The organism is Caballeronia sp. KNU42, from assembly GCF_053760385.1.
The window spans coordinates 57,672-115,342 of sequence record NZ_CM132389.1; the positions used below are offsets into that span (position 1 = coordinate 57,672).

46 protein-coding genes (1 of these 46 only partly in view) are annotated in these 57,671 nt (G+C 60.9%); 14 read left to right on the plus strand and 32 right to left on the minus strand.

What is annotated here, in order from left to right:
• The 4 genes from ACSOSP_RS19335 to ansP form a co-directional block, all read right to left on the minus strand.
• On the minus strand, positions 1 to 807 hold the 5' portion of the coding sequence (locus ACSOSP_RS19335; RefSeq protein ID WP_455312485.1) for a hypothetical protein. Its footprint begins 795 nt before the window's first position; only the first 807 of its 1,602 coding nucleotides appear in the window; it begins with the start codon at positions 805 to 807; its stop codon lies off the left edge, out of view.
• 1,151 nt (positions 808 to 1,958) lie between these two features.
• Positions 1,959 to 3,452, minus strand: a complete 1,494-nt coding sequence (locus ACSOSP_RS19340; RefSeq protein ID WP_455312486.1) for a benzaldehyde dehydrogenase — start codon at positions 3,450 to 3,452, stop codon at positions 1,959 to 1,961.
• Positions 3,453 to 3,651: 199 nt separating this feature from the next.
• Positions 3,652 to 3,903: a DUF883 family protein gene (locus ACSOSP_RS19345; protein WP_455312487.1), complete on the minus strand. Its 252-nt coding sequence runs from the start codon at positions 3,901 to 3,903 to the stop codon at positions 3,652 to 3,654.
• A 191-nt stretch (positions 3,904 to 4,094) separates the two neighbouring features.
• The gene (gene ansP, locus ACSOSP_RS19350; protein WP_455312488.1) at positions 4,095 to 5,591 is read right to left on the minus strand and encodes an L-asparagine permease; all 1,497 of its coding nucleotides are present in this window, start codon (positions 5,589 to 5,591) and stop codon (positions 4,095 to 4,097) included.
• 311 nt (positions 5,592 to 5,902) lie between these two features.
• Between ansP and ACSOSP_RS19355 the strand changes: the two genes are divergently transcribed.
• Positions 5,903 to 6,907, plus strand: coding sequence for a LysR substrate-binding domain-containing protein (locus ACSOSP_RS19355; RefSeq protein ID WP_455312489.1), 1,005 nt, complete (start codon positions 5,903 to 5,905; stop codon positions 6,905 to 6,907).
• A gap of 74 nt (positions 6,908 to 6,981) precedes the next feature.
• On the opposite strand, the gene aroE is transcribed toward ACSOSP_RS19355, so the two are convergent.
• The 5 genes from aroE to ACSOSP_RS19380 are packed head-to-tail and all read right to left on the minus strand — an operon-like array spanning position 6,982 to position 10,834.
• Complete coding sequence (gene aroE / locus ACSOSP_RS19360) at positions 6,982 to 7,815, minus strand: shikimate dehydrogenase (RefSeq protein ID WP_455313731.1); 834 nt, start codon at positions 7,813 to 7,815, stop codon at positions 6,982 to 6,984.
• Complete coding sequence (locus tag ACSOSP_RS19365; RefSeq protein WP_455312490.1) at positions 7,815 to 9,035, minus strand: CaiB/BaiF CoA transferase family protein; 1,221 nt, start codon at positions 9,033 to 9,035, stop codon at positions 7,815 to 7,817. The genes aroE and ACSOSP_RS19365 overlap by 1 nt, the downstream gene beginning before the upstream one ends.
• Complete coding sequence (locus ACSOSP_RS19370) at positions 9,035 to 9,493, minus strand: MaoC family dehydratase (RefSeq protein WP_455312491.1); 459 nt, start codon at positions 9,491 to 9,493, stop codon at positions 9,035 to 9,037. Before ACSOSP_RS19370 ends, ACSOSP_RS19365 begins: the two co-directional genes overlap by 1 nt.
• Before the next feature lies 1 nt (position 9,494).
• Positions 9,495 to 9,887 (minus strand): VOC family protein, encoded by a 393-nt coding sequence (locus ACSOSP_RS19375; RefSeq protein ID WP_455312492.1) that lies wholly within the window; start codon positions 9,885 to 9,887, stop codon positions 9,495 to 9,497.
• The gene (locus ACSOSP_RS19380) at positions 9,884 to 10,834 is read right to left on the minus strand and encodes a ketopantoate reductase family protein (RefSeq protein WP_455312493.1); all 951 of its coding nucleotides are present in this window, start codon (positions 10,832 to 10,834) and stop codon (positions 9,884 to 9,886) included. Before ACSOSP_RS19380 ends, ACSOSP_RS19375 begins: the two co-directional genes overlap by 4 nt.
• A 96-nt stretch (positions 10,835 to 10,930) precedes the next feature.
• Between ACSOSP_RS19380 and ACSOSP_RS19385 the strand changes: the two genes are divergently transcribed.
• The gene (locus ACSOSP_RS19385) at positions 10,931 to 11,836 is read left to right on the plus strand and encodes a LysR family transcriptional regulator (protein ID WP_455312494.1); all 906 of its coding nucleotides are present in this window, start codon (positions 10,931 to 10,933) and stop codon (positions 11,834 to 11,836) included.
• Between the two features lie 150 nt (positions 11,837 to 11,986).
• On the opposite strand, the gene ACSOSP_RS19390 is transcribed toward ACSOSP_RS19385, so the two are convergent.
• Positions 11,987 to 12,553 carry a cytochrome b gene (locus tag ACSOSP_RS19390; RefSeq protein ID WP_455312495.1) on the minus strand — a complete coding sequence of 189 codons (567 nt, stop codon included), beginning with the start codon at positions 12,551 to 12,553 and terminating at the stop codon, positions 11,987 to 11,989.
• Positions 12,550 to 13,611, minus strand: a complete 1,062-nt coding sequence (locus ACSOSP_RS19395; protein ID WP_455312496.1) for a catalase family peroxidase — start codon at positions 13,609 to 13,611, stop codon at positions 12,550 to 12,552. Before ACSOSP_RS19395 ends, ACSOSP_RS19390 begins: the two co-directional genes overlap by 4 nt.
• A 594-nt stretch (positions 13,612 to 14,205) precedes the next feature.
• Here ACSOSP_RS19395 and ACSOSP_RS19400 point away from each other — a divergent pair.
• The 3 genes from ACSOSP_RS19400 to ACSOSP_RS19410 all read left to right on the plus strand — a co-directional run bounded on the left by ACSOSP_RS19400 (position 14,206) and on the right by ACSOSP_RS19410 (position 21,783).
• Positions 14,206 to 15,720 (plus strand): MFS transporter, encoded by a 1,515-nt coding sequence (locus ACSOSP_RS19400; RefSeq protein WP_455312497.1) that lies wholly within the window; start codon positions 14,206 to 14,208, stop codon positions 15,718 to 15,720.
• A 103-nt stretch (positions 15,721 to 15,823) separates the two neighbouring features.
• Positions 15,824 to 16,126 (plus strand): hypothetical protein, encoded by a 303-nt coding sequence (locus ACSOSP_RS19405; RefSeq protein ID WP_455313751.1) that lies wholly within the window; start codon positions 15,824 to 15,826, stop codon positions 16,124 to 16,126.
• 206 nt (positions 16,127 to 16,332) lie between these two features.
• On the plus strand, positions 16,333 to 21,783 hold the full coding sequence (locus ACSOSP_RS19410) for an AAA family ATPase (protein ID WP_455312498.1): 5,451 nt from the start codon (positions 16,333 to 16,335) through the stop codon (positions 21,781 to 21,783).
• Between the two features lie 138 nt (positions 21,784 to 21,921).
• Here ACSOSP_RS19410 and ACSOSP_RS19415 read toward each other — a convergent pair whose 3' ends face one another.
• From ACSOSP_RS19415 to ACSOSP_RS19465, 11 genes are all read right to left on the minus strand, one after another.
• The gene (locus ACSOSP_RS19415) at positions 21,922 to 23,724 is read right to left on the minus strand and encodes a methyl-accepting chemotaxis protein (RefSeq protein WP_455312499.1); all 1,803 of its coding nucleotides are present in this window, start codon (positions 23,722 to 23,724) and stop codon (positions 21,922 to 21,924) included.
• A 141-nt stretch (positions 23,725 to 23,865) separates the two neighbouring features.
• Positions 23,866 to 25,044 (minus strand): porin, encoded by a 1,179-nt coding sequence (locus tag ACSOSP_RS19420; RefSeq protein ID WP_455312500.1) that lies wholly within the window; start codon positions 25,042 to 25,044, stop codon positions 23,866 to 23,868.
• A 146-nt stretch (positions 25,045 to 25,190) separates the two neighbouring features.
• Complete coding sequence (locus ACSOSP_RS19425; RefSeq protein WP_455312501.1) at positions 25,191 to 27,602, minus strand: TIM-barrel domain-containing protein; 2,412 nt, start codon at positions 27,600 to 27,602, stop codon at positions 25,191 to 25,193.
• 44 nt (positions 27,603 to 27,646) lie between these two features.
• Positions 27,647 to 28,936 carry an MFS transporter gene (locus ACSOSP_RS19430; protein WP_455312502.1) on the minus strand — a complete coding sequence of 430 codons (1,290 nt, stop codon included), beginning with the start codon at positions 28,934 to 28,936 and terminating at the stop codon, positions 27,647 to 27,649.
• Between the two features lie 716 nt (positions 28,937 to 29,652).
• The gene (locus ACSOSP_RS19435) at positions 29,653 to 30,996 is read right to left on the minus strand and encodes an MFS transporter (RefSeq protein WP_455312503.1); all 1,344 of its coding nucleotides are present in this window, start codon (positions 30,994 to 30,996) and stop codon (positions 29,653 to 29,655) included.
• A gap of 107 nt (positions 30,997 to 31,103) precedes the next feature.
• Positions 31,104 to 32,528: an FAD-binding oxidoreductase gene (locus ACSOSP_RS19440; protein ID WP_455312504.1), complete on the minus strand. Its 1,425-nt coding sequence runs from the start codon at positions 32,526 to 32,528 to the stop codon at positions 31,104 to 31,106.
• Positions 32,529 to 32,665: 137 nt separating this feature from the next.
• Entirely contained in the window at positions 32,666 to 33,559 is an 894-nt protein-coding gene (locus ACSOSP_RS19445) for a dihydrodipicolinate synthase family protein (protein WP_455312505.1), read from the minus strand.
• A 198-nt stretch (positions 33,560 to 33,757) separates the two neighbouring features.
• Positions 33,758 to 34,456, minus strand: coding sequence for a GntR family transcriptional regulator (locus tag ACSOSP_RS19450; RefSeq protein WP_455312506.1), 699 nt, complete (start codon positions 34,454 to 34,456; stop codon positions 33,758 to 33,760).
• Between the two features lie 148 nt (positions 34,457 to 34,604).
• On the minus strand, positions 34,605 to 36,128 hold the full coding sequence (locus tag ACSOSP_RS19455; protein ID WP_455312507.1) for an efflux transporter outer membrane subunit: 1,524 nt from the start codon (positions 36,126 to 36,128) through the stop codon (positions 34,605 to 34,607).
• Entirely contained in the window at positions 36,118 to 37,656 is a 1,539-nt protein-coding gene (locus ACSOSP_RS19460) for a DHA2 family efflux MFS transporter permease subunit (protein ID WP_455312508.1), read from the minus strand. Before ACSOSP_RS19460 ends, ACSOSP_RS19455 begins: the two co-directional genes overlap by 11 nt.
• Before the next feature lie 2 nt (positions 37,657 to 37,658).
• Positions 37,659 to 38,783: an HlyD family secretion protein gene (locus tag ACSOSP_RS19465; RefSeq protein ID WP_455312509.1), complete on the minus strand. Its 1,125-nt coding sequence runs from the start codon at positions 38,781 to 38,783 to the stop codon at positions 37,659 to 37,661.
• 168 nt (positions 38,784 to 38,951) lie between these two features.
• Between ACSOSP_RS19465 and ACSOSP_RS19470 the strand changes: the two genes are divergently transcribed.
• Positions 38,952 to 39,608, plus strand: coding sequence for a TetR/AcrR family transcriptional regulator (locus ACSOSP_RS19470; protein ID WP_455312510.1), 657 nt, complete (start codon positions 38,952 to 38,954; stop codon positions 39,606 to 39,608).
• Positions 39,609 to 39,665: 57 nt separating this feature from the next.
• Here ACSOSP_RS19470 and ACSOSP_RS19475 read toward each other — a convergent pair whose 3' ends face one another.
• A complete protein-coding gene (locus tag ACSOSP_RS19475; protein WP_455313732.1) occupies positions 39,666 to 40,712 on the minus strand; it encodes a porin in 1,047 nt (348 codons plus the stop codon).
• Positions 40,713 to 40,974: 262 nt separating this feature from the next.
• The gene (locus ACSOSP_RS19480; RefSeq protein WP_455312511.1) at positions 40,975 to 42,438 is read right to left on the minus strand and encodes a carboxylesterase family protein; all 1,464 of its coding nucleotides are present in this window, start codon (positions 42,436 to 42,438) and stop codon (positions 40,975 to 40,977) included.
• A gap of 164 nt (positions 42,439 to 42,602) precedes the next feature.
• Between ACSOSP_RS19480 and ACSOSP_RS19485 the strand changes: the two genes are divergently transcribed.
• Positions 42,603 to 43,538, plus strand: a complete 936-nt coding sequence (locus ACSOSP_RS19485) for a LysR substrate-binding domain-containing protein (RefSeq protein ID WP_455312512.1) — start codon at positions 42,603 to 42,605, stop codon at positions 43,536 to 43,538.
• A 146-nt stretch (positions 43,539 to 43,684) separates the two neighbouring features.
• On the opposite strand, the gene ACSOSP_RS19490 is transcribed toward ACSOSP_RS19485, so the two are convergent.
• Together ACSOSP_RS19490 and ACSOSP_RS19495 are read right to left on the minus strand one after the other, a co-directional pair.
• Positions 43,685 to 46,720 (minus strand): PAS domain-containing sensor histidine kinase, encoded by a 3,036-nt coding sequence (locus ACSOSP_RS19490; RefSeq protein ID WP_455312513.1) that lies wholly within the window; start codon positions 46,718 to 46,720, stop codon positions 43,685 to 43,687.
• A gap of 310 nt (positions 46,721 to 47,030) precedes the next feature.
• Positions 47,031 to 47,333: a hypothetical protein gene (locus tag ACSOSP_RS19495; RefSeq protein ID WP_455312514.1), complete on the minus strand. Its 303-nt coding sequence runs from the start codon at positions 47,331 to 47,333 to the stop codon at positions 47,031 to 47,033.
• A gap of 378 nt (positions 47,334 to 47,711) precedes the next feature.
• Between ACSOSP_RS19495 and ACSOSP_RS19500 the strand changes: the two genes are divergently transcribed.
• Positions 47,712 to 48,302: a GntR family transcriptional regulator gene (locus ACSOSP_RS19500; protein ID WP_455312515.1), complete on the plus strand. Its 591-nt coding sequence runs from the start codon at positions 47,712 to 47,714 to the stop codon at positions 48,300 to 48,302.
• Positions 48,303 to 48,352: 50 nt separating this feature from the next.
• Here ACSOSP_RS19500 and ACSOSP_RS19505 read toward each other — a convergent pair whose 3' ends face one another.
• The 4 genes from ACSOSP_RS19505 to ACSOSP_RS19520 are packed head-to-tail and all read right to left on the minus strand — an operon-like array spanning position 48,353 to position 51,278.
• Entirely contained in the window at positions 48,353 to 49,090 is a 738-nt protein-coding gene (locus ACSOSP_RS19505) for an amino acid ABC transporter ATP-binding protein (RefSeq protein ID WP_455312516.1), read from the minus strand.
• Positions 49,068 to 49,757, minus strand: coding sequence for an amino acid ABC transporter permease (locus ACSOSP_RS19510; protein WP_455312517.1), 690 nt, complete (start codon positions 49,755 to 49,757; stop codon positions 49,068 to 49,070). The genes ACSOSP_RS19505 and ACSOSP_RS19510 overlap by 23 nt, the downstream gene beginning before the upstream one ends.
• Positions 49,757 to 50,491 carry an amino acid ABC transporter permease gene (locus ACSOSP_RS19515; protein WP_455312518.1) on the minus strand — a complete coding sequence of 245 codons (735 nt, stop codon included), beginning with the start codon at positions 50,489 to 50,491 and terminating at the stop codon, positions 49,757 to 49,759. Before ACSOSP_RS19515 ends, ACSOSP_RS19510 begins: the two co-directional genes overlap by 1 nt.
• Positions 50,463 to 51,278 carry a transporter substrate-binding domain-containing protein gene (locus tag ACSOSP_RS19520; protein WP_455312519.1) on the minus strand — a complete coding sequence of 272 codons (816 nt, stop codon included), beginning with the start codon at positions 51,276 to 51,278 and terminating at the stop codon, positions 50,463 to 50,465. Before ACSOSP_RS19520 ends, ACSOSP_RS19515 begins: the two co-directional genes overlap by 29 nt.
• Positions 51,279 to 51,436: 158 nt before the next feature.
• Between ACSOSP_RS19520 and ACSOSP_RS19525 the strand changes: the two genes are divergently transcribed.
• Genes ACSOSP_RS19525 through ACSOSP_RS19550 form a run of 6 tightly spaced genes read left to right on the plus strand, consistent with a single transcriptional unit; the run spans position 51,437 to position 56,909 of the window.
• Positions 51,437 to 51,742 carry a (2Fe-2S)-binding protein gene (locus tag ACSOSP_RS19525; RefSeq protein WP_455312520.1) on the plus strand — a complete coding sequence of 102 codons (306 nt, stop codon included), beginning with the start codon at positions 51,437 to 51,439 and terminating at the stop codon, positions 51,740 to 51,742.
• A complete protein-coding gene (locus ACSOSP_RS19530) occupies positions 51,735 to 53,165 on the plus strand; it encodes an FAD-dependent oxidoreductase (protein ID WP_455312521.1) in 1,431 nt (476 codons plus the stop codon). Before ACSOSP_RS19525 ends, ACSOSP_RS19530 begins: the two co-directional genes overlap by 8 nt.
• An 8-nt stretch (positions 53,166 to 53,173) precedes the next feature.
• Positions 53,174 to 54,307, plus strand: coding sequence for an NAD(P)/FAD-dependent oxidoreductase (locus ACSOSP_RS19535; protein ID WP_455312522.1), 1,134 nt, complete (start codon positions 53,174 to 53,176; stop codon positions 54,305 to 54,307).
• An 11-nt stretch (positions 54,308 to 54,318) separates the two neighbouring features.
• A complete protein-coding gene (locus ACSOSP_RS19540) occupies positions 54,319 to 55,254 on the plus strand; it encodes a dihydrodipicolinate synthase family protein (protein WP_455312523.1) in 936 nt (311 codons plus the stop codon).
• An 11-nt stretch (positions 55,255 to 55,265) separates the two neighbouring features.
• On the plus strand, positions 55,266 to 56,681 hold the full coding sequence (gene hydA, locus ACSOSP_RS19545) for a dihydropyrimidinase (protein WP_455312524.1): 1,416 nt from the start codon (positions 55,266 to 55,268) through the stop codon (positions 56,679 to 56,681).
• Positions 56,682 to 56,735: 54 nt separating this feature from the next.
• Positions 56,736 to 56,909 carry an FmdB family zinc ribbon protein gene (locus ACSOSP_RS19550; protein ID WP_455313733.1) on the plus strand — a complete coding sequence of 58 codons (174 nt, stop codon included), beginning with the start codon at positions 56,736 to 56,738 and terminating at the stop codon, positions 56,907 to 56,909.
• Between the two features lie 118 nt (positions 56,910 to 57,027).
• Here ACSOSP_RS19550 and ACSOSP_RS19555 read toward each other — a convergent pair whose 3' ends face one another.
• Positions 57,028 to 57,303: a DUF2934 domain-containing protein gene (locus tag ACSOSP_RS19555; RefSeq protein ID WP_455312525.1), complete on the minus strand. Its 276-nt coding sequence runs from the start codon at positions 57,301 to 57,303 to the stop codon at positions 57,028 to 57,030.
• 28 nt (positions 57,304 to 57,331) lie between these two features.
• A complete protein-coding gene (locus ACSOSP_RS19560) occupies positions 57,332 to 57,565 on the minus strand; it encodes a hypothetical protein (RefSeq protein WP_455312526.1) in 234 nt (77 codons plus the stop codon).
• Positions 57,566 to 57,671 lie beyond the last annotated feature (106 nt).

Genomic DNA, 57,671 nt, shown 5'->3' on the forward strand with positions numbered 1-57,671 from the left:
TATTTTTCTTAACGATCTTCTATTTAATTCTCTAGAAGTGTCTGAAGTAATCAACTCGATCACTGGTCGATATACGTTCGTATAAAGCGCGTCAAATCGAATAATACTCCTAAGGACGTCTTGATTAAGAGGCAGGTGAAAATTCGAACGACCTTCATGCCTGTGAGGGATCGGCCGCGATGACTTTTCAACATTATTGATGCGTGCATGCAAATGTTTTAGTTCAGACTCTGCTTCTTCTGTTATTCTCGTTGCTCGCTCTCCGTATCGCATTAGTCGAGCATAGTAAATCGCTAGTTCTGGCCTTCTTGCTAAAGACGTACGGACCAAAAATTGGTCTCCTGTTTCGAAGAGTGGATCAGCATCCCAAGTAATTCGCTCGAACACTCGAAGAGGTACTCTTGACGAAGTAATTAAAAGAAAAAAATATGGTTGATCGGAATCGTAAAATCGATTGTTTAACGCGCAGGTCATGGCGTAGTTATGTGCGTCAATGTAGTTGACGTCGTCGCCACGTAGTGGGCGCAACGATGACAATTGACTGTGTGCCTGCGATAGCACTTCATAATCTGGAGTTAATGAGTCAGTCGATATTAGTGTCGACAAGGGGCGCACCCGCCCCGTCTCAAAAAGTTCCGACAAGCGCTGCAATGCAGCGTCTTCCTTACTGGCCGCAGTGACGGCCTCCTGAATTGCTGCAGCAACCTCGCCGGTTGCCGGCGCGTCAGCAAATTGCACGGGGTCATCTTGAAATTTCCCGGCGTGCAGAAATGCGCGAACAAAAGGTTGATCAGTGAGCTTTTCCAACTCGGCGCGAAGTCGGCGATGGTCCAAGGCATGCCGACTGAGCTTGTATATTAATTCTCTAATTGAACCAGGAGGAAGGTAAAAGGTTAAACCACTATCAAGAAGAAGGTATCTAATTAGATTACGATGCTGGGACGGGGACGATTCGGGCCACACATAAGCGTGGAGCTCCGAAAAATCCAACAAAAAGACTACGTCGTGGCCGTCGCGTTGGCATCGAATTAAATCCGCCGCGACGGACCCAATATCTCGCCGCCACGCACCGATCGCTGATGCAACAGCGTGCAGATCGTTTTTGTGTAAGCTATATGAAGGCCTGGGAGATATGCCGGAGTTCGGTTGCGTCATGCCACCTCCAATACTTCACAAACCGTTAAGCTGAAGTCGGCGACGTTTTGAGTCTGGCTGGATTCAAATTTTTTTTATAGTGCTTTGACTCGTTGCGCTTGTCAACGAAAAAGCGATGTCATGCTTGCGTGAATATCAACTCAATTAATCTGACAATAAGTCGCCGGGAGCTTCCTCGATGTTATCTGGCTAAGGTGCGGGTCGCGGCGCGCGCCATTACCGCAAATTGGATCGTCGGTCATCAGCGGCCCCCGAACAAAGTTTGCTCCGACCTCGTTGACTCGCACGTGCATCCAGCTATTTAAAAATGAAATCATCGATCAAGAAATATGACAGTTGGGCTCCGTGACAAGTCACAGTGACGATGTGTGATCTACCGTCGAGCTGCTGCGAGGGGCCGCTTCAATCAGTGACGTGCCGCTGGCCTGCGGCGATCAAATGACCGTTGGCTGAATAAAGCCGCCTGCTGAACGCCCGAGAGGACGCTTCGGGCGAAAGTCCCTTAATGGCCGATAGCGCCAGTTCAACTAAGGCGTCTGAAGCCGACATTCGCGAAGACCGGGACGAGCTCGCCAACGACCGCAATGGCCAAAGATATGACGACCGGCTCCAAGGCAGCAATGACCGTTGCACTCCGACCAGCGCCGATCTCCGACCGGTGTGATTCAAGCCATGCGCTCGCGTCTATGCTGCGAACGCTCCTTGCTCAGGCGACCAGCGACCTCAGCCATGCAGTAGTAAAAGGCAGGACGCTTCCCGCCCCGAGCACCGGCCATTTCGCCCGGTGCCCCCGGGACCCCACGTCAGAACGGATAATCGGGTGACGTGTCGTTCACTGTTTGCCAAAGCCACTGAGTATATTCATGTTCCCATGCCGGCAACCCGGTGCGTGCACCGTTGCCGGATGCCCCCATTCCGCCGATCGGGCCATACACTTCGTGAATGACCGGCTGATCATTGATATGAACAACCCCCGTCTTCAATTGCCCTGCAATTGCCTGAGCCTGCTGTAGCGAACGTGACTGAATCGCAGCGGCAAGCCCATATTCCGTTTGATTCGCCAATACGACTGCCTCTGCATCGTCCTTGACCGACAATACCGCCGCAATGGGTCCAAAGATCTCTTCATGAAAGAGTGGCATATCCGGACGCACGTCGACCACCACGGTCGGCTCGAAAAAAAGACCGTTGCGCTTGCCACCCACTACCACGCGAGCGCCCGCCGCAACACTGTCGTCGAGAATCTTCTGCGCACGCCGCGCCTGCCTCTCGTTGATGATGGGACCCAACTGCACATCTGCACGAAACGGATCACCCTCCTTGAGCCGCGCTGCACGCGCTGCCAGTTGGGTCACATAGTCATCGAATACCTTTTCATTCACAAGATGACGGCCGATCGTGAAGCAGATCTGTCCCTGGTGGAAAAACGAACCGAAGGCGCCGGCCATTGCGGCCCGCTCAATATCGGCGTCTTCGCGAACAATGAAAGCATTATTGCCGCCGAGCTCAAGCGCTGCGCGTTTCAGCAGACGCCCGGCCACTTCGCCCACCCGCCGCCCCGCGCTGGTTGATCCCGTAAACGAAATCATTTTGACATCCTGATGAGCCACCAACGCTTCGCCTGTGTCCGCGCCGCCGGGCAGCACATGGAATAGCCCATCGGGAAGACCGGCTTCCTGCAGCAGACGCGCGATCAGAAAACCACCGCACACCGGGGTATGGACGTCGGGCTTCAATACCACCGCATTGCCGAGCGCCAACGCCGGCATGATTCCCCGCACTGCCAATATCAACGGGGAATTCCAGGGTGTAATGATCCCGACCACGCCAATCGGAACGCGCGTCGCCATCGACAGCCGCCCATTCGATCGTGACAGCACCAGCCCTTCCGGTTGGGTCGCAAGCGTACTGGCCTCAAGAGTCTCGCGAATCGACAGATCGGCTTCAAACAGCCCCTTGTTTTTGATCGATCCCGTCTCGCGAATAACCCATTCCATTACCTCTTCACGATGACGTTCCAGCAGACTGGAGAAGCGTCGAACGATATCGCCACGCACAGTCGCAGCGGTCGCCGCCCAATCCCTTTGAGCCCGCACCGCTGCCTCAACTGCCGCATCGACATCACCCGCGTCCGCCAATCCAGCTATGTACAACGTCTCGCCAGTTGCCTTCTCGACGACGTCAACAGCCGCTCCCCCGGCAGGACGAAAGCCGCCAAATCCGAACAGTTGTCCTTGATAAGTAGTCGCGTTGAAAAGCGACTCATCACGATTCGTCTGTGTAGTTTTCTCCGACATATCCCGCTCCTCATGCTCCTATGGATAATGAGCGGGAATATGACATTCATCGTGCGGTCAGGATAGAGAAAACCTGTCCCGTTTGATGGACGCTGAATCCACAACTGGTTAGGTCTAGAGGTTCGTATTTGGCCTTGGCATGATTGCTACGATAAAGCAGCTATTCGTAACAGGGTTGGCTCCCCACGGCCGTTCCCTGCTATCTCCGGCCGACCAGCCACCCAATGAGCACCCCAACGCCCAAGGCCACCCCGGCAGTCGACCATGGACGCTCGTGCACATAACCGTTCGCCAGCTTCGCCGATTTCTTTCCCCGCGTGATGACCACGACCTGGGCATCGGCCACCTTTTTGCGGGCGTGCTTAAGACGCGCTCGTACCTTACGGGAATCAAGCGTTGCCGTTTGCAGCGTTTTATCCACGTCGTTCACCGCATTGTAGGAATCTGACATGCTGTTACCCCCGGGTTCTAATGATTAGGAAAACACAACGTTTAATAAAGCGTTCGAAGGAACCGCCATCTGCCCGGGTCCTCAGCCGCCGTCCCTCTCAAACCGGCGATCGTATGACCTAGATCTCGACAGACAGCGTCCCGGTACCCTTCCCGCTGCGCACGCCCAAAACGGGCATGACGCAGCAGTTCCTAGCGCGGGTTGTCCTCGAGAATGCTCTGCGTCAGGCTGACTGAGGGAATCGTCGGCTTCATCATGGTCAGCGCGCGGCGGCGCACCCCATACCATCCAGCGACCAGCAGCAGGACCACGACTGGAATCGACGCGACTGTCCACGTGCCATTCGGGTAGTCGAATGCCATCAACACCAGCACGCCCAGCAAAAACGCCAGCGTCAGCCACGATGTCACCGGCGCGCCGGGCATCTTGAAGGTGGTGGGTTCAGCTTCACCGCGGGCCACCGCCTGACGCAACTTCATCTGGCAGACAACGATGAACCCCCAGGTGCTGAGAATACCGAGCGACGCTACATTGAGCACGATCTCGAACACGCTCGACGGAACTAAATAGTTGAGCACCACGCCCAGAACGTAGATCGCCACCGTCACCAGGATGCCGGCATACGGAACGGACTGTGAACTCATGCGGGAGAGGAAGTGCGGCGCGGAGCCTCCCATCGACAGTGCGCGCAACACGCGTCCGGTGGAATACAGTCCCGAGTTCAGGCTCGACAGCGCAGCTGACAGCACCACGATATTCATCACAGAGCCAACCCCCGGCACGCCAAGCGCGCCAAAGAACGTGACGAACGGGCTCTGTCCCGCCTTGTACGCGCTCCACGGCAGCAAACAAACGAGGAGCACCACGGACCCGACGTAAAAGAGCGCGATACGCCAGATCACGCTGTTGATGGCACGCGGCAGCACCTTGCGAGCATCCTTGCACTCGCCCGCGGCCGTGCCAACCAGTTCCACCCCCGCAAAAGCAAACACGACGCCCTGAACGAGGACCAGCGCCGCCATCAGTCCATGCGGGAACAGGCCGCCATTTTCTGTAATCAGATGCGAGCCCGTTGCGTGTCCGGCAACCGGCGTACCCGTGCCCAGAATGGCGACGCCGATAAGCAGGAACAGCGCGATTGCCGCGACCTTGATCAGCGCGAACCAGAACTCCATTTCAGCGAACCATTTCACGCCGATCAGGTTCATGGTGGCGACAATACACAGCGCCGCCAGCGCGAACAGCCATTGAGGCACGGCGCTGAATGCCGCCCAATAATGCATGTAAAGCGCGACCGCGGTGATGTCGACAATGCCGGTCATCGCCCAGTTGAGGAAGTACATCCATCCCGCGACAAACGACGCCTTTTCACCCAGGAACTCTCGCGCATAGGAGACAAAGCTGCCGCTGCTCGGGCGATGCATGACCAGTTCGCCCAGCGCGCGCAGGATCAGGAATGAGAAGGCACCGCATACCAGATACACGAGCGCCAGGGCCGGCCCGGCTATTTGCAGACGCGCGCCCGCGCCAAGAAATAATCCGGTGCCAATGGCGCCGCCGATTGCAATCATCTGAACCTGTCGATTGCCCAGCGTTTTGTGGTACCCCGCTTCATGGGATTCCAGCCAGCTTTTCTTATCCACCTCACCGGGCGCTTGAACCGATGATGGATCGGGTGCTGTAGCCATAATCATCTCCTGCTTAAGAATGGTTTTAAAAAAGCGATGAACTTTGGCGGTATGGCCGTGCGTATCCAAAGCCTCCCGGCTCAGTCTTACAAACTCTATCCAGATGACGCAGGCTCAGATCAACATGTCGAGCGACATGTCAACTTGGCTGGGAAGCCCAAAATTAGGGTGTCAAATTGACGGGTGCAATGCCTATGCAATTTTCGACTAACGCCATTCGAAAATAGATATTGGTTATTGGCCGACCTGTGGCACGCTAGAGAAACTTATTGACCCATGGCAACGGTCGACGTCCTTGAAGAGCGATGACTATGGAAGCAAAATGGCTGGAAGATTTTCTCAGTCTCGCGGAGACAAAAAGCTTTTCCCGGTCGGCCCGCAACCGTGATTTGACACAGTCCGCATTCAGCCGGCGCGTTGTCGCGCTCGAGACATGGATGGGAACGAAACTGGTGGACCGCAGCGTCAACCCGATCTCGCTCACGCCCGCGGGCCGGATGTTTCGCAGCCTGGCGACGGATATTTTGAAGAGCATGTATGCTGCCCGTAATATGGTGGGCGGTTATGAACAGTTTGCCGACAGCGATCATGTGGTTCATTTTTCGGTCGCTCACACGCTGGTGTTCACGCTTTTCCCGGACTGGCTCAAACGGCTGAACGGAAAGTTCGGCGACATCATGGCCCGGGTCCAGGCGGTCAATGTCCCCGAGGGCGTGCAACATCTCCTTGCCGGTGACAGCGACCTGCTGATGGGCTACCACCATCCCCATCTTCCCCTTGGACTGGACCCCAATCTCTTTCCCTTCCTTACGCTGGGCGTCGAGCGGGTCCTGCCGGTCTCTGCCGCCGACAGCAATGGCAAACCGTTATTCGAGCTGCCTGGAAAAAGCGGCAAACCACTGCCCCTGCTGGCTTATTCGTCAGGAGCGTTCCTTGGGAACGTGGTCGAAATGCTGTTGCTGAATGCCACCGAGCCGTACGCTCTGTACCGATGCTTCGAGACTCATATGTCCGAAGCGTTGAAAGGCATGGTAGTGGCAGGTCACGGCATCGGCTGGCTGCCGGAGAGCTGCATCACCAAGGAATTGAGCGACGGCTCGCTTGTCAGGGCAAGCTCTGACGCCTGGACTACCGAACTGGAAATACGCCTGTACCGTTCCGGCAAGCAGAGAGGCAGAGCCGCCGAACAGCTCTGGGCCTACGTTGAAAAACAGATAGTTAAAACAGACGTCAATGGGCCATCGGCGAGCCGGGAACTGGATAGACAAGAATTCGATCCTGCGGAGGTTACAGCGCGATCCTCTACTTCTGGATAGCGCGTTTGCAAAGCGCAATTCGCGCCCTGCTGAACGATTTAGGCCGAAGTGTCATCCCCGGCCTCCTGATGCGTTCAATCGAGCGGAACCGTCAGCTGGTCGATCACGGCGCGCGTCTGGGGCCGCACGCCACGCCACCAGGCGAAGGCTTCCGCCGCCTGCTCCACCAGCATGCCGACGCCGTCCGCGACACTCGCCACGCCCGCATTGCGCGCGAGCCGCAAGAATGGCGTCAGCCGTTTGCCGTAGGCGAGCTCATAGGCGACACCCTCCGGGCTAAAGACACCCGGCGGAACCGGCGGTAACTCGCCAGTGAGACTGGCCGATGTCGCGTTGACCACAAGGTCGAAGCGTCCCATTGCTTCAAGATCACCATAACCACAGGCGAGCAATGAACCGCTCGCCACGACCTGCGCGACCAGCGTGCTGACCTTCGGGACGTCCCGGTTCGCAACGACGAGTTCAGCGGGCCGCGCCGCCAGGAATGGCAGCAATGCACCCCGCATCGCACCACCCGCGCCGAGGACCAGCACGCGCTTGCCGGCCATCGGCTGGCTCAGGTTGACTTCGATGTCACGCACCAAGCCGACGCCATCGAAGTTCTCGGCCACGATCCGCCCGTCCTTGAAGCTCAGCGCGTTGGCAGCGCCAGCCAGTTCCGCGCGCTCACTGCGTTCATCGGCCATCGCGAACGCCTTCAACTTGAAGGGTGCGGTCACGTTCATGCCTTTGCCGCCCGCCGCGATGAACGCACGCACAGTCGCGGCGAAGGCGTCGTGCGGCTCCAGCGGCCCTTCGATGGCCGTATACGACATGTCCTGCTGCGTTTCTTGCGCAAAGAGACCGTGGATCAACGGAGATTTCGTATGGCCGATCGGGTTGCCGATCACAGCGTACTGGTCGGTCATCATGGCCTCACCTTCGAATACAGCACGCCGTCGGTTTGCATCGCGTCGATCTCGGCAGCGCCGAAGCCCAGCGAATGCGCGACTTCCGCGTTGTGCTGACCGAGATCAGGCGCAACCTCGCGAATCGTCGTGTCGCAATCGGAGAATCGGAACGGCAGGTTCGGCAGACGCAACTTGCCATAGCGCGGGTGCTCCTGCTCGACCACCATGCCGCGCGCAATGATCTGCGGATCGGCAAGCACTTCGTCGATGCGCTGCACCTTCGCGCAAGACACGTCGATACGATCGAGCAGTTGCAGCACCTGCGCGACCGGCCGGCCGGCCACCCAGGGCTTCACCACGGACAGAATCTCCAGCCGGTTGGCATTGCGGCCCGCGGGCGTGTGAAAGCGCGTGTCGGTGCCGAAGCCGGCCGGGCCGCCATGCGCCTCGACGAGCACGGCGAAGCGCTTCCAGGCGTCGTCGACCTGCGCTGCGATCACGAGGTCGCCATCGGCGGCTCGGAACACGCCATAGAGCGTCGACGTAGGCATGTCGTGACCGGTCTGCTCGGGCACGATGCCTTGCATCGTGTAGCACTGCACCGCGTATTCGTGCATCGACACCAGCGTGTCGTAGAGCGCCATGTCGATGTGCTGGCCCCGACCGCTCTTCACGCGACCGAGCAGCGCGGCGTTGATCGCCGCCACCGCGTGGATGCCCGTATACATGTCGCCGAGCGAGATGCGCATCAGCGGCGGCGGCTCGCCGGGGTTCCCGATCATCTGCATGATCCCGCTCTTGGCTTCGGCAATCAGGCCGAAGCCGGCGCGATGCGCGTCCGGTCCCGTATGGCCATACGCCGAGATCGAGCAATAGACGAGACCCGGATTTCGCGCGGAGAGTTCGTCATAACCCAGCCCGAGCTTGCCCAGCGCACCGGGCCGGTAGTTCTCGACGAACACGTCCGCCGAGTCGCACAACCGCTGCATGAACTCCTTGCCGCGCGGGTCCTTCATGTCGACGCTGACGCCGCGCTTGCCCATGTTGAGTTGCAGGAAATAGCCGCTCTGCTCGTCATCAAGCACGGTGGCATGCTGACGTCCCGCGTCGCCGCTGCCGGGACGCTCGACCTTGATGACTTCGGCACCGAGCGCCGCGAGGCAGCGCCCCACGTACGGACCGGCCAGGAAGTGGCTGTAGTCGACAACCCGAATACCTTCGAGAGGACGTGCTTGCATCAGAATGCTCCCGGCCGGCGCGGCACCATCAGACGATGCTCGCCATGCTGGACGACCTGGCCGTCCTGATTGATCAGCTCCGACGGCAGCACGACGATGCCCCAGCCGGGACGGCTCTTGCTCGCGCGCATCGCGCCCACGCGGAATTTGACATGCAGCACGTCATTGACCTTGATCGGCAGGTTGAAGTCCCACGTCCAGCCGAGCGACATGCCCGGCAGGAAACGGTATTCGCTTTGGGTCTTGAGGCCATCGGCAATAGACAAGCCAAACAGGCCGTGCGCGACGATCGAGCCAAAGTGGCTCGCGTTCGCGTATTCCTCGTCTACGTGGACCGGCGTGTGATCACCGGTGAGGTCGGCGTAGGCCAGAATGCGTTCTTTGGTCACCGTGTAGGCCGGGCTCACGCATTCGTCACCCTCGCGTGCGTCGTCCCAGTATTTATCGACAATCGTCATCTCACACCTCCGCACGCGGGTTAATGTCCAATGCCCGCGCAACGCACGAGGCGGGCCTGGCCTGGATCAGTTCGACGGCGAGGCCGTCCGGCAGGCGCAACCAGTTGCGTCCTTGTGGCATTTCGCTGACGTCGTAGCGTCGCGCGGCGGCTAGCGCTGCCTCCATGTCTTCGCACATCACGCCCAGGTGGCCAAGCCGGCCTTCAGGACCGTCGTGGTCCGGGCTATGGATGAATTGCAGGCCACCGAGCGTCCAGTACTGCCGGGGTTCCTCAACGGTGCCGTCGATCTCGCGCATCGTCATGCCGAGAACATCTTCGAAAAAGCGGATGTGCCAGTGAATGTCCTTCACCCAGATGGCGACATGCTCCAGATACGCCTTGCTGCCGTTCATGCGGTTGTCTCCAATTGTTGTCGGTCGCTCATGGCACGCTCGATGCCCTTGATACAGGCCACCAGCGTCGCGTTGACCGGGGTCGGCACGCCGTGCCGTTGTCCCCAGCGCACGACCGCGCCGTTGATAAAGTCGATTTCGGTGATGGATCCTTTTTCGAGGCTTTGCAGCATCGAGGTCTTGAACGCCGGCGAGAGTCCTTCGCCGGCGAGGATCCACGGGCGTTCAGGATCGGTGGTTGCGAGCGTCACGCCGGCGGCATGGGCGACTGCCATCGCTTCGGCGACCGCTGCGAGCGCGGTCGTCTTCAGAAGCGGTTCGTCGTAGAGTTGGCCGTAGGTGAGGCCCGTGGCTCCGGTCAGCGCGCCTGTCGCGACATTGACCAGCAGCTTGTCCCACATCGTGCCAACGATGTTGTCGCTGACCGTCGTGGCCAGTCCGGCAGCGTTGAACGTTTCGGCGATCGCCTCCACGCGGGAGGTGACCCGGCCGTCAAGCTCGCCGATGTAGGTGGCCTTGCCGGCGACACCGGACTCGATGTGTCCCGGATTGCGCATTACCCCGCCAACGTACGTCTTGCCGGCCAGCACCCGATCGCGACCCACGATGCCGGCAAGCACATCTTCGTGCCCAAGGCCGTTCTGCAGCGACAGGACGAGCGTTTCGTCTCCGATCAGTTCCAGTGCGCCGCGCATCGCGGCGCTGGTATGAAATGACTTGACCAGCATGACGACCAGATCGACGGCGCCGGCCTCCGCGGCCCGTGTCGTGGCGCGGACCTTCACGTGACGGGAGCCACTCGCATCGTCTACCTGCAGACCGTCACGCCTCATCGCCTCCACGTGCGCCGCCGAGCGGTTCAGCAACCAGACCTCATTGCCCCCTTCGGTCAGCGCCGCGCCAATGGCGCAGCCCAGCGCCCCTGCACCCAGAATCGCAATCTTCACTGCCGTCTCCTTAACATTGGAGATCAAGATACGAGTCAGCACTCATATCGGCAATACAATGCTCACAATGACGTCATTGCGAAAGGCAATAGTCCTATGAACTCGACCGAACTTCCTGACCTGAAGCTGCTGCAGTTGTTTGATCTCCTCTACGATGTCCGCAGCGTCACCCGCGTGGCCGAGCAGCTCGGACAGAGTCAGCCGACGATCAGCATCTGGCTGGGCCGTTTGCGGGAGCATCTGCAGGACCCGTTGTTCGTACGTACACCGGCCGGGATGGCGCCGACGCCACAAGCCGATGCGCTGATCGGGCCGTGCCGGGAGATTCTCGAATCGCTGCGGCGCTTCGCTGCCTGGGAAATCGCGTTCGATCCCGCCACGGCGAAACGGCGCTTCCGTATCTGCATGACCGACGCCAGTCACATCACGCTGCTTCCGCGAATGCTGGCGCACGTGCGCGCGCTGGCGCCGGGTATACGCCTGGAAGCGGCGGGTATCGACGGCAATACCGAACGGGCACTGGAATCCGGCGAGGCCGACCTTGCGATTGGCCACGTGCCCTGGCTTGGCGGTGGGATTTACCAGCAGCAGCTATACCTGCAGGATTGGGTGTGTCTGACGAATCGCCATCACCCGCGTCTGAGGGCCAAACTTGGGTTGAAGCATTACCGCGCGGAGGGACATGTCGCGATCGCTGCGGGGACGGGCGCGCAACTACTTGAACAGGCGCTGGTGCGCGAGCATATCGAGCGCGAGGTGGTGCTGGAGTTGCCGGGGTTCCTCGGGCTGGGAGCAATCATCAAGAACACCGACCTGATTGCGACTCTGCCCCGACACATTGGTGAGACCCTGGCGAAAGTCAATGATCTCGCGGTGCATCCCTGTCCAGTTCCCGTGGATGGTTTCGCAGTTCGGCAGCACTGGCACGCCAGATATCATCACGAAGCGGGAAATCGTTGGCTGCGAAGTCTGGTCGTGCAGTTGTTCTGCAGTGCGGGTTGACCACGGAATTCTGGCCACGCGTCGGGTCCCGCGCCCGAAACATTATCCACGTGGGAGAGGCTGAGCTTAAGCGCGGTTTGCCGAACGGCATCAAAGCACTGCGTCGCGAACGGCACCGGCGCTTAGTCAAAGATTCGTCTCGCTCGAAGGTCACCGATCGCCGGAAGGATCGGTCCCGACGCCTGAGCGCCACGACGCCATCGCCTCGAAGACACCGTCACGTCTGACCAGCGCGTGCAAAAGCGCCGCCGCCAGGTGAAGCACGATCAGCGCAAAGAAGCATAGCGCGAGCGTCCTGTGCGCGTTCCAGAGCAGCGTGTGCAGACTGTTGCTATGCGGCAGGATGGACGGCAAATGTACGCCGAACACCACGACAGGATAGTCGGCGGCCGACAGCATGCCCCATCCAATCAATGGAAGTCCGATCATCAGCAAGTAGAACGCGAGATGCGAAAGGTGGGCGGCGAGTTTCATCGGTACTGGCATCGAGGCCGGCAGCGGCGGCGCGCCGCGCTTGAGCCTCACCACCAGGCGAATCAGCCCCAGCACGAGAATCACGATGCCCAGCGGCTTGTGGATGGACACGAGCGTCAGGTAATCCGGGCGAATGGTGGACACCATCCCGACACCGATGAACAGCATGGCCAGAATGCAGATCGCCATGAGCCAGTGAAGAACACGTTGCAGCGGCGTGAAGCGAGCATGGATCGGGGTCATGGCGTGGCTCCTCCCGCGGGATGGTGCGGATAGTCCTTATCCTCAGCGGTCCGCCGGTTGAACGACACCGAATAGGCGGCTGAGCGCGCGGCGGGAAACGGGTCGTCCGAGACGTGGATGCCGGGCGGCAAGACAGTGGGATCGAAGTTGAGATCGCGACACGGTCCGTCAGGCTCGGGTTCGATGGCGTTGACCACCAGCGTACCCGCCTCCACCTTGCGTCGATCCTCCGGCCACGCTTTGGTGGGGTCCGCAGTCGGGTCGCCGGGATTGGCAACTATCACGACCAGCGTCCATTTTTGCGGCGCGCTGTGCACGCGCTGCGTGATATCCGCGTCGAGGAAGTCGTCGCCACGCGCCTTTAACTGCTCGGGAGTGACGGCCTCGGGCTGTGCGGCCGGCACAAAAGACCAGCGCACGGCCTGATCCTGTCCAGCGGCATCGGTGAAGATAAAGCTGTTGAGGCTGTTGTACTGCTCTTGCGCAAACGAGCCCGTCCACGGTGCGCTGCCGGCCCACGCCGCAAACGCACCGAACTCGGGATGTGCGCCAATAAAATTCTTCATGGCGTCCGGATCGCTCTTGTCGCCCGCGGCCTTGAGCAAAGCGTAGAAGGCCTGCGGCGTGGAGACCGCGAAGATGGGGGCATCGATCATCGCTGAGCGCCACTCGCTTCCGTCCGGCGCGACGACGCGCAGACTGAGGCCCCGGACCCGGACCGTGGCGTCCGGCGCCTTAGGGTCGGCCGTAGCGAGGTTGAAACGTCCCGTGACCGGATACGAGCCGGCCGCGAACATGGGCGCCCTGGACAGGGCCACAGCCGCACCATTCGATTCGAAGCTGCCGGTAAAGCAGACGCCCTTGGCGTGATTGCGCCGGAAGCCGAGCGCCGCGCCGCCCGGCGGCGCGAGAGCGTTGACGATCTTTGCCGGCGTCAGGCGCCCCGGCGAGAGCCAGCCGGCCGTAAAAGCGAAGGCTGCGACCAGCGCGACCACGACGACTGCGATCAGGGCCAGCGAACGGACTGTGGATGTGTTGGAAGCCGGTCTGTCGTCCATCTATCTCTCCTGGTGGAGTATGCCGGGCACCCCTGCCGGCACATATGAAGAAAGAGGAAATCTCCTGACGCTCATCCAGTCTATGTAAAAAGCTGAACTTCAGGCAATCAAAAATCTTTCTTCTGATATTCCTAAGTGGAATATAAGGTCGCGGGGACAAACCTGGCGGTCGATAATGTGCTACCGACCTGGAGCTGCGCGAGAAGGGGTGTTACCGCCACATTGCTGTGTTTGATAGCGCGTTTTTTATAACAATTAGCATAGCGAATAAAATAACGGAGACACGCGGCGCGAGGCATGGCTGTTCGTGGCGAGACTTTCTGCAGGAAAGCCACAGCATGCAGCCAGTTTTTCATTGTTCGTGTTTCCCGACAGATGAATTCGCATTGTCTTTCTTTATCCCTGACGCTGAGCCTCTTAGGATTCACCCTAGCCCAGACCCGGGAGACGCGCCGTTGCGCCACTCCCGTATCGCATGAACCTTAGGGAATCTTATCGATGCTCCAGCGCACCACGAATGCTTCCCCCACAGCGCCGCGGTCCACACGCGCCAAAGCCCTTGTTCTCATTGCGGTGATTTTGGCGTGCATCAGCTTGCCCCTGAGTCTTTCGGCGGGACCTGCTGCGCAAACCTTCATCAGCCGTGACCTTGCGGGAGGGACTGTTGCTCTTTCCTGGATCACGAATGCGTTCATGCTCGCCTGCGGCAGCACGCTGATGGTGGCCGGCGCACTTGCCGATCACTATGGCCGCAAGAAAATCTTCTTCGTCGGCATGTTGGTCATGACGATCGTTTCGCTTCTGATGCCGCTCGCACCCAGCGTCTTGTGGCTGGATTTCCTTCGCGTTCCGCATGGTCTTGCGGCTGCCTGTGCGTATGCCGGCGGCGTGTCGATGCTGGCCCAGGAATTCGAAGGTCCCGCACGCGTCAGGATTTTCAGCCTTATCGGCATCGCGTTTGGTGCAGGCCTCGCGTTCGGCCCGACTCTCGCCGGCATCCTGATCGCTTTCTATAACTGGCATGCGGTCTTTCTCAGCAGCGCGCTGATCAGTTTTATCGCACTGATCTTGTGCATTTTCTTCATGACGGACAGCAAGAATGCGTCGGTGCATGGTCTCGACTGGGCAGGCGCAGGCACCTTCACGCTCATGCTGACGCTCTTCACTTTCGCAGTCGTTGAAGCCCCGGTGCACGGATGGACGGGACCCCTTGTACTCGGACTCTTCGCGGCGAGCGCTCTGGTGCTGGTCGTGTTTATTGTGATCGAGACGAAAGTCTTGAATCCCATGCTCGATCTCAGCCTGTTTCGCTATCCGCGTTTCGTGGGCGCGCAGCTTCTGCCGCTCGCGACAGCGTATTCATATATTGCGTTGCTCGTGATCCTGCCGCTGCGGTTCATCGGGATCGAAGGGCTCAATGCGCTGGACGCCGGCATACTGATGCTTTATTTTTCAGCGCCGCTGCTTTTTATTCCATTCCTTTCGGCGATGCTTACCCGTTTCATTCCGGTTGGCATCCTCTCGGGTCTGGGCATGCTTATCTCGGTCGCAGGGCTCTTTCTGCTCACCCAGGTGCCGCTCGGAGATCACGGCGTCCTGATGCGCGTGGATCTGCTTCTGATCGGTCTGGGCGCCGCCATTCCATGGGGGCTGATGGACAACCTTGCCGTGAGCGTTGTCCCTAGCGAGAAAGCCGGGATGGCTGTCGGTATCTTTGGCGCTTTGCGCGTGTCGATCGACAGCACCGCCATGGCGATTGTGGGTTCATTGCTGGCGTTTTTCGCCCGGCAAACCCTGACCGACATCAGGCCTGACCAGAACGCGGATACGCTGGCATCCGGTGCCGCGCAACTCGCCGCGGGGACGCTGGCAAAAGCCGGATCGATCCTTGCGGGCTTCGATCACGCGCACCTGCTCCTGGCCTATGACCTTGCGTTCAAGAAGCTTCTCTGGGTAGCCATTATTCTGACCTTGATCGCTGCCGTTCTGGTCTTTGCACTGCTTGGGCGGGTTCGCTCGGACCACGGAGAAGTCGCGGGAGAGAAGGAGAGCGAAGCGCGTCGTGACGTATCTTCGCCGTTAGCAGAAGAAGCCCCAGTCCTGGATTAGCGGCTCACTGACTAGAGGCCAGGCGTCGAGGCGCGCATCATTGACCCTGCGCTCGATCCCTGGTCGATCATGGCATCAAGCGCCTGGCCTCGACACATCCACTTTGCCAGCACGCGCCTTCAATTCACGCGCAATTGAAGCAGCCGCATGCTCTGGTCCGGACACTACCCGCCAGTGGCTCCAGACAGCGATTCCCGAGGCGTTGCGCGAGCAGGCCGCAATCGATCTGCGGCTCGCATGCGGTCGCAACCTGTGGGTTCACGCTACGCAACTCGAAGTCACCCTCCTACGCGATGGCGTCGCCCGGCGTGGGCTTCCTGAGCCGGCCAGGTCTGAACGCGCTGCGCGACGTCGACGCTCCGATCGTGCTCGCCTGATCGCCGAGAGGACGGCGCTGATCGCCTGACGTTGACGCGCCAGCCCAATGTCCGCACGATCTTAAGCAACCACTACGGCAACGTGACCACGCCACTGAGGCGGCTATGTCGTCGCGATCGTAAGGTGTATCGTGACGACAATGCAAGCTGCTGTAAGCTTGACTGACCGCACGAAAGGCGCCCACGGAGTCAGCTTTTCCCAAGTATTTCATGCGTACCCCATGCTGGTGAGGCGATGGACACCACACACGGATTCGACGCAGGTAGCAGCCTCCAGATTCTCTGCGAGGATGGCGAACGCATCTTGTGTCGGCAGCGGCTGCGAGACAGCAGCGTCAGCGTGCTGGTCGCGCGCATCGCCGGCGAACACCCCCTGCCCGCCAGTCTCGCGCGCCTCGCTCATGAATTCGCGCTGAGGGACCAGCTCAACGGCGCATGGGCAGTGCGGCCCAAGCAACTGTCGTGGGCGGATGGCCGAATCGTGCTGGTGCTCGAAGACCCGGGCGGCGAGCCGCTCGAGCGATTGACCGGTGCACCCATGGAGGCGGGAAATGTCCTGCGCCTGGCCGTCGGAATTGCTGCGGCGCTGGGCAAACTCCATCAGGCCGGCCTCGTCCATAAGGACGTCAAGCCGGCTCATATCCTGGTGAACTGCGCCCACGCCGAGGTGCGGCTCACCGGCTTCGGCATTGCCTCGCGGCTCCCGCGCGAGCGGCAGCCGCCCGAGCCTGCCGAAACCATCGCCGGCACGCTTGCCTACATGGCGCCCGAGCAGACCGGACGGATGAATCGTTCGATCGATTCGCGCAGCGACCTCTACGCATTCGGCGTCACGCTCTACCAGATGCTTACCGGCACACTGCCGTTCATGGCCACCGACCCGATGGAATGGGTGCACTGCCATGTCGCCCGCAAGCCGATGCCACCCAACACGCGGGTCAACACGGTCCCGCCCGGCCTCTCCGCGCTCGTCATGAAGCTGCTCGCGAAGACGCCGGAGGAGCGCTACCAGACAGCCGCCGGCGTCGAGCAGGATCTGCGCCATTGCCTCGAAGAATGGGAGCGTCAGCATTGCATCGAAGCCTTCCGGCTGGGCGCACACGACATGCCCGACCGGCTGCTCATCCCCGAGAAACTCTACGGGCGGGAGCGCGAGGTCGGGGCGTTAGTGGCCGCATTCAACAGGGTCATCAGCAGCGGCGCGCCGGAACTGGTGCTGATTTCGGGCTATTCCGGCATCGGCAAATCGGCGGTCGTCAATGAACTGCACAAGGTGCTGGTCCCGTCGAGGGGACTCTTTGCCTCCGGCAAGTTCGACCAGTACAAGCGCGACATACCCTATTCGACACTGGTGCAAGCGTTCAGGGGACTCGTACGGCCGCTGCTCGGCAAGCGCGAAACGGAACTGGCGATATGGCGCGACGCCTTGACGGAGGCCCTCGGACCCAACGCGCGGCTCATGACTGACCTGATCCCCGAACTCAAGCTGATCATCGGGGACCCGCCGCCAGTCCCGGAGTTCATGCCGCATCAGGCGCAACGCCGTTTCCAGCTTGTCTTCCGGCGCTTCATAGGGGTTTTCGCCCAGCCGGCACATCCGCTGGCGCTGTTTCTCGATGATCTGCAATGGCTCGACGCCGCGACGCTCGACCTGCTTGCGGACCTGCTCACGCGAGCGGACCTGCGTCACCTGATGCTGATCGGCGCCTATCGCAACAACGAGGTTGACGCCGCCCATCCGCTCATGCGCACGCTTCAGGCCATCAGGAACGCAGGCTCGAGCTTCGATGAAGTCGCCCTGGCGCCGCTCGCCCGCGAGCACGTCGAGCAACTGATCGCGGAGGCGCTTCGCAGCGCACCGGAACACGTCGCAGCGCTTGCGCAACTCGTCCATGAGAAAACCGCGGGCAATCCATTCTTCGTCATCCAGTTCCTGCACGCGCTTGTAGATGAGGGCTTGCTCGGCTTCGATCACGACACGGCGCGCTGGCTCTGGGACCTGCCGAACATTCATGGCAAGGGCTATACCGACAACGTGGCAGACCTGATGATCGCGAAGCTTGCCCGCTTGCCTGCCGAAACGCAGCAAGCGTTGCAACAGTTTGCCTGCCTCGGCAATACCGCCTCGATCGCCATGCTGTCAAACGTTCTTGAAAGATCGAGGCCGGAAATCCGGGGGTTGCTGCGACCGGCGGTCGAACAGGAGCTTATCGAACAACAGGAGGAATCCTGCCGATTCATGCACGACCGGGTACAAGAGGCCGCCTACTCGATGATCCCCGAGGCATCGCTTGCGCAGGCGCATCTGCGCGCCGGCCGGCTGCTCGCGGCGCAGACGCTGCCGGCCAAGCGAAAGGAGGCTATCTTCGAGATCGTCAGTCAACTGAACCGCGGCGCAGCCCTCGTTACGCTACGAGAAGAGCGCGAGCAACTGGCTGAGTTCAACCTGATTGCCGCCCAGCGCGCGAAGGCCTCGTCAGCCCATGAATCGGCGCTCACCTATCTCGCCGCCGGGGCGGCGCTCCTGACGGACGATTGCTGGGCGCGCTCGCATGAACTGATCTTCACGCTGGAGTTGAGCCGGGCAGAATGCGAGTTCCTGACCGGCCGGTTATCGGACGCACAAGTGCGCCTGAACCTGCTGTCACGCCGCGCCGCGAATGTCCGTGAACGCGCGGATGTAACCTGCTTGCGCGTCGACCTGTACATGGCGCTCGATCAGGCCAGTAACGCCGTGGCGGTCGGTCTCGACTATCTGGAACATCTGGGGATCGACTGGTCGGCGCATTCCGCGCAAGAGCAAGCACATAAGGAATACGAACGAATCTGGTCGCAATTGGGCGATCGCACGATCGACGAGCTGATCGACCTGCCGCTGATGACCGACCTGGAGTCGCTGGCGACGATGGACGTCCTGGTCAAGGTCATGCCCGCAGCGTTGTTCACCGATTCCAATCTATGGTCCCTGGTCGTCTCCAGGGCAGTCAACCTGAGCCTTGAGTACGGCAATTGCGACGGGTCTTCCTCCGCCTATGTCCGGCTCGGCATGATGGCCGGCGCGCGTTTTGGCCACTACAGGGTCGGATTTCAATTCGGACAACTTGGTTACGACCTTGTCGAACGGCGCGGGTTGAGGCGTTTCCGGGCAAGGACCTACATGCATTTTGGAAATGTCAATTTGCCTATGGCCAGGCATCTCAGGGATGGCCGGGAGTTGCTTCGCCGCGGGCTCGAGGCCGCAAAGAATACTGGCGACCTTATTTGCGAGGGTTACTGCTACACCCATATGATCACCAATTTGCTCGCCGCGGGAGATCCGCTCGCCGGCGTGCAGGACGAAGCCGAAGCCAGCCTGGCGTTCGCGCACAAAGCGCATTTCGGCTTCGCCATCGACGTCAGCGCCACTCAGCTTGGGCTGACCCGAACGCTGCGAGGCCTGACACCCGCCTTCGGCTCTTTTGACGATGAGCAGTTCGACGAGATCCAGATCGAGCGCCACTTCGTAGAAAATCCGGACCTGGTGATCGCCCATTGCTGGTATTGGATCCGTAAATTGCAGGCGCGCTTCTTTGCCGGCGACTACCTGGCCGCCGTGGATGCCGCGATGAACGCACAACGCCTCTTGTGGGCATCGGCATCGTATCTGGAAGAAGCGGAATATCATTACTACAGCGCGCTATCGTTGGCCGCGTGCTGCGAACCCAACACCGATCGCGAGTATCCGGAGTCTCTCGAAGCAATAGCCGCTCACAACAGATATCTGCAATTGCGGGCAGAAACTTGCCCAGAAAACTTCGAGAACCTCTCACTGCTGGTCAGTGCCGAAATAGCCCGGCTGGAGTGCCGCGACATCGACGCGATGCGCCTCTACGAGGACGCTATCCGGTCGGCGCGCGCAAGCGGCTTCGGCCACAAGGAAGCGCTTGCCGGCGAACTCGCGTCCCGCTTCTACGCGGCTCGCGGGTTCGAGAAAATCGCGCGCGTCTACCTGAGCGATGCCCGGCAAGGCTACCGGCGCTGGGGCGCGGAAGGCAAGGTTCGGCAACTCGAAGAGATGCACCCGTACCTCAGGGAAGCGGAGCAGGCGGCTGGGCCCACCAGCACGATCGGAGCGCCGGTCGAACACCTCGACCTCGCGACCGTGATCAAGGTGTCGCAAGCGGTGTCGGGCGAGATCGTTCTCGACAAGCTGATCGACACGGTCATGCGCACGGCGATCGAACAGGCCGGCGCCGAGCGCGGCTTGCTGATTCTTCCTGACGGCGATGAGCAATTGATCGCGGCGGAAGTCACAACCGACGGTGACACGCCGCGCGTGCAGCTACGCGATGTGCCGGTGAACGCGGCGATACTGCCCGAGTCGGTTCTCTACCATGTGCTGCGCACGCAGGAGAGCGTGATTCTCGACGATGCCGCAAGCGAGTCCACATTCGCCGCGGACCCGTACATCAGTCAGCACCAGACCCGTTCGTTGCTCTGCCTGCCCTTGATGAATCGTGCCAAGCTCATCGGCGCGCTGTACCTCGAAAACAACCTGACCACCCGCGTCTTCGCGCCGGCCAGGATTGCCGCGCTGAGGATGCTCGCTTCCCAGGCCGCGACGTCGCTCGAAAATACCCGCCTTTACCGTGACCTTGCGGAACGCGAATCCAGGATCCGGCGGCTCGTCGACGCCAACATCATCGGTATTATCGTATGGCGATCCAACGGCGACATTCTTGAGGCCAACGACGCATTCCTGCGCATGGTGGGCTACGAGCGCGAGGATCTCGTCTCAGGCCGCGTCCGCTGGACGGACCTGACGCCGCCGGAATGGCACGAAAGCACCAAACTCGCCTTGGCACGAATCAGCGAACTCGGGCAATTGCAGCCGGAGGAGAAGGAGTACCTCAGGAAGGACGGCAGCCGTGTAGCCGTCATGATCGGCAGGGTCGCTTTCGAAGCCGGTGGCAAGGAAGGTGTCGCCTTCGTGGTCGACCTGACCGAACGCAAGGAAGCGGAGCACCGCCTGCGGGAGTCGTACGAGATGTTGCGGGAGCTCACGTCCCGTCGCGAGACGGCACGCGAGGAAGAGCGCAGGCACATCGCGCGGGAAATGCACGACGAGCTCGGGCAGTATCTCACCGCGCTTCGCATGCGTGCGTCGGCATTGCGCATGCGCTTCGACAACGGACCGGCAGATCTGTTCGAGGAGACGCGAACGCTGATCGCACTAGTGGACAAAACCATGCTGGTTGCTCGGGGTGTCATCAAGTCGCTGCGTCCGCCGGTATTGGACGCCGGCATTGTAGCGGCGCTCGAGTGGCTCGCGGCCGAGTTCGACCGCAATGGTCGCACCGTGTGCCGGCTGCGCGTGCAGGACGAAAACATTCCCATGAGCGAGGACCACGCTATCGTGCTGTTTCGCCTCGTCCAGGAAGCGCTGACGAACGTAGCCCGTCATGCGGCGGCCAGCGAAGTGATCATTATGCTAGAGCGAACGACCGGCGGCTGCGTGCTGGAGGTTCGCGACGACGGCCAGGGATTCGACGCGCAGGCGATCAGAAAAACATCGTTCGGCCTCGCGGGGATGGAAGAGCGGGTCGTGATGCTGGGCGGTCAGATCCAGGTGGTCAGTGCACCGGGCGCCGGGACCGCGATCAGGGTGAGTTTTCCCGATCGTCAGACGGCGTCCACCTTGTCGTGATCGCATCGCTCACATACGCTCTGTCCGGCCCATTGCAACCAGCCATCGTGTTTGCCTGAACGGCCTCGCACGCAAAACACGGACCGGTCCCCCCTCACCCGCTGCGTTGAGCCGGGCATTCCCGCTCAACTCGTCAGCTCAACTCGCCAGTTTAAATTGAGCGACTGCCTCTGCCAGCTTTTCTGCCTGCTCGCTCAGCATGGCCGCTGCGGCCGCAGATTGCTCGACGAGCGCTGCATTCTGTTGCGTCGTGTGATCGAGCTGCGCCAACGCCTGGTTCACCTGCCCAAGCCCGGTGCTCTGTTCAGAAGCGGCCACGGTGACTTCGCCGATGACGCCCGCGATGCCGTGCACGCTTTCGACAATGTCGCCCATCGTCACGCCGGCCGTATTCACGAGGCTGGAGCCAGCCTCGATTTTCTGGACCGATGACTGGATCAGCTCCTTGATTTCCCTCGCCGCCTGCGCGCTGCGCTGGGCCAGTGCCCGGACCTCGGACGCCACCACCGCAAAACCCCGGCCGTGCTCGCTCGCGCGCGCAGCCTCGACCGCGGCATTGAGAGCAAGGATATTGGTCTGGAACGCGATGCCGTCGATCACGCCGATAATGTTCGCGATCTCGGCCGACGCTTGCGTGATGTCGTTCATTGTCGAGACGACTTCGTTCACGACTTTGCCGCCGTGCGTCGCCACGCTCGATGCCGACTCGGCAAGCTCGCTCACCTTCCTAACCGCATCGGCCGAATTGCGTGCGGTGCCGGCGATCTCCTCGACTGCCGCGGCTGTCTCCTCGAGGCTCGAGGCCGCGTGTTCGGTGCGGCTCGACAGATCCTGGTTACCCTGCGCGATTTCGGCGCTTGCGACGCTGACCGCTTCGCTGCTTTCGCGAATCTGCAGCAGGATGGCATTGACCTTCTGAGCGAACAGGTTGAACGCGTGGGCGATCTGCGACGCTTCGTCCTCACCGGTAACCGGCAAGCGCTTTGAGAGATCGCCACTGCCGCTTGCCACGTCGGTCAGCGCGTCGCGCACCTGCAAAATCCGCTTGAATGTCACATTCGTCAACGTGCCAACGATGGCTGCCGCAATCAGCGCCACCACGACGATAACGATCAGCGAGGTCGTCGCCATCGCGCGCATGCCGGCGGTCACGTCCGACTGGTCGACTGCGAGTACAAGGCTCCATTCGGTGCCGGCAATCGGGTGTGCCCGCAACAGCTTGGTCGCGCCGTCGATGGTCACCGGGAGCGGCGCGGCAGCGGCCCGCAGGGAGCCCAGCACGTCCCGCGTCAATGCGGGTGCAAGCTGGGTCGCCGGCTTCATCAGGAGCGTGGTTTTGGCGAGAGCAAGCAGATTGCCTTCCTTGTCGACCAGGAAGGCCAGACTCGACGGCGTCGGGTGGATGCCGGACACAATGTCGCTCACGCCTTCGAGCAGCACCCCGGCCGAGATCGCTCCCTTGAACTTGCCGTCGCGCATGGCCGGCGCCACGAATGAGAAGGTAGGCTTGCCGGTCCCTGCATCGAGATAGGCATTCGTCACCAGCGGATGACCCGCCGTTATCGCCTGCTTGTACCAGGGCCGCCCTGTAGGATCGTAGCCGTCCGGTAAATGGACGGATGAATAAGCGGTTTTGTCGGGCAAACCGAGCGTGACGGCAATGAAGTCGCCCGACCTGGCGACGAGCTTGAGCATGGGCACCGGATCGCCGTCCCCAATGGAAAGCGACTCGGCGAGCATCTGGACTTGCCTCGTCCGGGTGGAGATCCACTCGTCAATGGCCAATGCCTGGCCGTCGAGAACCGACTTCAGGTTCTCGTCGACCATCTGGTCATTGTGCCGCTGTGCGACGTTGTAGAGCACCCCGGCGCTAACAGCCAGTGCAATGACGACGATGGCGACGCACGTCACCAGGATGCGTGCGCGGATCGATGCAAGCATGATGAATTCCAAGGGGTGGTTGACAAAGCTTAGGATAGCTATCAAGACACGCTACAGTCCACGCGATGGAGATAAACCGGCAGCATGGCTACAGGCATGCTGCCGGCCAGATCACCCCACGCGTACTCCGGACAATCCGCTTCAGAAGAAGTGGCGCAAGCCGATCGTACCCACGAACTGGGACGGTCCCGATGAAGGTGTGGCATTTTGCGAGTCGCCGACCACCGCCACCGCGTTGACAATTGAAGTGCCGTTCGACGCGAGCGCCTTGCCGCTGGCGTGCTGATACGCCTCGAGGAAGTAGACGCAGGTCCGGGCCGACAGCGAATAAGTCTGCTCGAACGAGAACTGGTTATAACGCGCCGAATCCGAAATGCCATTCGACTCGCTCGCCCGCGTATAACTATATCCGGCGGCCAGATAGATCGTTGGCGTCAGCTGGTAGGTTGTGATCGCACCATAGGTGTTGAATACAGCCGTCTGCTGGAAAGCCGATCCCGAGCCCGGACGATAGACCACGTTCGAGTAGTTCAACCCGACCATCGCGTTGCCGAACTTGTACTGGGCGGCCGCCGCCACCATCTGGTTGGTTTCCGCGCTGGCGTAGGCAACATTGACGGGCGAGTTGTCGGCTACGGTGCCCACCGCGTTGCTGGTGGAAAGATTGTTCAGGCGATTGAAACCCACTGCGGCCTTGAAAGGACCCGTTTCGTAACGAAGCGCCGCGCTCAGCGTATTGCCTTGCGAGAAACTTCCGGCCACACCGCCTAAACCGTACTGCACGCTACCCTGCAAGCCACGAATCGACGGCGACGTATAGGTAAGCGAATTATTGAATCGCAACGTGGTGTCGAGCGCGTCCAGGTCACCCGGATGCGCACCGGTCGCACCCGTCAGATACCCGGTCGGGCCAAGCGCGCCGACGAAGTTGAAGTACGGCGTGTACTGGCGGCCCACTGTGAACGTACCGTATTGCTGATCGCTCAATCCTACGTATGCCTGACGGTTGAACTCATAACCGGACGAGCTGGCAGCACCCGTTTGAGAGTTGAAACCTGCTTCAAGCCGGAAGATCGTTTTTAGACCGCCACCCAGATCTTCCGAACCGAGAAAGCCGAACTTGCTTGCGTTCAGGCTGCCCTGACTCATGTAGAAATTGTGGTTACCCTTTTGATTGCTGCTGTAGGTAAATCCATTGTCGATAGCGCCATACAACGTCACGCTGCTCTGAGCGTGCGCCGCGATCGGAACAACAGACGAGACGGCTGCACACAGTCCCGTCACCACGCCTCGGTGAAGCGCTATTCTTTTCATCCTCATCTCTCCATCTCCTGTCGAAAAAATTAATACTCAGCTTGACTAAGTGTTAGCCAAAGTTTCTACGATCTGAACTCGCGTACTGCTTTAAAAATTACGTCGGCCCGGAAGTCTTTTTTTGTTAATTGAGTAGCTCGTCATGCTGAGTGTTAATCGATTCGAACGGTAAGGCTCCGCCATCCGGCAGATGATTCTTCAGCCGTCAGTACACCCCCCGCGTACGCGACAGGACGCGTATCACAAGCGGGTATCAGTACCCGCACATGCGATTGCTCGCTGGGCATCTGCCCCACCCGCGTGACGGAAAGAAACAGGCTTTGCGGCGTGGTTTCTATCGATACATTCCATCGCCCCTGCCCGCCGGTGCGCCATGCCTCGCTTTCGCCGTCGTCTTCAACACAGCCGCCACGCGCAACGCCCTCACCCGCGAACGGCACGACGATGAACGCGCGCTCATCGGCGGGACGGGCGAAGTGCTGTTCGGCCACATTCATCGCGATCACGCCGCCTTCACGAATCAGCATCACGGGTTGGTCGAAAGGCGCAGGCAAGCAGATGGTCACGCCGCCTTCGAATGCTTCCCCGCTCCAGTAGGAGACCCAGCGCGAGCCGGCGGGCAGATAGACTTCGCGCGTCGTCTGTCCTGATTCCACGACAGGCGCAACCAGCAGCGAAGCGCCGAGCATCATGTCGTCGCCATCGGCGAGGCAGTTCGGATCGCCGGGAAACTCCGCGAAGAGCGGCCGCAGCACTGGTTCGTAGGCGCTATGCGACTGCCACAGCAGTTCGTAGAGGTAGGGAATCAGGCGATACCGCAGCTTGATCAGATCGGACACCTCACGAGTGAGCGTCGGATGCATCCATGGCTCGTTCACGGTGCCGTCGTCGTTCCATGAATGGATACTGAAACGCGGCAGGAAGATGCCGAACGCCACCCAGCGCACGAACAGTTCCGGCTCCGGCGCGGGCCCCGAGAACCCGCCAATGTCATGGCCCGTGTTCGACACGCCCGACATCGCGAGACCCAGGCCCATCTTCAGGTTGTAGCGCAATGTCTCCCATGACGTGTAGTTGTCGCCCGACCATGTCTGCACGTATCGATGCATGCCAACGCCACCGGAGCGCGACACCAGGAACGGACGCTTGCCCGGTGCATGTTCGCGCTGCGCGTCCCTTGATGCGCGCATCATCAACTGGGTCTGCAGCACCTTCGCCTGCTGCGCCGGATATGACTTGCCAAAGCCATGCGCCATGGCGTCCGGCGTCCAGATCTCGAACTCGTTGTTGTCGTTCCAGGTGGCGGCTATGCCGTATTGCAGCAAGCTGTCCTTGACCCGCGCTTTCCACCAGTCGATCGCCGCGGGATTCGTGAAGTCGAGGTACGCGCCGACCTCGTCCCAGAACTGCACCCACGCGGGACTGCCGTCGCGAGCGCGAATGAGGAGCCCGGCTTCATCGACTTCCTTGAAAGCCGGGTGATCCTGCAGCAGGCAGGGCTTGATGTTGGCGCACAACCGCACGCCATGCTCGAGATAGCCGTTGACGAAAGCCTCGATGTCCGGAAACTTGTCGTGATTCCAGTTGAAGACGTAGCGTTTCGGGCCTATTGACGTGTAGCCCGAAGACAGATGAAACGAGTCGCACAGGATGTCGTGCTCGCTGCATCGCTCGATGAATTCGCCCATGCGCTGCTGGGCATCAGGTGCGTCGGTGTAACTCATGGTCGAGCCGGAATAACCGAGCCCCCACTTTGGCATCCACGCCGGGCGCCCCGTCAGCCAGGTAAAGCGCCGCACGGCCGAAAGCGGCGTGCCCGGGGACGCGATGAAGTAGTAGTCGAGGTCCCCGTGTTCGGCCACGAAATGCCGATACGCGCCGTGGTAATTGTCCAGCTCGCGGCCCATGTCGAAACGGCAGTCGGCGAGGGTGTCGTAGAACAGGCCAAATCCCGTGGCCGTTTCCGGCTGCCATGTCACGTAGAACGGGATGTGTTTGTAGAGAGGATCGGTCGTGCGGGCGCTATAGCCCATCGCGTCGATGTTGCGCATCTCGTAGCTCTGGTTCGCGCGGTCAAGCGACCCGGCGCGCTCACCCAGTCCGACGTACAACTCGCCGCGCTGGCGCTCGACGTAGTGATAGACGCGTGAGTCCCACCAGCCGAAGTTGTACGCCTGGGTTCGGCGATCGCTCAACACGCGATGCCACGTCCCGTCCTTGAGCACTTCCCACGAGCAGAATCCTCCGTCGTGCTCCACGCTAAGACGGATGCAGGCAGTTTCAACCACAAGCTGCTGCGCTGCGTTCGCTACCGTGTAGCGCGTTTCACCGAAGCCGCTCATGTCGCGGCGCTCGCGGCCTTCGACCGCCGTGTCTTCCAGCCCGGGCGCAATCGCCCAGGTGCGGGGTCCGCGAAGTTCGCCATCGGGTAGCACGAGCACGCGAATGATGTCGTCGGCAAGAACGAACAGTTCGATCCGGCAGCCGGTGTCCGCCGTCAATTCGAGGTGGTTGCCGCCGTGACCGGAAAGCGCAAAGCGGGGCCGAATGTTGAGTGCTGCCATCTCACACCTATGAGGTTGGATGAGGTTAGATGAGGTTGGACTAACTAAACGGCGGTACTCGCGCCGTGATCGCCCGGAAGTTGCCGGGATGTGCGCGCGTAACCGCGCATGAGGATCACCAGCAGCGTCACGCCGATCAGGTCGAATGCGCCCAGTGCGGCAAATAGCGGCTTATAGCCAATCGTGTCGGCGAGAGCGCCGACGAGCAGCGAGAAACCAAGCCCGCCGATCCACGCCGCCATGCCGGCGAAGCCGCTGGCCGTTCCCACTTCGCCGGGTTCAAAGACGTCCGCGCTCAGCGTATTGACGAGCGCCGAGATCATCTGGTGAGCGAAGCCGCCCACGCAGAAGAGCGCGATGGCCTGATAGGGAGAAGCGACCCATCCGATGCAAGCCGGCCCGATCATCATGAGTGCGCCGAGCGCGACGCCTGCGATACGCGACCAGATCAACGGCACGCGCAGATGCTTCATCAGGAACGGGGAAAGGTAACCACCGAACAAGCCGCCCATATCTGCCGCCAGGAAAGGTAGCCACGCGAACAGGGCGATCTCCTTGAGGTCCATGTGGCGTTCGGTGACGAGATAAAGCGGAATCCAGAAACTGAAGGTTTGCCAGGCCGGTTCCGCGAAGAAGCGCGCTTGAGCGATCGCCCAGAAGCGGCGCGTGGCGAGCACTTTCTTGATGCCGTGCTTGCCCGGACCAACAGCGCTCGTCTGCCCGCCAATGATATGGTCGCGTTCCTTCTGCGAGATCCTCGGGTGATCCGCGGGCGAGCGATAGAACAGGTACCACAACGCAGCCCAGACGAAACCGAGCGCGCCGGTTACCGCGAAAGCGGTCTGCCAGCCATAGCGAAGCGAGAGAAAGATGACCAGCGGCGGCGCCAGCAGCGAACCCAGCGATGTGCCCGCATTGAAGTACCCGACCGCGATGGACTTCTCCTTGTTGGGAAACCATTCGGCCACCACCTTCATGCCCGCCGGAATCGCGACTGCCTCGGACAAGCCCATCAGCCCTCGGAGTGCGGCGAGCGAAACCCAGCTGCCGGCAAAACCATGAAAGCAGCCAACCAGGGACCACAGGCAGGCGAATATGGCGAAGCCGATGCGAAGACCGATCAGGTCAATGATCACTCCGCATACCGGCTGCATGATCGTGTAGCCCACCTGAAACGCGCCGACGACATACGAGTACTGTTGCGTACTCATATGCAGCATGGTCTTCAACTGGGGGGCCAACACGCCGAGTGCGTTGCGCGACAGGTAGTTGACGATCGTGCCGAGACACACGAGCGCGATGATCCACCAACGCAAGCCAATTTTGTTTTTCAAACCCGTCTCCTTCCGTTCTGGTCCGCCGGAACAGATTTCTCCGTCCGGTTCACTGTGATGTTCGTATTCGAATATTGTTTCGATTTACGATTCAGTCATCGTACCACCAGAAAGCATCGTCCCAATAGGTAAAAACGTTAATTTTGTGGGGAAAACGACGATTTGTTACCGGAGTTTTGAAAGAATTACTTGATGAAACACGACAGTTATCGTACAACTTGCAGTTAGTAAACGATCGCTTAATGTTCGTTTTAGGTCTTTTCATGTCGTTTTACCAACAGCTTTGATATGCACGGCTTTGTCGTTGCGGGTCGCCCCTTTTCCTGGATCACAGCAAGTTTGTTGATGCTGCGAGGCGAATACTTCGCGGGGAAGATTTGACGGACGAACCGTGGCATCAACGGATACCGGGTTGCCAATGGGACGACCGAAGGTGAAATGGGAGTTGAATCAGGATGGTCAATCGCGGCTTGAATCGGCCATGCGTTCGCGCTTCATTCCGATCGTGTTGGTTGCACGTTCGCGAATTGCGCTGGCTGCGCGCTCACGTTAAGGCGTAGCCAGCGCTGGTGAGGAGCACGTGCGCCTGCTCAGAAAGCGGACGGATCTTGGGTGAGATCAGTCAAACGATGCCGCGCGGCTACGCTCAAACCGCTCCCCGCGGGATTGTCACCGGCCCGAAGAACGCTTCGCGCAATTTGCCCGGGCAGGCGAAGCTATACCTTGGCCTGCACCGTACGCGAATCCGCCGAAGTGCGTTCGCCTTGCTGCGGGCGCAGCGCAACGACGAGAAGCGCCGCCGCGAGACCGCTCGCCGCAAGCACGTAAAGCCCGGCCGCCGGCGAGTGGAACGATGTCTCCACCGCGTTTTTCACGTTCGGCGCGAAGAAGCCGCCGAGGTTGCCGATTGCATTGATCACGGCGAAGCCCCCCGCCGCCGCCGTGCCCCCCAGATAGCCAGTCGGGAAGGTCCAGAAGATCGGCTGAATTGTCATGATCCCGATAGTCACGAAGGACAACGCAACGATTGCCATCACAGGTCCCGTGTGTGCGGACACCACCAGACCGCCGGCAATCGCAAGCGCCGAGAGCACCGCGAAGCCGCGACGGTGTCCGGTGCGCACCGCAAACGCCGGATAAAACGCGCCGGCCACGATCGCACAAACCCACGGAATCGCCGATATCAGTCCGACGTGCAGGCCTATCTTCATTTGCAGCAGCGCACTCACTTGCGTCGGCAGATAGAAGGCCACGCCGTAGCCTGCTATCTGGATCGAAAAATACAGCAGCGCAAAATGCAGGAGTTGCGGGTCGGCAAGCGCGGCCCGAAAGCTCGTCTTGCCGGATGCCTGCTTTGCCCGCTCCTCTGCCGCGAGCGCACGGGCAAGCGCTTGTGCTTCGGCGGGCGGCATCCATTTCGCGTCTTCCGGACGATTGCACAGATAGAAATAGGCCCATACACCGACCGCGGACGCGAGCAGTCCCTCGACGAGAAACATGAGTTGCCAGCCGTGCAGGCCCAACAGGCCGTCGTGTTCGAGCAGCAATCCCGAGAGCGGGCCACCCAGCATCAGCGCAAGCGGCGATCCGAAATAAAAGATCCCAAGGATCTGCCCACGCGCGCGTGCGGGAAACCAGTACGTCATGTAAAGGACCGCGCCTGGGAACAATCCGGCCTCGGCTGCGCCGAGAAAGAAACGGATGAAGGAGAAGAGGAAATCGCTCTTCGCATAGATCATTGCGGCCGAAATCAGGCCCCAGGTGATCATGATGCGGGCGAGCCATGTCCGTGCGCCCACGCGATGCATGATCAGGTTGCTCGGCACCTCGAAGAGCGCGTACGCGATGAAGAAAATGCCGGCGCCGAACGCGAATGCCGCGTTGCTCACCCCCGTCGATGCCTGGTAAGCCTGCTTCGCAAAGCCGATGTTCGCGCGGTCAAGGTAAGCCAGCATGTACATCAGGATGAGAAACGGCACGATCCGCCACTTCGCTCGGCTGATCGCGCTTTCCAGCAATCCTTCTTCCGTTCGCACGTCGGCCTGTGGGTTCTTCAACATCTCGTCTCCTTTGATTTCCCCATATAGGGAGGGAGCGTCCCCGGTCTGTTGCCGATGATCGCTGGTGCTTGAGCTGGTGCTTGAGCTGGTGCTTCAGTTATGAGCGGTCAGACCACCTTGCCCGGGTTGAGCAGGTTGCGCGGATCAAGTGCGTCTTTCACGCGACGCATCAGCGCCAGCTCGGGTTCGCTGCGCGCATAAGATAGCCATGGCTTCTTGGAGACGCCGATGCCATGTTCGGCCGAAATCGTTCCGCCAAACTGTTGCACAAGCGTGTACACGATTGCGGCGATCTCCTCTTTCGGCTGGATTTGCGCGCCGGGTACACAGGCAACGATGTGCAGGTTGCCGTCACCAATGTGGCCGTAGAAAAGCGCCACCGCGTTTGCATACTTGTCCCTCAGCGCAGCGAGGCAGGCGCTCACGTACTGGTCCATCACGGCGACCGGCAGGCCGATGTCGAATGCCTCGTGCGTCCCGAGTACCTGCGGAAATTCGGCACACGCATCGCGCACGCCCCAAAACGCCTGGACGTCAGCCATGGATTGCGCGACCGCCGCGTCGGCCAGGCTCCCCTCTTCCATCTGGCGCTCGAGCCACGCATCGAAACGGGGCGCATCGAACGCTTCATCCATTCCCTGAACCTCGATCAGGACATAGCACGCGTGATCGCCTGACAATGGGCTGCTTACGCCGCGCACTTGCTGCGTGACTGTGCGCCAGTAGTCCGGCCACATCACTTCGAATGCAGACAGCAGCGGTCCCAGGCCGCGTCGCGCCGCACTCAGCAAAGCCACCACCTTGTCGTAACTTTCGAGCGCGCACAGCGCCGCCATGGTGCACCCAGGCTTCGGCGACAGGCGCAGCACAATCCGCGTGATGATCCCAAGCGTGCCTTCACTACCGATGAAAAGATGCTTCAGGTCATAGCCGGCGTTGTTCTTCAGCATCTTGTTCAAGCTGGTCACCACCGTCCCATCGGCCAGCACGACCTCGAGCCCCAGCACCATCTCGCGCGCCATGCCGTAACGGATCACGCGGTTTCCCCCGGCGTTGGTCGACAGATTGCCGCCAATCGCGCACGAGCCACGGGAGCCGAGATCCAGCGGCATGAAAAAGCCGGCTTCATCAGCCGCCTGCTGCACGATCTGCAGCGGCGTACCCGCCTTCACCGTCATGGTCGCCGACGCGGTATCGATCTCCTCGATCCCCACCATACGCTCAAGCGACAACGCCACCGCTCCCTCGATGGGCCGCGCGCCCCCGCATAGACCGGTCAATCCCCCTTGCGGCACGACCGGTACGCCGTAGTGCGCGCAAATGCGCATCGCTGCGGCAACACCTGCAGTGTCCGCCGGACGCACGACCGCAAGTGGCCGAACCGGCCCGAGCGTGCTCCAGTCCTTTTCATTGCGCGCGGGGATGTCCGCGCCGCTGAGCACAGTCGAGGCGCCCAGCGCGTCGCGCAGCGCCGCGAACAGCGCCTGAGCGGGACCGTCGACCCGCTCAGGCATGCAGAGCTCATCGTCCATGTTGTCTTCCTCCTTATCGTTGCGTCGCGTTGCGTCGCGCGCAAGCTTGTAGCGGGTCCAGTCCAGCACCGCCCGTGGCTTGACCGCCTTCGTGCGAAGGTCCGCACGCAGTCATATCAAACGGTGTCTCAAGGCGATCAGCCCTCTGCTTCCATCGCCGGCGTGACAAGTGCTCGCGGAAGCGAGTCGGCTGCACTTGCAGCGGCTGCAACAAGGGGCGCACGTACCCGGCGCCAACCGTCGTTCCTGTAGCGCGCGGCGAGCCATGCCTTGAGCAGCGGCACGAAATCCATTCCGCCGACTGCCCGCAGGAGTTCCGCAATGACCTCGGAGGATTCGCCCCCGGCACCCTCGTAACACGCTCGAACCTGATGCGGCGCGATATTCGCCAGCCCGCAGATCGAGCCGGCGCCACCGGCCGCGCGTGTCTCCCGAATCGTGTCTTCCGCACCGACGTAGACCTTCAGGCCCGGATGCTTGGCGATCAACCCCAGCGAATGTTCCAGACTCCCGCTGCTGTCCTTGATGCCCTCGATCACTGCGCCATAACGTTGGCGTAACGCGGCAATTGCCTCGTCGCTAAAGCCGACGCCGGCCACCTGAGGGATGTGGTAGAGGATGACCCGCAGTTGCGGATCGCCGACCGCGTCGATCACCGACCCGATCGCATCGACAATGCCGGCACTGCTGACGCCCTTGAAGAAGAAGGGCGGCAGGAGCAGCACGCGCCGGCAGCCCTGCGCGCACGCGTGTCGCGTCAGTTGGACTGTGTCGCCGAGCGCCGCAGCACCGGTTGCAACGATCATCTGGCTGGATTCCACGCCACGCGCAAGCAGTGCTTCCAGTGTCCCGCTACGCTCAGCTACCGTGAACGACGGGCCCTCCCCCGTCGTGCCAAACAGGGCGATCCCGTTCATCCCGCTTCGCAGGAGCGCTATCGAATGCTCCGCCAGCAATGGCAGATCCACGCGATTCGCCGCGTCGAGCGGCGTTGCGACGGCCGCAAAGACCCCTTGTCCCTCGGAAGGCATAGTCCGTTCTCTCAGTCATGCGCCATGGCGGCGCGAGATCCGCCCGCCTGTTCGTCATGACGCGGGCGGGGACCAATTACACACCAAACTGTGACTGACATGTTAGTTGAGAACTGGGAGGACGTCAAAGAGGAGTTTTGAAGTCAAGCTCCGGGCGCGGCTGTCAGCCCGGATCCTGCAAGCGCGCCTAAGCGTGTCTCACACGCCGAAGGTCCCCATCGTGCGTTGCCGTGCATTCGCAATATGCGTGCTGAGCAGGTCGACCGCTTTTTGCGCATCGCGCTCCTTGAGCGCCGCAATGAGTTCGAGGTGCTCGTACATGGTCGGAAGCACTACGGCAGGGTTCAAGACCACATGTTCGAGCCGGATCAGCCGAATGCGCAGGCTGTTGACCCGATAGATATTCGAAATGATCTCGTTGTCCATGGCGTCGATCATCATGTCGTGCAGCCCCCAGTCGACTGTCTGCGCGTCAACGAGCAGCCGGCTGTCGATCTTCTTTGCCGACGCGCGCCGGACAATGTCCTTGTGCGCCCGTTCGATCTTCTCCAGATCGGCGTCCGATGCACTGCGAGCGAAATTGGCGACAGCCTCCCGTTCGAGCACGAGCCGCACCTGGAAGGCGTTGCGGATCAGCCGCAGGTCGACATGGCACACCTGCAGGCCACGATTCGGTACCGTCTTGATCAGCCCTTCGGCCTCCAGGCGCGGCACCATTTCGCGGATCGCACCGAGCGGCATATCCGTCAACGACATCAATTCGCGCTGAGACACGAATTGCCCGGGACGGATATTGGCGTTCAGGATTTGCTGCGTGAAATTTTCATACGCGACGAGACGAAGCGATTTGCCTTGGCGATCATCAAGCTCAGTCACTTCCGGGGGCGACGTATTCATGGCCAATCTCAAGTACCTGCTGATTACATGGCAACATGTTAGCACGCACGGTTTTATGCCGCGAAGCGACGGCCGTGCTGTTGCGGCGCCATGTTTTATGGCGCCGCAACAGCACGGCGGCGATACGCCGATCCCGGCTCACTGCGGCTCATGTGGCGGGATTCGCGGACTCCGCATCCCATCCGCCGCCCAGCGCCTTGTACAACGCGACCAGGTTCGTCGATACCGTCGCGGTGCTGTCGACCCATTGCTGTTCGTTCGTCAGCAAGGTTTTTTGCGCCGTCAATACATCGAGGTAATTCGACAAGCCGCGGATATAGCGCTGGTTTGCAATTTCCAACGCGCGTCTTGACGCCTGCACGCTTGCGTCCAACCGGTCCCGGCGACGCTGTTCGGCTGTAAAACCTGTCAGCGCGTCATCGACTTCCTGGAACGCCGAGAGCACCGTCTTGCGGTACGTGATCGCCGCCTCCTGCTGCTGCGCCTCCCTCAACGCGAGGGTGGAGCGCAGGCGCCCGCCCTCGAAAATGGGAATCGAAAGGCTCGGCCCCGCGCTATAGCTGCGCGCGCCCCAACTGCCGAGATTCGTGAACTGCGTCGCCTGAATGGCGACGCTTCCCGACAGCGTGATCTTCGGGAAAAAATCCGCCTTCGCCGCGCCGATGTTCGCCGTCGCCGCATGAAGCTGCGCTTCCGCTTCGCGGATATCCGGCCTGCGCCTCGCGAGTTCCGATGAAAGCCCGATCGGCACGCGTGGCGGCACCACGGGCGCGTCCGGTGTTTCCTTCAGCTTCTCCGCGAGCGTTCGCGGATACTCGCCAAGCAAGACCCCGATCGCGTTGATCAGCTTCGCCTCCTGCTGCTCTTCCTGCGGAATATCCGCCGCGTTCGACTCGGCCTGGCTTTGCGCATTGGCGACATCGAGATCGGTAGCGAGTCCATGCTTCGCGCGTTCGTTCGTCAGCTGCACGGTACGCTCGGCGAACGCGAGATTTTCCTTCGTAATCCGTAGTTTCTGCTGCGTTCCGCGCAGGTTCAGATAGTCGCGGGCGACTTCGGCCGCCGTCGACACGATCGCATCATGCCGCGCTTCGTTTTGCGCATCGACGGTGGCGCTCGCGTTTTCCGCCGTGCGCCTCACGCGGCCCCAGAGATCGAGTTCCCACGATGCATCGAAGCCGTATTGATACAGGTTGAATGGCGGCAATGCGCTCGATGTCGCGCTTTGCGTCGGTATCCCGCCCTGTCGTCCGCCCAGCCCGTTGGTATCGGTGGCTGACGGTGACCCGCTGCCCCCGAGCAGGCCGATGACGCCATCGGCGCTCTGAAGCTCACGCGTGTAGGAGGCGTTGCCGTTCAACGTAGGGAGCTCGTCCGCTTTCGCTTGCCCGAACTGCGCGCGGGACTCGGCAATCCGCGCGGCTGCGATCTTGAGATCGAGATTGCTGTCCATGGCGCGCGTGACCAGCTCGGTCAAAAGCGGATCCCCGAAGCTGTTCCACCATAGCGGATCAACGGGCTCAGGCACCGCGACCGAACGAACTACATCGGTAGTCGCGGGGGCGTCAGGCCATTGCGCCGGCGTCTGCAATGCGGGACGCTGGAAGTCGGGTCCCATCGTGCAGGCGGACAGGAAGGCTACAAACGGAATCCATCGATAATCAATGCGCATTGACCTGTGCCCCCTTTGGCAGCTTCGGCAACAACAAACAAATGGGAGCCAGCACGAGCGAGATCACGCCCAGCATGATGAAGACGTCGAGGTAACTCATGACCGACGCCTGCTGCTCGACCGTCCCGGCGATCGATCCAAGCGAGCTGACAAAGCCGTTATACGGCGTGATGTGCTCGGCGAGCCTTGCATGGTGAAACTGTTCCCGCCACGCGAGCTGCGTCGTCACCAGCGACACGCCGAAACTGCCACCGAGATTGCGCATCATGTTGATCAGCGCTGACGCATTGTTGTTCTCTTTCGGCGGGATGCCGATGAACTGCACCGTCGAAAGCGGAATGAAGAGGAACGGCAGCCAGATGACCTGGTAGAGCCGCGACAGCGATACATCCCAGAAGCCGATGTTCAGGTCGAGTCCCGAGGTATGCAGCAGCGCGAATCCGGTGCCGGCGAGCGACATCATGACGAGCCATTTAGGCTGGAACAGGCGCCCGGTCACAATGCCCGCTATCGGCATGATGAACAGCGTGACGAGGCCGCCCAGACCCAGCGTCAGGCCCGCGTTGGTGGCGTCATAGCCCAGCAGTTCCTGCGTAAATTGCGGCAGCATCTGCGTCGTGCTGTTGATGATGAAGCCGAACGCAAACATCACGCTGCAACTGATGGCGAAAGCGCGTGACTTGAAAAGCCGCAGGTTCACGATCGGCTGCTCGGTGGTCAGTTCGCGAATCACCAGCGCGATGAGCGATACGCACGCGATCGCCGTGAACCAGCAGATGAAATTCGATGAGAACCCGTCCTCGCGCTCGAACTTGTCGAGCACGATCTGCAGGCTGCCGAAACCGGCCGCCACGAGAAAGAAACCCAGGTAGTCGATCCGCAGGCCTTTATCGAGCAGTTGCTTGCGTTCCTGCTGCACCAGCTTGCTGTCGCTCACGAACATCCACGTCAGCACCAGCGACACTATGCCGACGGGCAGGTTGATCAGGAACACCCAGTGCCATGAATAGTTTTCGGTGATCCAGCCGCCCAGCATCGGTCCGATAGCAGGCGCCGTGACGACCGTGAAGCCGTACAGCGCGAACGCCATCGCACGTTTTTCGGGCGTGAAGGTATCGGCGAAGATGCTTTGCTCCACAGGCGCCAGCCCGCCGCCGCCCAGGCCCTGGAGCACACGAAAGACGATCATCATCGGCAGCGTCGTCGCGAATCCGCATGCCACCGAACTGATCGTGAACAGCAGCACGCAAATCATGTAGAAGCGCTTGCGGCCGATCACGTTCGCGAGCCATCCGCTGATCGGCAGGACGATCGCGTTGCTCACGAGATAGCTCGTCGTGATGTAGGTGCTCTGGTCGAGGCTCGCGCCAAGGCCGCCGGCAATATGCCGGAGCGCCACGTTGGCGATGGTGGTGTCGAGCACTTCCATGAAGGTCGCGATCGACACGATGACCGCGATCAGCCACGGGTTGAACGGCCCCGCCGCCGACCTCGGCAATGCGGCGTGACCTGCATAGGTAGCGGCCATGGTTATCGCACCGTCACACGCGGGCTGACCGAGAGGCCGGGCGCGAGCGGCAGATGGCGCCAGTCGTCGCCGTCGAAAACGATCTTGACAGGCAGGCGCTGCACGACCTTCACGTAGTTACCTGTCGCGTTTTCCGCGGGCAGGCTGCTGAAGACGGACCCGGTCCCGCGCTGCAGGCTCTGCACGTGCGCATGAAGGACCTTGTCCGGATACGCATCGACAGTGACATCAACCGGTTGTCCCACATTCATGTGAACGAGCTGCGTTTCCTTGAAGTTCGCGGTAACCCACATCTCGTCGGGAACGACTGCAACCAGCGCCTGCCCGGGCGTGACGTAGTTGCCGAGGTTCACGGTGCGGCGCGTCACCTTGCCCGCTTGCGGCGCGAGCACTTCCGTGTAGCTCAGTTGCAGCTTTGCATTGTCGACATCGGCATGGTTCTGGCGCACCGACGCCTGCGCGGCGTCGATCTTCGTTTTCTGCGACTCAACCTGTGCCTCGCCGGCCTGGACCGCCTGTTTGGCGCTGTCGAGCTTGGCGAACGCGCTCTTGGTCGTCGCCTGGCTTTGTTCGAGCTGCTGGCGCGTGATGGCGGCGGGATCGGTTCCCGTGAACCGGGCCAGATCCTGTTTTGCCTGCGTCAGGTCTGCTTCCGCGACCCGCACTTGCGCGGCCTGCTGCGCCAGGTTTGCCGTCTGGTAAAGCAGGTCGGCGCGCGCCTGCGCGACTTGCGCGACCGCATTCGCTTCCTGCGCTTCGGCTTGTTCGAGCTTGACTTCAAAGTCGCGCCGGTCGATGCGCAGCAGCGGCTGGTCTTTCTCGACGTGCTGGTTATCGGCGACCAGCAGTTCGACGACACGCCCGCTCACCTGCGACGCGATCTGGCTCTGATTACTATCGATGAATGCGTCGTCGGTGCTTTCATAATGCCTGCCATGCAGCCAGTACCCCACGCCCGCAGCCACGCAGACCAGCAGCACCGCCCCGCCGATGATCGCGTTCAGGCGCTTGCGCCGCGGGTCCATCGGCTGGGCGTCCTGTTCCTGCGCTTCGCCCGTTTCCGCGCGATCGCCATCGGCTTTGATTCCGCCGGAGGGCGTGCTGTTTTCGCTTTCACTTCCGGCCATTGCACTCTCCAAAATAATATTGAGATGTATTCTACAATAGAACGGAACGGTATCGTTCTATTAAAAAAGCCTGCGATAATCCGGCCTTGAAATCTCGTGCAAGGAGCAGTTGTGGGACGTATTCCGAAAGGTGTTGATGGAGACGCGGCGTCCTGCCCGATCAGGTCGATGTTTTCACGCAAGAAAGGGCGGCCGTCGAACGCGATGGCGGGAGACGTCGAGGAGCGGATTCTCGACGCCGCCACGGCCATGTTCCTTCAGGACGGCTTTGGCGGGACGTCGCTCGAACGCATTGCCGAGGCGGCGGGCGCCGGCAAAGCGACGCTCTACAGCCGGTACAGCGGCAAGGAGGCGCTATTTTCGGAGGTGGTCAAACGGACCTGCGAACGCAGCCTGCATCTCATGTTTGAAGCGCCTCAAACGGTGGCGCTTGCGCCACGACTGGTCTCGGTGACGCAGACGCTTGTCACGAGATTGCTCAGCGACGAGGTAATCGGACTGATCAGACTGGTGGTTGCGGATGCGCCGCGGTTTCCGACGCTGGCGAAACTGACGAGCGACGCCGGCAGGTCGCGCGCCATAGAAGCCGTGGCGACGATGATCGCCGAGCACTCCGGGCGCACGCTCGATCCGCAGGCGCGCGCGCAAGCCAAGCGGCATTCGCGCGCCCTTGCAACCCAGATCCTCGACGCGATCGTCTCGCCGATGCTCATGAGAGCCTTGATGGGCGAAAATCTTGATGAGGTCCGCGGCGACATCCGCTCGCATGTGAAGCAGACGATCGCTCTCTTCGTGGCGGCCAATGCACTGGACGCCTTCCTGTAAGCGTCGCGAGCGTGGAGCAGTGCCGTCCACTCGACTCGCGAACGCCTGATACGTTGACTAGAAAAGATGCGCGATGCTGATTCCGACCATCGTTTGAGCGTCGGAACCCGATGGGCTCGTTGCGGTCGAGTTGATGCGAGCGAGCGCGCCCTTGCCCGATGCCTTCTGCCAGACATAGGTTCCGTACACCGACGTACGCTTCGAGAGACGGTAAGTCAACGTAGCATCGGCCTGGTTTGCGTGGACGCTATCGAGCACGTGATTTCCGCCCATATAGGTATAGGTCGTGGCGATATTCCAGAACGGGGTGATGTCGTAACTCACGGTTGCATCGATGGCGTCAATCTGCGCTCCAGTTCCTGTATTGCGTGAGATCGTCCCGAGCACCGACAATTCAACCATCGCCAACAGATACTTGCCGCCTACGCCGATGTTCCGGATGCCAGCATTACCGTTGTCGATCGTGGGCGGCTTCGCCATGGTATACGCGGCACCCACGCCGCCCGAACCGAACTCATAGTTGACGGTGAAACTCGATGAGCTGGAATTCCCGAATTGACCGGCAACGCCACCAAAGCCGTACATGGCTCCGAAAGTCACCCCGCTAAAATTCGCGCTCCTGAACTTGACCGCATTGTTGACGGCCTCCCCGTTGAGCCGGTCAAAGTCGTAAGAACCGCCGACCACGTAGGGTACGCCGAAGGTCGGAAACGGGCCCTGGTGAGCACCCCAGAGGCCCTGTCTAAAACCGCCCGCGTAGCCATGTATTGACATGTCGAACATGAAATCGCGCTGCTGACCAAAGGTCAGGGTGCCATATTGATTCGACAAGCCGACATATGATTCCCGGGAGAACAAGCTACCGGGCGCACCAAGGACCGTTCCCGTACTCATCGAAAAGAGACTCCCCAGATAGAAGAGAGCCTGCAGACCACCACCCAGGTCTTCCTTGCCCTGCAATGAAAACGAGTTTGGACGCGATACACCATTGGTCTCAGACACGACTGAGTGCCCTCCGACGTTGCTCGTGTACCCGACGCCAGCGCCCAGAAAACCCGATATATAAACACTGCTTTGCGCGAATGCCCCGGAAGAGCATCCCATTAGCACAAGGCCTACGCCACTCAACAACTTCACGTCTTTTCCAATTCCCACGCCAATCTCCTTGCCGTTCCAGTCGTTTATGTTTAGTGCTCTTGCTCTCGATCTCCGCCCGAGGTTGACCCGGTCGGCCTATGAATTCCCAGAAAAAATCGATCGATCTCTTGAGAAAAATTGTGGGCTCTTAAAGCGCCAATCTTTATTTAGTAATACATATTTATGTGTTGAACTGGAAATATCGATCATCGCGCGTTCTCCGTTCTCGCTAAGCTCCGCTCTCCGTACCGCTCGCAACGGCCTCAATCACATCAGCGAAGCGCATGGTCCGCCGCCCCTGCGAGTGGTCATGGACTGGCCAATGCGCCAACTGCGCGCCATTCGGATCGCCCGACTCGACAAAATTCAGCACGTATTCCCGAATGCAAGCCGAGAGCGAGCGAGCAACCGCGAGGTTGATCCCGTCCAGCATCGGCGCGTCAACCCAGTCGTCGAAGTTGCCGAATACGAACGGAAGCTCGAAGCAATGACCTGCGCCCACCTCCGGCTGAAGCGACTGGAAGTCGAACTGATACGCAAAGACCTTGCTTCCAGCCGATTCCATCTCGGTAGCGAACTTGATTGCCGGCACCCTGAACAGTTTGTCCGAACCCAGATCGACGAGGGTCGTGTACGGTCGGCCATTGAGCCGGCGCTTGAGTGCCCGCTTGTAGAACGACTTGCCTTGCTCGCCGAATGCTTCGCTATATTTCTTCAGCGCCTGCTCTTCGGTCGCGCCGACCATTGCGGCGTTACTCGCGAGGAAGCTGCCCATTTCCTCCCGGGTCCAGCCGATCATCAGCGGCTTGCCGGCAAAATTCTTACGAGCCTGCGTACCCGGGTTCGCTGGAACCTCGTTATCGCAAACGGTCCGGAACAGCACGGGCACCTCGGCGAACGCGCTTTGCGCGCGCAACATGGCGGTCTGCAATTCCAATATGCGTTCTACGGGCATCGTCAGCAGCGCGTCGCCGGACGGATCGATCCCCGCCATCGCACAAGACTGCTCGGCCATCGTCTGAGCGGCTTCGGGTGTCATTGGCAGAAGGCCCGGATAGCTGAGCATGATGCCGCCTTTGACCAGCGCACTCGTCGGCTTCATTGCAGCGAGCAGCTGCGTGAACCAGGCGCCCGCGGATTGTCCGGCCAACACGATTGATTCCGGATCTCCACCAAACCCGCCAATATTCGATTTGACCCACTGCAAGGCCATCTCCAGATCGCGGACGGCAAGGTTGCCTGGCGAGATCCCCTTCATGAAGAGATTGCCGAGCAGGCCAAGCCGATAGTTCATGGTCACCACAACGGCGCGCCCGCTTCTCGCGAGCTCGTCGCCGAAGTAGCACTGCAGCGAGCCTCCACCCGTCAGGAAGCCGCCCCCGTGAATCCAGAAGATGACCGGGAGTTTGCCGGAAAGTGCGGGTGTGAAGACGTTCAGACGAAAGGCGTCCTCCGACATTTGCGCGTGTTTGGCCGTTGGTCCCATCACAAAGTCGAGGCGGCTTGGCAACTGCGGAAAGACAGGTCCAGGGCGTGTGCAGTCACGCTCGCCGGGCCATGTGGACGGCGCGAGCGGAGGCGAGAATCGACCCGCGTCGGCCGCGTAGGGAATATCGAAGAATGTGTGGACTCCGTCGTCCAGCACGCCCTTGAGAACACCTTGCGCGCAATGTGTGCTGCTTGTTTTCGTCATTGATCTGTCTCGCTTGTCTTCATATAGCTGCGCGGGCACGTTGCGAACGAGTTTCGCGCGGGGGTATGCTGTCGTGCGTCGGTAGCGATGTTCATGCAGTTGCCGCGGAAACAAAACGGAAAATTTCGCTACTCCCCTTGAAGAAAATTCATGAGCCATCGACTATGAGTTCCTTGCAGCAGCGCCTGAAGCTTCGCCATATTTCGGTGGTGCTCGAAATAGCACGATGCGGGAGTCTGCAGAAGGCGGCGGAGGCGCTCATGGTGAGTCACTCGGCCATATCGAAGGCGCTGGCGGAGGTTGAAGCAATCACGGGCGCACAGCTGTTCGAACGCACGTCATCAGGAATGCGTCCGACCATGCTCGGAGAAGCCCTGGTGCGTCATGGCTACCTGATCGCCAGTGACGTGCAACGGGCCGAAGCGGAACTCGACGCGCTGCGCGTCGGCGACATGGGAACACTGTCGATCGGCGTATTCTTCCCGCTGAACTGGTGGGAAGTCCTGGCCGATTGCGTCGCCCAATTCCGGACGAGATCGCCCAGGATACGGCTGGGCGTTCGTGAGGATTCGATGGAAGCGCTGCTTGAGCGTCTTGATCAGGATCTTGTTGATATTGTCATCGGGCGTCTCGCGAGTGGTTTTGGCGGTGACCAGTACTCGCAAGAACTCCTTCGCGACGACCATCCACTGTTTGTCGCCCGGCAGGGACACCCGCTTACGCAGAAACCGGTCACGCTTGAAGACCTGCTGGGGTTTCCGTGGGTCTTACCCGAACAACCCAATATCATCAGACAGCAACTGGAGTTCGCCGTGCGCGACATGGGCCTGCGCTTTGGAGCGGATGTCATGTCCTCGCAGGTTTCGCCCTTGACGTTTCGGCTCGCGAGCAAGAGCGACACGCTAGTGCTCGCATCGCAATGCATTGCGCAAGAGTTGCACGTCCTGTATCGACTGCAACCCGTGCTCTGTGACTTGCCGCTTCATCTCGGCCCGCTCGTCGCTGTCACGCGCAGCGACAAGCCGCTCAGTAAGGCGGCATCCACATTCTTACAGCAGCTGAAAGACACGATCAATGTACGCGGTCCCGCACGGGAATGACGCGCATGGTCGTGGAGACGTCCCGGGAGCACGCGGTACGCGATGGCGTAGTTCCGCTCAGCATGACGGACTCGGCCCTATAAGAAGTGAAATCGACCGATGGTAATAAGGTATCCGAAGCGACGACCGCCGCGGGGTGCTTGGCGTCAGACACCCGAACCAAACGGCACGCGCACCTTGATAGAAGTGCCATGCCCCGGCGAACTGGCGACGTCGAGCGCGCCACCGAGCATCAACACACGTTCCTTCATACCCGCCAACCCAAACGACTTCCTGGGGATCGCCACGGGATCAAATCCGCGGCCGTCATCGCGCACTTCCAGCAAACAATCCTCTCCCGTCTGCCCCAGCGTAATGAACACCTCGTGCGCATCGGCATGGCGCGTCACATTGGTAAGCGCCTCCTGGACGATCCGGAAGATCGCGACAGCCCGCTCCTCTGCCAGCTCCGGACTTTCATCCGACACGCTCAGGCGGCAGGTCGTCTGGCCATGCTGCGAAAATTCGGCAGCCAGCCACTCGAGCGCCGCGGCGATACCCGCGTCGAGCACCGCGGGACGCAGCGCGGTCACGACGTTGCGTAGCACCTGCATCGTTTTGTCGGACAGGAGCAGTATTCTCTGGACATGCTCGCCGAGGTCCGGATTGTCATGGCCGAAGCGCAGGCGCAGGGTCGAGACGCCCATGCGAAGCGCGGTCAGGTGCTGGCCGAGTTCGTCGTGCATCTCGCGGGCGATACGCTTGCGCTCTTCCTCGCGAGCGGTTTCGCGCCGTGAGGTGAGTTCACGCAGCAACTCATAAGATTCGCGCAAGCGCTGCTCGGCTTCCTTGCGCTCGGTGATATCGCGCCAGATAGTCAGCACACTCTGCACTCCCCCATCCGCGTTGTACTCGGGCACAGCATGGGCATACCAGCACCTGGCCTCGCCGTGCCGGGTCCAGCTCACTTCGAATTTGGCCGCGACGCCGCTTTCCATGATCTCCTTGAGTTGCAACCCAACCCGCCGGTTTACTTCGTCCGCCGCACCCAATACGTCCGTAGGTTCACCTAAAAGCTGCTCGACCGTCGCGCCGGTCACGCGCACGAATTCCGGATTGACGTACGTACGGCGGCAGCTCCGGTCGTACCGGACAATTGCATCCGGCGCATTTTCCGCAAGCGTGCGAAAGGCCCGTTCGCTGTCGCGCAATGCCACTTCGGTCGTTCTCAGTCTGGTGATGTCGCGCCCAATGCCCAGCACGCTGACGACCTTGCCTTCGGCGTCCTTCTCCGGAACGTGCCGCGCCTCGAGCATGCGGACGCCCTCGACGGTTTGCCATCGCGTTTCATCTTCGTTCGATTGCCCCTCCAAAAACGCCCGCTGGATACCCTGCTCAATACGCTCGGTTTGCTTCGCGTCATCGGTAGGCAGCTCGCTTGGCCGCTTGCCGATCAAAGCCTCCTGCGGCAGGCCGTACCCCTTGGTTATGGCGGGATTGGCATAGAGAAACCGGCCGTCGCGGTCGAAGCGGGCAATGAAATCCGGAAAGTTCTCGGTCAGCGTGCGAAAGAGCTGCTCGCTACGCTTCAATTCGTCGATGTCGCGACAGACGGCGAGCACGCTGGCAACCTTACCGTCGGGCGCAAACTCGGGAACGATCAGCATATGCCCCCAGCGAATCTGGCCTTCGCCACCGCGCAGCCGCACCTCCTCTGTCACTTCGTTGCCGGTTTCAACCACGCGCCGCAACTGGTCCATATAGCGAGCAGCATCGACAAACGACGATAGTTGAGCCGGCGTCGTGCCAAGCAAGTCGCTGGCAGGCAAGCTCATCAGTTGGAGAAGCGCAGGATTCGCATAGACGCGCCGATAGTCGAGATCGTAACGTGCGATGTAATCGGGTGAATGCTCCACAACCGCGCGGAAGGCCTGTTCGCTCGCATAGAGCCGCTGCTCCGCCTCCTTGCGCTCGGTGATGTCGAGTCCCAGCGCAAGCGCGCCCACTATCTCGCCCTGCAACCCGCGCTCAGCGATGATCCGGATGTGATGATGGCGCGCGCCACTGCCAGCATCGGGCACAGTGACTTCGACATGACGCTCCGTGCCGGTTTCAATGACGCCTTCGAGCAACCCCTGATACTGCGCGTACCGGCCATCGGGCTCATGCTCCACCGGTGTCTTGCCCAGCAAATCCTGCAACGGTTTGCGCAGCGTCGCCGCAAGCCCTGAATTGGCGTAGACCAGGCGGCATTGCCGGTCATAGCGGCAGATGACGTCGAGCGTGCTTTCCGCCAGCCGGCGGAACCGGGCTTCGAGTTCCAGTTGGGTCGTCAGCAGCGATTCTGTCCGATGGTGGGCCGTCATGTCCCGTGCAATCCCGACAATCCGGTGAATGCGTCCGGACTCGTCGTGCACGGGGATCAGCGTCAAGTGGTAATGGTGGCGTCCGCCGGGCAGGTCGAGCGTCAGTTCGTTGTCGCAAGCCAAGCCGGATTGAACACATTGCCGGTATTTCCCGCGCAGGACCTCGGCTACCTCTTTCGGCAACGTGTCGTCGATGAATTTGCCAATCAATTCTTCCCTCAGGATACCAAACGATCGTTCTCCCTCAGGGTTGATCTCGAGCGTGCGGAAACGTCCTTCCAACGTTACTTCAAGCAGATAGAGCACATCTGAAACATTGTCGAAGACCTGGCGGTAACGCAGTTCGCTCTCCCGCAGCGCGAGCTTTGCACGCTCGCGCTCGGTGACATCGCGCGCGATCGCCAGGTTGTACTCCTTACCGTCATATTCGAAATGGCTGGCGTTAACCTGGACAGGAAACAGGCTGCCGTCCTTGCGGCGATGGATAGTCTCGATAACGGCCGCTCCCTTCTCGCGCAACGCCGGCCATGCCTCGTCCCATCGATCGGCAGTCCAGTCCGGATCGATATCCGCCACGCTCATCTGCAACAATTCGGCATTGCTGTATCCGAGCGTCCGGCAGGCTTCCTCGTTGACATAGACGAGGCGACCGGCTGCATCGAGCAGATAGGCCGCCTCGCGCACCTGATTGAGCGCAAAACTGGTCAGGTGCAGGAGCTCATTACGCTCGGCCAGCAGCCGTTCCAGATTATCGCGGTCCTGACGCAAAGCAGCATTTTCCCGCTCCAGCTTTTTCAGAATCGCATCTGTAGCGGCGTCGCGTGCGGATTCGTTCATACGTTGCCCACGAAAGTTCTACTCGACACGAAATTGCTCCCTCGACCAGAATTTCAATGCGCGCGCGCCGAGCCGTTGTTTCGCGATTGTCTTGCCGTTGGAGGCGCAAGTCCGGTTCGCACGCGCATTCCGAAGCAGGCACCGCGTGGAGAACCTGATTCGGCAGGCCTGATCACTACAATACGCCGTGGCATACCGGCAAGCCAGTTGAACTGCGTGGTCCACGAGTCAACTTCAAATCGATTCACCGTGAGGGCATCGATACCCCGGCAAGAGAACCTGACCCTGCCCGCGAACAGTGAGTCGTCATCTATCGCGCCTGACGCCTGCGCTTGCCGGCTATCATGCGCAGCAACACCAGGACCATGACTGCGATACCGGTACCGCTAGTCAGCGGAATGAATATCGCCAAAAAGGAATCGTATTTACTGGAGACCGTCCCTACCCAGTATTGCTCGATCAACGCTTCCAGCGTGGCCCCCAAGGAGAGCGGGAACAACACGGCTGCCAGGAGGAGCAACCCCGCAAGCACTGCGCTGACCATACCGCGAGGGGCGACTGTGTCTCGCCTGGATGCTGATGATTGCCCGTTGAGCGGAACTCGAGTGGTCATGGTGATTTCGCCCTATTCGTTTGTGCATTAAGGCACGGTACGGTGTGCACTTCCCCTGGAAACGCCAAAGGCGAAAAAGGCTTCTTTGCAGCGGCCGGAATCACGCAAAATGGCGCTGCGCCATTGGCAGACTAACCGGAATAATATTCGAACTCCATCCTGATCTCCCACTGCAAGAGATTTTCGATGCAGCGCTTCGCCTTTTAGTCAGGCCCGATTCGCCGAACCATTTGCAACCGGTATCGCGAAACGAAGATGATCGATTGATCGCATACAATGCGTATACCGTGCATTTAAAGCGAGCGAGACAACGTGACAGCATCTCCCCTGACAACCCCGGAAAAACTAGGCGAACTGGCCTACCAGGCCCTGCGGCGAATGATCCTCGACAAGGCCTTGCGCAGCGGCGGCCCCGTCGTCGAAGGGCGGCTTGCCGAGGAACTCAACATCTCCCGCACGCCCATGCGCGAAGCGCTGCTGCGGCTTGAAGGCGAGGGTTTGCTGGCCCGCGCGGGCGCCCGCTCCTATTCCGTGCGCTTCGTCGGCGCGCAGGAGTATTTCCAGGCAATGAAGGTCCGCGAACTGCTCGAGGCGGAGGCAATCGGCCTGGCCATCGGCAAGATCGACAAGAAGCAGATCCAGCAACTGATCAAGAAGATCAAGGCGCTGCGCAGCGGCCAGCAGGAGCAGGAACACTGGCAGGTCGACGACCAGGTCCACACCATGATGGCGCACGCGAGCGGCAACGAAGTTCTCGCGCGGATGATCGAAGTCGTGCGCACGAACACCCGGCTGTTCGAACTCTCGACGCCCTTTAACCGCATCGAGGAAGATCGCGCGGAGCATCTCGCGATCCTCGAAGCGTACGCAACGGACAACGCGGATGCCGCACGCAGCGCCGTTCGCGCGCACCTGCAAAACCTGCGCCGTTTCGTGCTCGAGCGCCTGAGTGAAGACAGCGGCACCTGACGCGGACCAGCACCGCACGTTCATCGGCTCGATGCCTATGCGCTTGCGGATCAATGCCGCAGGATCTTGCCGACGAATTCGCGCGTGCGGATTTCCTGCGGGGCATCGAGAACCTGCTGCGGCGAGCCGCTCTCGATCACATGGCCGCCTGCCATGAACACCACCTTGGACGAAACCTCGCGCACGAAACTCATCTCATGCGACACGATGAACATCGTGATTCCCTCCGACGCCAGCGCACGAATGGTGTCGAGTACTTCAGTGACGAGTTCGGGATCGAGCGCGGCAGTCACCTCATCGAGAAACAGTACATTCGGCTTTAACGCAAGCGCACGCGCGATTGCAACGCGTTGCTGCTGTCCGCCGGATAACTCGTCCGGATACGCTTTCAGCCGATGTCCAAGGCCCACGCGCGTGAGCAGCTTGATGGCATCCTCTTCCACCTGCTTGCGCGGCCAGCCCTTGATTTTGGTGGGCGTGATCATGACGTTGTCCAGCACGGTCATGTTCTGGAACAGGTTGTATTGCTGGAAGACAATCGCAATCTCGGAGCGCAACGCATGCACGGCCGCCTTGTCCGCGTAGTTCACGAGCTTGCCATTCAATCGTACGGTGCCGCGCTCCGGTGGCAACAGTCCCGTCAACACGCGCAGCAAGGTGCTCTTGCCCGACCCGGAAGGTCCTATCAGGCTGACGATTTCGCCCTTTTCGACCGAGAGGTTGATGCGTTCGAGGACCGTGTGCGGTCCGTACGATGCCTTCAGGTCAACGATTTCGAGTTGCGGCAAGTTTTCTCTCCAGGCGCTTACCCAAGCGCGACAGCGGGTACGACATGACGAAATACAGTGCCAGGACCGCGCCGTACACGAGCCATGCAGAAAAGCCCTTGTTGGTCAGCACTTTGCCGGCCGAGGTCAATTCCATCACGCCAATCTGCGAGGCCAGCGCGGTGTCCTTGATGAACATGACGAAGAAGCCAAACGTGGGCGGCACGACCACTCTCCACGCCTGCGGCACGATCACGAAGCGCAAGGTTTCGAAGGTCGAGAAATTCATCGTCTGTGCAGCTTCCCATTGGTTTCCATGTACCGATTCGAGTCCGCTTCGAATGATCTCGCCCAGGTAGGCGGATGCGATCAGGCAGACGCTCAGCGACGCTACGGCAAACGTCGAGAGATTCGCTTTCGACGACTGGCTCGCGAAGAACACGAGCATCAGCGTCACCAGGAACGGGATACGGCGGAACAGGAAGCAATAGGCGAATGCGAGCGCACGCAAGGGCGCCATCGCGCGGGAATGCGTGACGCGCACAACAGCCACGACGAAGCCCGCCAGGAACCCCGCGAAGCAGCCGAGCGCCGACAGCACAAACGTTGCGGCGAATCCTTCCAGCAGCAACAGCAGGTTGTAAAAGGAAAACAGCTGCGCGATTTCGGCCTGTGAGGAAGCGAACATCAAAAGACCCTGATTTTGGCGCGGCAGACATATCGCCCGATCATCGCGAGCGCGAAGGTTGCGATGAGTGTGATCGCGATATACATCACGGCGGCCACGCTGAACGCTTCGACTGAGAGATACGTTTGGGAACTGAGGTTGTACGTGCGGCCCGTCAGTTCTTCCACGCCGAAGATCGACGCCATCGACGTGCCGAGCGTCATGACGATGAACTGGTTCGACAGCGGAGGAAACATCACCTTGAGCACGTGCGGCAGAATCACGTGCCGCACGATCTGCATCGTGGAAAACCCGAGCACTTCGGCGGCTTCGACTTCCAGCAGGCGGACCGAATTGAAACCGGCGCGCTGGATCTCGCACAGATACGCGCCCGCATTGAACGTCGCCCCGATCAGCACTGCCGTGAACGGCGACAGGGTCACGCCGATCTCGGGCAGCGCGAAGAACAGGAAAAAAATCTGCACGAGTTGCGGCGTGTTGGTCGCGAAGGTCACATACGCCGTCACCACCCGGCGCAAGAATACCGGCCCGTAGCGCAACACCGAAGCGCATACGAGCCCGATGACCATGCCGAGCATGAACGCGAGCACGGCAATTTGCAGACTGAGCCATGCGCCGCCCAGCAGATAAGGCCACTGCTGGAGAATAGGCTCGAAGTGAGGGGTCATCGAATAGTGGCTCTCACCGGATGCGGTTACTGTGCGGTTACTGAGCAGGTGCGGCAGTCGGGTCATGCAGCATCGCACTGCCGAACCATTTCTTCCAGCTCGCGGCGACAAAGCCGTTTTTCTGCAGCGCATCAACTTCCTTGTTCAGCCGCTGCGTCAACGCCGTATTGCCCTTCTGCACGCCGATGCAGTCGTAGTCCACTTCAATCGGCGCGTCCACCACACGCCATTTTGTCGGATAGTTCTTCGTATAGCTCAGCATGAAGTCGAGCACATCGATCAATGCATCGGCGCGTCCCTGGGCGATCGCGCGCACCGCATCCGGGTAATTATCGAGGATCAGGAGTTGCGCCTTAGGCAGCTTCTCCTGGATCAACTGGATAGGCGTCGTGCCGCGTACCTGCACGAGACGCACCGCCGGATCGTTCAACTGCGTCCAGTCCGAATAGGAGGTCGCCTGTGTCGTCAGGACACCCAGCACTTCCGTGTTCACCGGATCGGTGAAATCGATCACCTTCAGGCGGTCAGCGTTGCGCGTCATGCCCCCCATCACCGCGTCGATCTTGTCAGTCATCAGGAACGGCACGCGATCATTGGAGCCGACCGGAACGATCTCAAGCTTGACGCCAAGCGAGTCCGCAATCTTCTTCGCAATGCTGACATCGAAACCGTCGATATTGTTCTTTGCGTCGTAGGTGCCAAGCGGCGGCAAGTTAGGGTTGATGCCGAACACGATCTTCTTCGACGCGATGATTTCGTCGAGCGTGCGGGCGCCGGCGCTCATGGGGCCAAGCAACGAGCAAGCGGCAAGGCCAACGGCGACCAGGCGGCTCAAGAGTATCAGGGATTTCATGCGGTAACTCCGTAAAAGGTTCGGGGCGGATTGCTCACAGTTCTGGCGTGCGGTTCGGGTACTCCCGGACCCTCTTTATTTTGACCAATTTACGTATACGAACCGTATACGATAGTATGGAAACATCGACGAAATTAGTTGTCAAGGGAGGCCGTCTCATGCTGAATGACGAGACCATGCGCATCGACAATTCAAGCCGCGCCACCACCATCCGGTTTTTCTTCGACGGGCAGCCGGCGTCGGCGCGCGTGGGCGAAAGCGTGGCGGCCGCCCTGTTCGCGTCGGGTACGAAGAGCCTGCGTGCGAGTCCGCGCGAGCACTCGCCGCGCGGCATGTTCTGCCTGATGGGGTCTTGCCAGGAGTGCCTGGTCATGGTCGACGCTCGCCGCGTGCTCGCGTGCAGGACCGCGGTCACCGATGGCATGCGAGTCGAGACGGTACCGGAGGCCGGCATCAATGCCTGACTTCGACGTCCTCGTGCTCGGTGGCGGCCCCGCGGGCGTGAACGCAGCGCTGGCGGCATCCGCGGCGGGTCTCACGGTTGCGCTGTTCGACGAGAACGCGGCGGCCGGCGGTCAGGTTTATCGCGCGCCCATCAGCAGCGCGATGCCTGAGACCGGGGAACTGCAGCCAGGCGACGCCCTTCGTCGCCAACTCGACCAGAGTGCGGTCATTACATACTTCAATCACGTGGTGTGGAGCGTCACTGCGGACTATCGTGTCGATGCTGCCGGCCCGGCCGGCCCCGTGCATTGCACCGCACGCGCACTGATCGTCGCCACGGGAACCACGGAACGCGTCGTGCCCTTCGACGGGTGGACCACACCCGGCGTAATAGGACTCGCCGCCGCGACCATTCTCCTCAAATCGCAAGGCATCCTGCCGGGACGCTCGACGCTCGTGGCCGGCTGTGGACCACTGCTCGGTGCCGTCGCGGCGAAGACGATAGAAGGTGGCGGCAAGGTCGAGGCCATCGCGGATCTGGCAGGCTTTGGCGACTGGGCACGCACGCTGCCCGCCATGGTGTCGCGCCCTGACCTGATGCGCGAAGGGGTCACCTGGTGGCGCGAGATCTTCCGCGCGGGCGTACCCATCCTTTCGCGGCACACCCTGGTCAAAGTCGAGCAGGCCCACGACGGGCTGCATGCAACGCTTGCGCCGTGCGACGCAGCGGGGCGCCCCGTCGCAGGAAAACAGCGCAGCGTGGTCGCCGACTGCATCGCGCTCGGTCACGGCCTGACCCCGTCAACCGAGATCACGCGCCTCTTGCGCGCGGAGCATCGTTACTCGCGGCAGGCGGGTGGCTGGATCGCCGTCGCCGACCAGGACGGCCGCACGTCACGCCCACGGCTCTACGTGGCAGGCGATGGCGCAGGTATCGCCGGCGCAGCCGCGGCGGGCCACCACGGCACGCTCGCCGGGCTCGCCTGCGCCATCGACCTGGGCACTGACTTAGGCACTGACGCCGCCCGGCTCCACGCACGCGTAGCGGGCGCCCGTCAGGCGCACGCCAAGGCTGCGCGCTTCGGCCGGTCGATGGCGCAATTGATGGCGCTGCGACCTGGGCACACTGACAGCATCGAGCCGCAAACCATTGTCTGCCGATGCGAAGACGTGACCCGCGCCGAGATCGACGCCGCCTGCGACGCCGGTGCGCACGACATGAATCAGCTCAAGGCGTGGACCCGGTGCGGCATGGGACCCTGCCAGGGCCGCACCTGCGCCGACGTTGCGGCGCAACTGCTGGCCGCTCGGGTGCATGGCGGCTTGCGCGAACCCGCTGGCTGCTTGTCGGCCCGCACGCCATTGCGGCCCATGACCGTGGAGGCGCTGACCGGCAGCTTCAGCTATGACGACATTCCGATCCCGACGGCGGCGCCCCTATGAACCAGGCGATGACAACCGCATTCGATGTCGCCGTGATCGGCGGCGGCGTGATGGGATGCACAACCGCACTATTCCTTGCGCGTGCCGGCATGAGGGTGGCGGTGGTCGAACGCGATTCGCTGTGCCGTGGCGCATCGGGCGTGAACGCCGGCACGTTGACGCTGCACATGACGCGCGCCGCGCTCGTTCCGTACGCCATGCGCGCGTGGGACATGTGGATGAACACCGATGCATGGCTCGGCCAGAGCGTACTTGCCACCGCCGCGCCCGGGCTCTCGCTCGCGTTCACGGAGCACGAGAAGACGTTGCTGCAGCAACGAGCGGTGGCAAGACGCAAGTACGGCGCCCAGATCGATCTGCTCGATCGGGATGCCGCGCTCGCCGTCGAACCCGGCTTGAATCCCTCCGTCCTGCAAGCCGCGTACTGCGCAACCGACGGTTTCGCCAGCGCCTACCTCACTGGCCGCGCCTTCCATGCGGCATTGCGCGAAGCGGGCGTGCATATTTTCGAGCAGACACCTGCCACGCGCATCGATCGGGTCGCCGGGATGTATCAGGTGAGCAGCCCGGACGACACCAACCATATAGACGCAACGCGTCTCGTGATGGCCGGCGGCGTGTGGCTGGAACCCCTGCTCGCCATGCTCGATATCGACATCCCCGTCAAGACGCTCGTCAATCAGCTGATCGTCACCGAACGCATGCCGCCCGTGATGCAATCAGTATTAAGCATTGCGAATGGATTGCTGTCGATGAAGCAATTCGCCAACGGCAGCGTGCTGATAGGCGGCGGCTGGCAAGGCGTTGGTGATCGTGTGCGCGGTGGAGTGGAGACGGTGCCCGACAACCTGATCGGCAATCTCCGGCTCGCGCAGCATGTGATCCCTGCGCTGGCCCAAGCGCGCGTGGCCCGCATCTGGCTCGGGCTTGAAGCCGAAACAGCCGACGCCATGCCGATGATCGGCGCGCTTCCCGGTCTTCCGGATGCCTGGGTGATCGGTTGCGTGCACTCCGGTTACACCAGTGGTCCCTACATGGGCAAGCTGCTTGCCCAGGCCATGCTCGGCGAGGAACCCGAGTTGCCCCTGTTCGATCCGGCGCGCCTCATGGCTCCTGCCGAGGCGCTTGCCCAACCTCATTGAGAAAAGACTGAATGATTCCCACGCATGCCGACCCATTCAACGGCGTTTATGCCGCCACGCTGTGCCCCCTCGACGCGGACGGCCGACACCTGGACGAAGCCGCGCTCGCGCGGCATATCGAAACAGTGGCGAACGTGGACGGCATTGCGGGCCTGCTCGTGAACGGCCACGCCGGCGAGAACTTCGCGCTCTCGGCGGCGGACAAGCGGCGCGTAGTGGAGCTTGCGCATGCCGTCTGCGGTGATCGTCTGATCATCGTGGCGGGCGTGAACTCCGAGGACAGCTATGAAGCGCAGGCCCACACCAACGATGCGCAGCAGGCCGGCGCCGACGCCATGCTGCTGTTTCCGCCGTACTCGTGGGCGCTGTCGACGGATATAGACACCGTCCTCATGCATCACCGGATTGCCAACGCCCAAGCGCGCCTGCCCATGATGCTCTACCAGGCCGGCGTCGCCACCGGAGGCATGGCCTACACGCCGGAGATGCTCACCGCGCTCGTCAGCTTGCCCGAGGTCGTGGCCATCAAGGAAGGCAGCTGGGAAACTGCAGCCTATGAAGCGAACCGCCGGCTCATCAAGTCGATCGCGCCGCATGTGGCCGTGATGGCTTCCGGCGACGAGCACCTCTTCACCTGTTTTGCGCTGGGCACCGAGGGCACCCTCGTCAGTCTCGCAGCGGTCGTGCCCGAACTGATCGTCGCGCTATATCGCGCTGTGGAACGCCGCGATCTCGGCCACGCGCAGCAGCTTCATGAGCGCGTCTATCCGCTTGCGAAGGCCATCTACGGAACCGCGCCCGGCTCGCACGCCAACGCGCGCCTGAAGGCATGCCTGCATGTGCTCGGTCACTTCCCGCATGCGTCGATGCGCCCGCCCATCCCGCTGCTCTCCCACGCAGAAATAGCGCGTCTCGAAGACGCGCTCGCCATCGCCACCAGCGTTTAACGGAGTGACTCATGAGCACCATCCTCATTAAAGGCGGCCGCATCATCACGGCCGTTGACGACTATGTCGCCGATATCCTCGTGGAAGGCGAGCGCATCGTCAGCATCGGGCTGCACCTCGATGCGGGACCGGATACGCGCGTGATCGACGCCGCCGGGCTGCTGGTGTTTCCCGGCGGCGTCGATTGCCATACGCACATGGAGAACACCTTCGGGCCATCGGTGACGGCCGACAACTTTGCTTCGGGCACGCGTTCGGCAGCCTTCGGCGGGACCACGACGATCATCGACTTCGCGTTGCAAACGGCCGGCACGAGTCCGCTCGATGCGATCTCGCGGGCGCAGTCAAAGGCTGCATCGGCGGCGAGCATCGACTACGGTTTTCACGTGATCGTGACGCAGGTGGACGAGCGCGTGCTCGGTGACATGCAATATGCGATCCGGCACGAAGGCGTATCGAGCTTCAAGATGTTCATGGCCTATCCCGGCACGGTCATGTCGGACGACGCCGCCATTTTCCAGGCCATGCGGATGGTCGGCCAGCACGGCGGCATGATCGCATTGCATGCCGAGAACGGCACGATCATCGACCTGTTGATTCGCGAGGCGCTGGCGCTGGGTCACACCGCGCCGCGTTATCACGCGTTGACACGTCCCGCCATCATGGAGGGGGAAGCCACGCATCGCGGCATCAAGCTCGCCGAACTCGCCGAAGCACCGGTCTACTTCGTCCACCTTTCGGCGAAAGAAGCGCTGAAGCATGTGATCGAGGCGCGCGACCTCGGCATTCCCGTGTTCGCGGAGACCTGTCCGCACTATCTCTTCTTCGACGACTCTGCGTACTCCGACGACAGCTTCGATCTCGCGCGATACGTGATGAGTCCGCCGTTGCGCTCGAAGGAGTCGCAGAAGGCGCTCTGGACGGCGCTCAAGACCGACGATCTGCAACTGATCTCGACCGATCACTGTCCCTATTGCATGAAGGAAGGCCATCGTGGCAACGTCAACCAGAAACCGTTGGGAAGCGGCGACTTTTCGAAGATCCCGAACGGCGTGCCTGGCGTCGAAACGCGCATGACCGTGGTCTATGACGGCGGCGTACGGAGCGGCCACATCACGCTGAATCGCTTCGTCGAGTTGATGTCGACTGCGCCGGCCAAGCTCTTCGGCCTGTTCCCGAAGAAGGGAACCCTTGCAGTTGGCAGCGACGCCGATATTGTCCTGTTCGATCCGAACGAGCCGCACACGATCAGCGCCGACACGCAGCACAGCGATTGCGACTTCACGTTGTTCGAGGGCCGCGAGGTCACGGGCCGGGTGAAGAAGGTGCTGCTACGGGGAGAGCTGCTGATCGACAATGGCGACTGGGTCGGACGGACCGGTCAGGGAGAGTTCGTCGCGCGCGGCGAACTTGGCGGCCACTGGTAGAACGTCATGCCGATCTACGAGCATGTGTGCGACACCTGCGGTGCATTTGATTCCATGCGACCGGTTTCCAAACGCGGTGAAGAAGCACCCTGCCCGAAGTGCGGTGCCTCGTCGCCGCGCGTCGCCAGCGGCTCCACGGTGCGGCTGGCAACGCGCGGCAGACAAACGCCGACCGAAGAAGGGGCCTATGGTTTCAGGCATCAAGGCGGCTGTGTTTGCTGCTGCTAGAGAACTGGCCGAACAGGCCTGTCCAGCCTGTTAGCGGCGGCACGTTCAATGAACGATAAGAAAGCAGCTGAGGAGTTTCTGGCTATTTCGACGTGCTCGCATCGGGTTAAGTGACTTCCTAACTCGGGCTCAAAGTAGTGCCATCCAATTCGCGTTGTCTCTGACTGAATGCTATGACGGGTTGATCCTCTTCGGCGCACCCATTCCCCGCTACCGCAGCCTCCAGGGCCGCCTCGAGTTCAACGAGTTGCCGCGCTTGTCTCCAGTATTCGTCAGCGCAGCCTTCGAGACTGCCGTCCTGCCGCCAAAGTTCATTGGCGCGGATCCGAATTCGCTCCGTCAGCGTATGCACATCCACATGAAACCTCATTGTTTGATGAATGGTTTTGCTCATATCTCTTCGCCAGGATCGATCGCGCTGCTCACCTCTGCGACAAGCGCGCCAGCCTTTCCAATAAAACAGCAGCGTGCTTCATCGTTGAAACGTTTGCGTTCGAAGAGCTCACCAGGACATGGATACGATCTCGCCAGTATTCCGGCCGAATGACCGGGCTTCGTTCCGTGATTTCCCGCTCGCCCGGCGCCTGGCGTTCGAGTTCTCGAATCATTCTCTCGATGTGCGAGAGATCCTGTTGTCGACGATCATCGAGGCTCATCAGCTCCTCCCCTCAGGTTCTTGTTTTCACCCACCATGCTTTGTGACTGTCGCCCGGTCACTTTATCCCAACGCCTGCAAGACGGACACGCCCCTCAGCTGGCCCG

Excerpts from the sequence above, each read along its gene's own strand:
- ACSOSP_RS19515 (WP_455312518.1), bottom strand. The coding sequence starts at position 50,491 with ATGACCCGACTGCCGCACCTGCTCAGTAACCGCACAGTAACCGCATCC.
- ACSOSP_RS19485 (WP_455312512.1), top strand. The coding sequence starts at position 42,603 with ATGAGTTCCTTGCAGCAGCGCCTGAAGCTTCGCCATATTTCGGTGGTG.
- ACSOSP_RS19555 (WP_455312525.1), bottom strand. The coding sequence starts at position 57,303 with ATGAGCAAAACCATTCATCAAACAATGAGGTTTCATGTGGATGTGCAT.
- ACSOSP_RS19395 (WP_455312496.1), bottom strand. The coding sequence starts at position 13,611 with ATGGACGACAGACCGGCTTCCAACACATCCACAGTCCGTTCGCTGGCC.
- ACSOSP_RS19345 (WP_455312487.1), bottom strand. The coding sequence starts at position 3,903 with ATGTCAGATTCCTACAATGCGGTGAACGACGTGGATAAAACGCTGCAA.
- ACSOSP_RS19475 (WP_455313732.1), bottom strand. The coding sequence starts at position 40,712 with ATGGGATGCTCTTCCGGGGCATTCGCGCAAAGCAGTGTTTATATATCG.
- ACSOSP_RS19355 (WP_455312489.1), top strand. The coding sequence starts at position 5,903 with ATGGAAGCAAAATGGCTGGAAGATTTTCTCAGTCTCGCGGAGACAAAA.
- ACSOSP_RS19540 (WP_455312523.1), top strand. The coding sequence starts at position 54,319 with ATGATTCCCACGCATGCCGACCCATTCAACGGCGTTTATGCCGCCACG.
- ACSOSP_RS19415 (WP_455312499.1), bottom strand. The coding sequence starts at position 23,724 with ATGCTTGCATCGATCCGCGCACGCATCCTGGTGACGTGCGTCGCCATC.
- ACSOSP_RS19390 (WP_455312495.1), bottom strand. The coding sequence starts at position 12,553 with ATGACCCCGATCCATGCTCGCTTCACGCCGCTGCAACGTGTTCTTCAC.
- ACSOSP_RS19465 (WP_455312509.1), bottom strand. The coding sequence starts at position 38,783 with ATGGCCGGAAGTGAAAGCGAAAACAGCACGCCCTCCGGCGGAATCAAA.
- ACSOSP_RS19425 (WP_455312501.1), bottom strand. The coding sequence starts at position 27,602 with ATGGCAGCACTCAACATTCGGCCCCGCTTTGCGCTTTCCGGTCACGGC.
- ACSOSP_RS19460 (WP_455312508.1), bottom strand. The coding sequence starts at position 37,656 with ATGGCCGCTACCTATGCAGGTCACGCCGCATTGCCGAGGTCGGCGGCG.
- ACSOSP_RS19340 (WP_455312486.1), bottom strand. The coding sequence starts at position 3,452 with ATGTCGGAGAAAACTACACAGACGAATCGTGATGAGTCGCTTTTCAAC.
- ACSOSP_RS19445 (WP_455312505.1), bottom strand. The coding sequence starts at position 33,559 with ATGCCTTCCGAGGGACAAGGGGTCTTTGCGGCCGTCGCAACGCCGCTC.
- ACSOSP_RS19560 (WP_455312526.1), bottom strand. The coding sequence starts at position 57,565 with ATGAGCCTCGATGATCGTCGACAACAGGATCTCTCGCACATCGAGAGA.
- ACSOSP_RS19510 (WP_455312517.1), bottom strand. The coding sequence starts at position 49,757 with ATGTTCGCTTCCTCACAGGCCGAAATCGCGCAGCTGTTTTCCTTTTAC.
- ACSOSP_RS19530 (WP_455312521.1), top strand. The coding sequence starts at position 51,735 with ATGCCTGACTTCGACGTCCTCGTGCTCGGTGGCGGCCCCGCGGGCGTG.
- ACSOSP_RS19435 (WP_455312503.1), bottom strand. The coding sequence starts at position 30,996 with ATGTTGAAGAACCCACAGGCCGACGTGCGAACGGAAGAAGGATTGCTG.
- ACSOSP_RS19450 (WP_455312506.1), bottom strand. The coding sequence starts at position 34,456 with ATGAATACGTCGCCCCCGGAAGTGACTGAGCTTGATGATCGCCAAGGC.
- ACSOSP_RS19455 (WP_455312507.1), bottom strand. The coding sequence starts at position 36,128 with ATGCGCATTGATTATCGATGGATTCCGTTTGTAGCCTTCCTGTCCGCC.
- ACSOSP_RS19365 (WP_455312490.1), bottom strand. The coding sequence starts at position 9,035 with ATGCAAGCACGTCCTCTCGAAGGTATTCGGGTTGTCGACTACAGCCAC.
- hydA (WP_455312524.1), top strand. The coding sequence starts at position 55,266 with ATGAGCACCATCCTCATTAAAGGCGGCCGCATCATCACGGCCGTTGAC.
- ACSOSP_RS19550 (WP_455313733.1), top strand. The coding sequence starts at position 56,736 with ATGCGACCGGTTTCCAAACGCGGTGAAGAAGCACCCTGCCCGAAGTGC.
- ACSOSP_RS19525 (WP_455312520.1), top strand. The coding sequence starts at position 51,437 with ATGCTGAATGACGAGACCATGCGCATCGACAATTCAAGCCGCGCCACC.
- ACSOSP_RS19370 (WP_455312491.1), bottom strand. The coding sequence starts at position 9,493 with ATGACGATTGTCGATAAATACTGGGACGACGCACGCGAGGGTGACGAA.
- ACSOSP_RS19385 (WP_455312494.1), top strand. The coding sequence starts at position 10,931 with ATGAACTCGACCGAACTTCCTGACCTGAAGCTGCTGCAGTTGTTTGAT.
- ACSOSP_RS19500 (WP_455312515.1), top strand. The coding sequence starts at position 47,712 with ATGATCCTCGACAAGGCCTTGCGCAGCGGCGGCCCCGTCGTCGAAGGG.
- ACSOSP_RS19440 (WP_455312504.1), bottom strand. The coding sequence starts at position 32,528 with ATGGACGATGAGCTCTGCATGCCTGAGCGGGTCGACGGTCCCGCTCAG.
- ACSOSP_RS19490 (WP_455312513.1), bottom strand. The coding sequence starts at position 46,720 with ATGAACGAATCCGCACGCGACGCCGCTACAGATGCGATTCTGAAAAAG.
- ACSOSP_RS19535 (WP_455312522.1), top strand. The coding sequence starts at position 53,174 with ATGACAACCGCATTCGATGTCGCCGTGATCGGCGGCGGCGTGATGGGA.
- ACSOSP_RS19470 (WP_455312510.1), top strand. The coding sequence starts at position 38,952 with ATGTTTTCACGCAAGAAAGGGCGGCCGTCGAACGCGATGGCGGGAGAC.
- ACSOSP_RS19375 (WP_455312492.1), bottom strand. The coding sequence starts at position 9,887 with ATGAACGGCAGCAAGGCGTATCTGGAGCATGTCGCCATCTGGGTGAAG.
- ansP (WP_455312488.1), bottom strand. The coding sequence starts at position 5,591 with ATGGCTACAGCACCCGATCCATCATCGGTTCAAGCGCCCGGTGAGGTG.
- ACSOSP_RS19420 (WP_455312500.1), bottom strand. The coding sequence starts at position 25,044 with ATGAGGATGAAAAGAATAGCGCTTCACCGAGGCGTGGTGACGGGACTG.
- ACSOSP_RS19520 (WP_455312519.1), bottom strand. The coding sequence starts at position 51,278 with ATGAAATCCCTGATACTCTTGAGCCGCCTGGTCGCCGTTGGCCTTGCC.
- ACSOSP_RS19410 (WP_455312498.1), top strand. The coding sequence starts at position 16,333 with ATGGACACCACACACGGATTCGACGCAGGTAGCAGCCTCCAGATTCTC.
- ACSOSP_RS19495 (WP_455312514.1), bottom strand. The coding sequence starts at position 47,333 with ATGACCACTCGAGTTCCGCTCAACGGGCAATCATCAGCATCCAGGCGA.
- ACSOSP_RS19480 (WP_455312511.1), bottom strand. The coding sequence starts at position 42,438 with ATGACGAAAACAAGCAGCACACATTGCGCGCAAGGTGTTCTCAAGGGC.
- aroE (WP_455313731.1), bottom strand. The coding sequence starts at position 7,815 with ATGACCGACCAGTACGCTGTGATCGGCAACCCGATCGGCCATACGAAA.